The organism is Streptomyces sp. CA189 (assembly GCF_056428985.1).
Window position 1 is genome coordinate 57,672 of the sequence record NZ_JBWJVM010000003.1, and the last position, 56,399, is coordinate 114,070.

Consider the following 56,399-nt stretch of genomic DNA (forward strand, 5'->3'; position numbering starts at 1 on the left):
GCCTTCGGGAGCTCAGGCGCTGGATACCACTGGGGGAAGCCGGCCCGCTTCATACAGTCACCGATAAGCATGGCCTTCGCCTTGGTCAGCTGGCTCCGTTCGGCATCCGACGGCAGGTATGCCTCCATGGGCAAGGTCCACGTCGCGGGATCCGTCTCACTGAATGCTCGGCTGGGCACCGCGCGAAGCGACGGGGAAGATCCGGTCGCCGAGCTGGATGACGGCGAGCAGCCGGCAAGGACAGCAGCGGCCAGAGCGACCGGGAGGACCGTAGCCGATCGGGTCCGGGAAAAAGTCAAGGAGCGCATAGCGTTGCACCGTCCTGGAGATTCAAGGAACGCAAAATTCAGAGCAGACACGTTTCAAGAACCACCGAAATCCCCCCGCAGCTAGTGAGGGCGGCAGGGACTTCAGAGGCTCTTGATAAACGGCGATTTCCGTTTAACTCAACCTAATCTAGACCCTGTTCACTAGCGCCAGCGGAACGACGCATTGTTGTTCTTTGTGTTGGTGAGATTGCGCCCCCACGCGATGTCATCCATGGCACCCTTGTAGCCACTGTTGTAGAAGACGTCGGCTATGAGGGTGGGATGCCGATTCTCGGCCGAGGCGGCATTGTTCTTCAGCCCCAGACCCGATCCGGGGGCGGGCGCACTCGCGCCTACCACGCAGAATTTGAGCGGCTGCGCGCTGGTGCCGTAGTACCGCTCATCGCCGAAATTCCAGACGCTCCACCCCATATTGCGGTATGAGCCCATGAAGTTCGAGTTGTAGTACAGAGCGAACTTGTAGGTCGAGTAGCCGGGCTCCTTGCAGGCTTCTGGACTCCAGTGGTGGTCGTAGGCGGTGTTACCCGACTCCGCGTGGGCCATCGGAGCGGATATCAGGGTTGCTGCGGCAGCAGCCGCCCCAGCCGTGAGGAAAAGAGACTTCGTGAAACCCATGGTCATGTGCCCTTCAGGGCGCATCATTGAGCGAGTAGATCGGTCTAGGTGGGCAGGGAAGAGTGCGTACTGCGACTCAGAACAACCGTCGGCAAACCCACTGACGCCGCATCAGCAGCGCGGTTCGCCTACTCCGATTTCCCATGCACCCAACCGCGCTCCGTCTTTCTGAATGCGCAGTCTTAGCGAGTCGCCTGCTTCGATTGGACGGGCAATTGGGCCCTCCTGGCGACCTGATCATTAGAACATCATGAAGATCGGACAATTCGGGAATTTGCGCACCCATCGAACAGTCACGTTTTTGCAACGTTGCGCATGTTACGAGTAATTGACAGGTTCACAATCATACGAGTTTCGCCAAATGCCAGCAGTTGCAGACGAGTTGGCAACCACATTGCCGATGACGCCTCGTTAGGGAATTCCCCGTTTGCACGACCCAACCCCTGTGTCTGATTTGGTGTTAGAAAAGGTAGCGTGCCCCAACTGGTCCCGGTGTTGCCGTCGGCGCTCGCATCACCGACTTCTCCGGTTGGCGCCGGCCCTCAGGTCTACGCCGGAGCACTCGACGAGTTCCGCTGACGATGACTCTGTCCTTGGAGTGGCTCGGGCATGGTCTGCCGTGAGCGCGGTGCATGCGCCAGTCGTCCTGGTGCGTCGAAGGGGCCGGCGCTGCCCTGGGAGCCGGTTCAGGGAGACGGGGCCAGGGCTCGGGGAGAGAGCCATCGACCAGGATGAGCGCCCTGGGCGCGGGGTACGACGAGACAGCCGCCCGGTACGTGGCCCTCGTACACGGTGGCTTCGCCCTGGTCGATCCGGAACACTGCGACGGACAGCCCCTCCAGCCCCGCAGCGGGGGCAACCGGTCCCGGGGCGGCTCCGGGCGCGAATCCGATCGCTCCCGCAGCGCCACGAGCGCGTCCCCGATCAGCGCGTCACCACAGGCCTTGTCCCTGTCCCGGTCGGCCCGCTCGATGAGGACCGTGCGCGCACCGGCACGAGCCGCGCTCCAGGCGGCCGCAGCCCCCGCCGACCACCAGCACGTCGGTGTACTCCGCGACGACCCGACCGCACCGCGACACCATTACCCGTTCCGGGCCGACGCCGGAACCTTCGAGCAGACGCTGGTCCGGTTGCCGGCTGTCCGCAACCCCTGGCTGCGCGAGATCCTCGAGAACCTCATGCACCACAGGCGCACCGGCCTCTTCTAGTCGGTGTCCGTGGCCGCCAGGACGGCGAGGCGGAGGCCGTCCGGTGAGAGGGCCGCGATGCCGTAGTCGTCGCCGTCGTTATGGAAGAACGTGGCGTCGGTCTGGAAGTGGAACCAGGTGTACTGCTCGGCGAGGCGTTCCACCTCCCCCGCGCTCGTGTGGAACGGGAGGCCGCACAGGCCTGCCAGTGAGCGCCATGCCTGGAGAGCCGGCCCCAGGCCCCGTACCTGCCGGAGGTGCCGAAGCCCCCCATGGCAGCGGTGGCGAAGAGCAGGGACCAGATGTCGCCCACGGGGCGGGCGGCTATCTCGTAGCGGCCCGCGGGTCCGAGGTCCGCGACGCACTCCATCGGCAGGGTGGGGAGCAGGGCGGGCACCTGGGCGGGAGTGATGGGCTGGTCCGCCCGGAAGACCCAGGCCTCGGCGTAGCCCCAGTTGTCTTCGGCGGCTGTGACGATGAGGTCGTGCTCGTCCACCGTCACGGCGTTGCGCAGCGGTGATGCCCCGGTCGGCCGGGGGGTCGGCGGATCCAGACGGCCGTGCCCGGGCAGGCCACTCTTCACGCCGCTGGACGAGCCGTTCACGGAATGGCGCGTGAAGTCGGGTTCGGTCTCCAGAGCGCGGCGGCGGTCGGGGAGCCAGTCCAGGGGAAACAGCCGGCCGGGGCGCAGGGCCGGGAACTCGTCCGGGTCCACCCCGCGCAACAGCAACTCGTGGAACAGGCAGGTTCGCAGTTCGCGGAGCCAGTGGACCTCGGGGAGGTCGGCGAAGACCGTCCGTGCGAGCACCGCGGCCGACTGGTGCTGGGCGAGCATCGTCGCCATGAGCGTTGACCAGCAGCGCTTGGCGCTCTGGACGGTGACGAAGGCCATCTTGTTCGATGTTTCCGGGGAGGCCGTCGTCCCCCATGGGTTTGGTCGGAGTCTCAACATCTTTCGGCAGCCTCACCGCGACGTCCGTGTCTGGATCGCCGCCTACTCCCGTGGCTCTGTGGTTCAGGTGTGGCCGCCCACAGGTTCGGAGCTCGACTGGCCTCCGAAGGGCGAGGGTCAGGCACCGGCGTGCAGGTACGCCGCCCACAGGAACGGAACCTTTGTCCTGTTGAGCCGGCCGGGCAGATCATGGCCGTCCCGTAGGCCGCGCAGGACCTGGTGGAGAGCCCATGCCGCCCGGCTGGTGTCCATCCCGCCTTCCTCGACCCTCAGGTTGGTGTTGAAGGCGTCGGCCAGGGTGACGGCCGTCTGATCGTCGATCTCCCACAGGGTGCCGATGACATGGGGAAACCGGCGAGCTGGAAGGCCGAGGTCATGTGGATGGCCTCGTCGAGGAGTCGCTCGTTGTCGACCGTTGCGGTGCGGCAAGCCGACAGGTAAGCTAGTCCGCCCCCTTCGAGGTGGGCAGGGGCAAGGCTGGCGACGGTGAGCGGATCACTGGCGTGATCGTGGAGCAGCAAGTGGCTTCGGGAGGGATCGGTCGGGTGGCTGGTCCCGTGGCAGGCGAAGTGGACTATCGGGCTCGTGGGCAGGTGCTCCAGGACAGCAGCCTTGGTCGGAGTGCCGTGCGAGAACGGTGCGGGCGCGCCTGACGGTTCGGGCTCGCACAGGACGACGGCACGGGGCAGGTGGCGCCGCAGCATCTCAGCTTCCGCATGGACATGATTGAGGCGGCCGTGGCCGGGCGTGGTCGGCATGGCAACGACGAGGCCCCGGTCGGTGACGTTCCGGCGTGCGCCGTGCTTGCGTGCGCAGCCCAGGGCCCGGACCGTGGGGGTGTAGGAAGAGACGACGCGATCCATGACCGTACGGCGGTACGGTGCGTCGGACGGGTCGGTGTCGTAACCAGCCGCGTGCAGGGGCAACAGCCCCAGCAGTCCCAGAGCCACTCCAGGATCCGGACCATACCGGCCTGCGCCTCGCGCCGCTCCGCCTTCTCCGCGCCCCGGGCCGCGGTGTGCAGTGAGTGTTGGAAGGAAGCGATCTTCTCACCCATGATGCTGGTGGTGAGTTGCTACCGGCCCTTGCGGCCGGCTGCGGGTCTGCGGACCCGGATCTCGGTGCCGTCGATGATCCCGGTCCGCCCGCTGGCACCGAGAGGGTCGATGACCTCGGCAAGAGTACGAAGCCGGATGCCAGGCACGATGGTGCAGCCGCGCGTTGCGAGGAGGGGCCGCACCTCGCCGATGGGAACGGTCGACACCGAACCAGCAGGCCAGCACGTCGTGAGTGGCACCGTGGCGAAGCTGGACGAGCGTGGCCAGGAGCCGGTCGATAGAGACCAGCTGGTACTTTGCGCCTGCACCGACGGCCCGCTTCCGCGGCCGAGACTCCAGTCTCGCCTGGTGTCGTTCGTACCATAACGGACCTACCCTCGGCGGCGAGTTCGGCGATCACATCGGCCGACAGCCCTGTGATCCTCCTACTCGACTCCCGCCTGATGGCCCGTCATCAGATCGCGCAACGGCCCGACCGGCGAGAGCGGCGACTGCAGCTTTCGGGCGCGGAGCACCAGCTCCAGGGCGAAGCGCTGATCGTGGTCGTCCAGCGCGTCGCCCCACAGCTCCCTGAGCTGGCGCATCCGGTATCGGACCGTCTGGGGGTGGACGCCGATCCGCGCCGCCACCTCCGCCGCGCCGCCCCGCGTCTGGAGCCAGGCCAGCAGCGTGTCCGCGAGCCGGTCCGCCTGGCCCGGCCTGCAGGCAGCCAGTGGTGCGAGGCAGCCGGCGGCCAGATCGTCGATCAGTTCGGCGGGGGGCAGCAGGAGCAGCGCCGTGGTGTGCTCGGTGCAGTCGAGCACACCACGGGACGGCAGGGCCCCGGCCGTGATGAGGCCGACCGCCGTCTGCGCCCAGTGCAACGAGCGAGCCGCCTGGGCCAGCGGTACGGTCGGCCCCAGCGCGCCGCTCCACCCCGGGAGCGCCTGGCGCAGCGCGTCAGCCCGGCCGGCCTGAGCGGAGACCGGGACGACCAGCCGGGGCTGCTCGCTCTCCCAGTCGAGCAGGATGCCGGTGCCGAGGGCCGGCGGCAGGAGCGCGTTCTCGTTGCGGCTGAGAACTGCGATCGCGACCGTTTTCGGGAGCCGCCAGCCGATGTTGGCGGCGTACTGGGCCGTCGCCTCAAGGTCGGCGGGCTGGTCCGCGAGCAGTAACCCGACCAGGCGGCACTGGCGGCGGAGCCGTTCGCCGGCGGCCAGGGACTCGTTGCCGAGCTGGTCCCGGGTCGCCTCGCCGACGAGGGCCTCGATGTAGTCGAAGCCGGCCTCGGCCAGCTCGTACATCGCGGCGGGCGGGATCCCCACTCCGTCCGCGATCTCGGTGAGCCGGCGCCAGGACACCCTTGCCCCGAAGCGGTAGACCGCGCGCATGAAGTCGAGCGCCGGCCCGGGCAGGGTCTCGCACCGGTCGAGGGAGGCGGCGACCTCGCGGAAGCGTACGGCGCCGTCCCCCGAAATCTTCGGGCCGCCGGCAGCCCGGACGCTCTCGATGAAGGGGCCGAGGGCCAGTCTGATCCGGGTGAGGACCCCCGAGACGCCGTCGTCGTCGAAGATCTCCACGACCTGCGGGAACTGGGCGTGGATCTGCTGCATCACCTCGACCGAGAGCGTGGGGATCTCCGTGGAGGCGAGGCTGATGAACCGCTCGGTGTCGGCGGCGCTGACGGTGCTCCATAGCGAGGCCGACCGCGGTGCGGCGGCAGCCGGAGCGAATTCGGTTCGTACGCTCATGCGGGCAGCCTCCCTGGGGGTGCGCCGGATCAGCCGGTGAAGGATACGAGCGGCACGTCGGGTTGGGCGGGAGCGGCGGTCGTGAGAGCGACCAGACCAAGTACGGCGGCGACGGCGAGGAAAGCCCCCGTCGCGGCGGTGAGAACGACGGCGAGAACGGGGCGTCGGGTACGCATGGCTGCGGATTGTCCCTTCCGTAGGCCCCGAGCGAGCGGGGCGAAACGACAGGCGACACCATTCGCACCGGCCCGGTCCCGTGCCCGCACAGTTTTGCCCTGACGTTGACAATCCGTCAAGGGGGGACCTACGGTTCCGCGCTCAGGGGATGTACACGGGGCCTGCCTCACCATCGGCAGCCGTTGGGGACCTTTCGTCGCACCACCGCCTTCACCACGACTCGGTCTGCGTCCACCCAATCCCCTTACGGAGCGTAATCATGCCCGTGCCCACAGATCAGATCCTCGACCACCCCGCCGGGGAACTCCCCGGACCCACCCCGGTGCCCCGCCGCCTGTCCCGCACCGGCCTGGTGCTGACCGCCGTCGCGGCCTTCCTCCTGGTACTGGCGCCGCTACTGCACTGGTACGCGCTGCCGAACCTGCGCAAGACCCCGATCGACACCAACACCACCACCGTCTTCACCGGCAGCGGCACCGTCTTCGACACCAAGGCCGTCGCCGTGAGCCCGGTCCAGGACCTCACGCTCACCCGGCGGGTGCTGGGCAACGTCGCACTGAGCGGACCGACCCGCGCGGTGATGGACATCTCCACACAGATCGACACCGCCGCCACGCTCGGGCTCCACGACCCGCGCAAGTCCGTCCAGTGGACGGTGGAACGCTGGGTGACCGACCGCAGCACCAACCTGCCGCTGCACTCGCACGGCGAGAGCCCCGTCTTCTCCGGCGAGGCGTACCTGAAGTTCCCGTTCGGCCTGGCCAAGCGCCCCTACGCCTATTGGGACTCCACGCTGGGCGGCACCGTCACCCTCGACTTCCAGGGCACCACGACCGTGAACGGCCGGACCGGCTACCGCTACGGCGCCGTGCTCGGCGCGACCAAGGTCGGGACCCAGCAGGTCCCCGGCAAGCTGCTCGGACTGGCTGACCGCAGTCAGGTCGTCGCTGACCGGTACTACGCGAACAGCGGGTTCAGGGTGGTCGTGGACCCGGTCACCGGCACCGTGATGGACGCCCGTACGCAGCCGCTGGTGACCCTGCGGACCTCGGCGGAGGGTCCTGACCTGCTCGCCCTGCTGCGGGCGGATCTCACCATGACGGCGGAGAGCCGGGACGGCCAGGTGCGGACCGCGCAGGCCGCCGCCCGCAAGCTTGGACTGGTGGGCACCACCGCCCCCGTCGCGGCCGGCACCGCGGGCCTCGTGTGCCTGCTGGCGGCGGGCGTGCTGCTGCGCCGTCGCGCCTCGCGGTGACACCCGTCGCTCGCCGAAGTGACAGACAAAACATGTATTCCGCTTGAACCCGACCGGAATTTATCAATTTAGTGAGTAGTACCGGGCGGTAGCAACAGCCCACACTGGCGGCGCGCGCCATCCGCGCGCCGCCAGCCGCACATCCCCCGGTCCCTCCCGTGCGCCTGCCCCACCGGTCACCCCCCGGTCCCCTGAGCCATACCCGTCCCTGCCTGTCCCTGCCCCTCCCTGCCCTCACTGCCTTGAGCACCGCCCCTCCCAGGAGCTCCCATGGCACATCAGACATCCCCGCACCCACCTCCGGCCATGACGGCCGTGCAACCGTCGCCGGAGGTCCCACGCCGGATCACCGTCCTCGCCTGGCGCGACCTGGCCAACCCCGCCGCCGGCGGTTCGGAACTGCTCATCGACCGGCTGTCCTCCGGACTGGCCGATCGCGGGCACGAGGTCACCCTGCTCTGCGGGGGCCCGGAACCGTCCGTCGACCGCAACTACCGCGTGGTCTCCTCCGGCGGCACGTACGACCACTTCCTGCGTACCCCGGGCGCGTTCGGCCGCAGCGTCGGCGAGACCGACCTCCTGGTCGAGGTCTGCAACGGCGTCCCCTACCTGGCGCCGCTGTGGCACCGGGGACCGGTGATGTGCCTCGTCAACCACGTGCACACCGATCTCTGGGACCAGCGCCTGCCCGGACCGGTCGCCCGGGCCGGCCGGATGCTGGAACACCGGGCGCTGACCCGGACCCACCGCCGCAGCCTGATGGTCGCGGTGTCCCCGTCCACCGCCGAGGCGATGGCGCGGATCGGCGTACCGGCCGACCGCATCCATCTCGTCCCCAATGGGGTCGAGGCCCCCGCGCCGCTGCTCCCCGAATCCGACGAACCGCTGTTCACCGCCGTCGGCAGGCTGGTGGAGTACAAGCGGATCGACCTGCTGCTGCGCCTGTGGGAGCGGGTCCGCCCGATCACCGGCGGCAAGCTGGTCATCGTCGGCGACGGCCCGGAACGGGACCGTCTGGAGGCGCAGGCCGGGCCCGACGTGGTCTTCGCCGGGCGGGTCGACGAAGCCGAGAAGCACCGGCTGCTCTGCCGGAGCTGGCTGCTGCTGCACCCCTCCTCACTGGAGGGGTGGGGCCTGGTGGTCACAGAGGCCGCCATCCGGGGCACGCCCGCGGTGGGCTTCGAGATTCCGGGCCTGCGGGACTCCGTCGTCCACGGCCGCACCGGCCTGCTCGCCCGGGCGGAGAGCGGATTCGCTGCGGCCTGGTGCGCGCTGGCCCTGTCCGCCGAACGCCGCGCCGCGATGGGTTCGGCGGCCCGCCGCCACGCGGAGCAGTTCACCTGGGAGCACAGCGTCGACCGCTTCCAGGCCGCTGCCGCCGAGGCCGTGGCCGTGCATTCCTCCGGCCGGGCCGGGTCCGGACGCACCATGGCCGAGCCCCCGGCCCCGACCACGGCGGAGTGCTCGTGAAAGACCCCTCTCTGCGACGCTCCCTCGCGCTGTTCCGCGCCTTCCGTAGCGAGCAGAGCGACCCGGAGACGTTCTACTCGTTGCTGGCCGAGGACGCCGCCGACCAGGTCGAGCGGTACACGCCCCTGGCCGGGGCGGTGGTGGCCGATGTCGGCGGCGCCGCCGGCCACTTCACCGAGGCGTTCCGGGCCCGCGGTGCGCACGCCTTCCTCTTCGAACCGGACCTTGCCGAGCTGCACTCGCGCGGCGGACTCACACCCGACCACGCGGTCGTCGCGGACGGGTACTGGCTACCGCTCAGCGACGGCGCCACCGACGTCTGCTTCTCCTCCAACGTGCTGGAGCACGTGCCGGACCCGGAGACCTTCATCAGCGAGATGGTGCGGGTCACCCGCCCCGGCGGCCTGGTGTACGTCTCCTACACCAACTGGCTCTCCCCCTGGGGTGGCCACGAGACCTCGCCCTGGCACCTGCTCGGCGCCGACCGGGCCCGGCGCCGCTACCAGCGGCGCACCGGGCACAGTGCCAAGCACACCCTCGGCGAAAACCTCTACCGGGTGCACATCGGCCCGGTGCTGCGTCACGTACGCGGGCGCGACGATGTCGAGATCCTTTCCGCACGATCGCGCTACTGGCCGTTCCTGGCCGAGACCCTCGTCCGTATTCCAGGCCTGCGCGAGATCGCGTCCTGGAATCTTCTCCTGGTGATGCGGAGAACCTCCGAATGAGCGCCCCCACTCTGCAGCTCCCCGACGCGCCGCCCTCGAGGCCGCGCCCCGAGCCGCGTACCGGCCGCCGCTGGCTCGCCGCCTTCTGGCTGCTGGTCCTGTCCGCCTTCCTGGCTGCCGCGCCCGGGCGGATCGCCTTCGACACCAAACTCGCCGTCGCGCTCGACCCGGTGGGCTTCCTCGGCTCGCTCGGAACGATCTGGCAGAGCGAGGGCAGCTTCGGCGGTCTGTCCAACCAGTACGTCGGCTACGCCTTCCCGATGCTGCCGTACTACCTGATCACCGATCTGCTCCAGCTGCCGGTCTGGCTGGCGGAGCGGCTGTGGCTGTCGCTGGTGGTGACCGCCGCCTTCTGGGGCGCGTTGCGGCTCGCCGAACGCCTCGGGTACGGCTCCCGGCCGAGCCGGCTGCTCGGCGCGGCCTGCTACGCCCTGTGGCCGGTGTTCACCATCGTGGTGGGCTCCACCTCCGCCGCCGCGCTGCCCGGCGCAGTCCTGCCCTGGGTCCTGCTGCCGCTCACCCGCTTCGTCTCGGCGCGCGCCGCCGCACTCCGCTCCGCCCTGATCATCCCGCTCATGGGCGGCGTCAACGCGACCTCGGTCGCGGCCTCACTGCTTCCGGTCGGGCTCTACCTGCTCAGCCGGCCCGGGGGCAGCCGCAAGTGGCGCCTGATCGCCTGGTGGGTGCCCGGCGTGCTGCTCGCCACCGCCTGGTGGACCGTGCCGCTGGTGCTGCTCAACTCCTACGGCGCCGACTTCCTGCGCTACATCGAGCAGGCGTCCACCACCACTGCCACCATGTCGGCAACCGAGCTGCTGCGCGGGGCCGGGAACTGGGTGGCCTACCTGCACTTCGGCTCCGCCTGGCTGCCCGCCGGCTGGGACGTCGCGGCGAACGTGCTGGTGATCGCCTGCTCCGCGCTCGCAGCAGCGCTCGGCCTGGCCGGGCTCGCCCGCCGCGACCTCCCCGAGCGGCGCTGGCTGCTGCTGGTCGTCGGCACGGTCGCGCTGATCACCCTCGCCGGGTACGGCGGCTCCCTCGGGGCGCCCTTCCACAGCGCGGTGCAGCAGCTGCTCGACGGTGCGCTGGCGCCGCTGCGCAACATCTACAAGTTCCAGACCGGCCTCGCGCTGGCGCTGGCCCTGGGCCTGACGCACCTGTGCGGCCGGCCACTGCCCCGGGTGGCCGCCCGACCACGGCTGGTCCCGGCGCTGGTCGCACTCGCGGTACTGCCCGGCCTCGCGCTCCCCTACCTGAACGGCAACATCGTCCAACCGGGCTCCTTCAAGGCGCTGCCCTCGCAGTGGAAGCAGACCGCCGCGTACCTGACCGCAAAAGCATCCGACAGCCGGGCCCTGGTGGTCCCCGCCGACGCGCACGGCCTCTACACCTGGGGCTCGACCATCGACGAGCCGCTCGACGTGCTGGCGGACTCGCCATGGGCGCAGTACAACTTCGTGCCCTTCGGCCAGGCCGGCGAGCGACGCTACCTGGAGGCGATCCAGGAGGCGCTGGCGACCGGCACCCGGGTGCCGGGGCTCGGAGCCTTCCTGGAGCGGTCCGGCGTGCACCACCTGGTGGTCCGCAACGACCTCGACCCCGCGCAGGCCGGCCACATCCCACCGCAGACGGTGCGCGCCACCCTGCTGGCCTCCGGCTACGAGCGGGTGACCGGCTTCGGCTCCCCCATGACCTCCGGACAGCTCCCGCCCGACACCCCGGTCCAGGTCCAGGGCCTGTACCAGCAGTACGACGCGGTGGAGATCTTCGCCCCCACCGGTGGTGACGCCGCACCCGGCCGGGTCACCACCCGCCCGGTCGCCGACACCGCGGTGGTCAGTGGCGGCCCCGAGTCGCTGCTCCAGCTCTCCGCGAGCGGTACGGTGACGAACCGTCCGGTGATCCTCTCCGGCGACCCCCTGCCGGCCGGCACCAGCGCCGCGCTGCGGGCCACCGCCGACGGGCAGCGCCGGGGCGACACGCTCTTCGGCTTGGTCGACGGCAACAACTCGTACACCTACACAGCCACCGAGACCAACCCGGCGGACGCCGGCCAGGACCCCGGAGGCGCACCGAGGCAGATCCTGCCCTCGGGCCCGGCCGGTTCCACCGCCGAACAGACCACCTCGGTGATCGAAGGCGCCAAGTCGGTCACCGCCTCCTCCTACGGATCCTGGCTGTTCGCGCTGCCGCAGTACGACCCGGTCGGGGCCTTCGACGGGAACTCCGGCACGGCCTGGGCAGAGGGCAGCAGCGCGGACCCGGTGGGTCAGTGGCTGCGGATCGACTTCAACGGGTCGATGGACCTCCCCGCCACCCTCAAGGTCACCCCGCTGGCCGGGGGTTCCCTTCGGCCCACCATCACCAAGATGCGGATCACCACAGACCGTGGCTCGCAGGTGAGCGTGCTGCAGCCGCAGGCCGTAGCACAGGACGTCAACGCCCCGGCGGGGCCCGCTGCATGGGTCAAGATCACCATCGAGGGCGCCGTCACCGCCAACACCGGCGTGGGCGGGGCCGGATTCTCGGAGATCTCGATCCCCGGCGTCAAGGCCACCCGTGTGCTGTCCCTCCCGGCTGCTACGGCCGACACCTACTCGCTGCACCGCACCCTCGACCTCGGCGGATCCCAGTCGGGCAGCATCGAGACCGGGCTCAACCGTCAACTCACCACCGATGCGGGAGCCTTCACGGTCACCGGCAGCGCCGTCGCCCTCCCCGGCCCGGCCCTGGACGCCCTGTTGGACCAGGTCGCCCCCGGCCGGGCCACCGGGCGGATCGGCGTCGAGGCCGACTCCACCACCTCCGGCAGCCCACGCAATCTGCTCGACGGCGACCTCACCACTGCCTGGATCGCGGGCGGCAAACCCACCGTCCGCCTCGCCTGGCAGGGCAGCCGCAGCATCGACCAGCTGGTGCTCGGTGCCGCTGGTGGTCTCTCTTCCCGGCCGACCCAAGTACAGCTCAGCACTCCGACCGACGCCGTAAACGCGGGGGTGGACGCCAACGGCCTGGTCCGGTTCGCCCCGCTGACCACCGACCAGCTGACGATCACGGTCACCGCGACCGCCCCCGTCCTCGTCCACAACCCGCTCGCCGGGCAGAACCTCCAGCTGCCGGCGGGCCTGAGCGAGGTGCACATCCCGGCCCTGGCCGACCTGATGATCCGCCAGGAGTCCCCGGACACCCAGGGCTCCGGCTTCACTCTGCCCTGCGGCAAGGGCCCGGTCGTCACCGTGGACGGAGTCGCCCAGCAGACCTCCGTGTCAGGCACGGTCGCGTCCCTGCGGAACCGGCACCCCGTCACCGTGAAGCTGTGCCCGGCCACCGAGCCCACCCTGGCGCTCGGCCAGGGCGAGCACCGGGTGTCCTCCTCCGACGACGGCGCGCTGGCCGTCACCGACCTCACCCTCTCGGCCCGCGCCGCCGGCCCGGCCGCCGATCCCGGTTCGCGGCGGACGGTGGAAATCCTGTCCTGGTCCGGGGACGAGCGCAGGGTACGGATCGGCGAAGGTGATGCCGCCTACGTCCAGGTGCACGAGAACGCCAACTCCGGCTGGCGCGCGACCCTGAACGGCAAGCCGCTGCAGTCCGTCCGGCTCGACGGCTGGCAGCAGGGCTACGTGGTCCCGGCGGGCACCGGCGGAACCGTACTTCTCTCCTATGCCCCCGCCGCCACGTACGACCTCGGGCTCGTCCTCGGCGGCCTCGCCCTCCTGGTGCTCGCCGGGATGGTCGTGGTGCCGGCGCTGCGGCGTCGTAGCGGCCTGCCTGACGTCCCCGGTGCGCAGGACTGGGACGCGGCCGACGCGCCCCGGTGGCTGCTGGGCATGGTCTTCCCGCTGCTGGTCCTCGGCGTCGTCGGCGGTCCGCTCGCACTGCTGCCGCTGCCGCTGATCCTGATCGCGTTCCGGTGGCCGAACCTGCTGCAGTACGTCGCCGGGGCGGCCATGGCCGGCGCCGGCCTGCTGGCGGTCCTCGCGCCCCCGACCGGGGCGTTCGCCCCGACCGCCCAGGTTCTCGCGCTGCTGGCTGTCGCCGCCGCGCTGATCACGGTGGACGGCCAGGCCACTGCGCCCCGGCACCGGGCCGAGGCTCCGTGACCCGCCCGTCCTTCGCCGCCCCTGCCGCCCGGACCCCGTCCGGGCGGCAGGGGCGCGTCCCCTTCCCCCCGATGGACGAGTACTCACGCCACTTGCTCCAGGAGCACCTGGACGCGGACACCGTCCACGTGGAGGCGCACCTCCCCGGCACCGTCGACGTCGAGCGGCTCCGGGCCGCCTTCACCCGGACCCTGGCCGGCCACCCTACGCTCCACGTAAGGCAGTCCAACTCCCGTTGGTGGCACCGTCGTTACTACTGGGAGCCGGCACCGGTCAACCCCACCGTCGTGGCCGCCACCGCCGACCTGGACACCACCCGCCACCGCGCCCTCACCGAATCGCCCCCGCTGACGGCCGGCCCACCACTCCGGCTGGAGACCGCACCCGCACCCGGCGGCGGCACCGCCCTGCTCCTGACGGCGGCACACACCCTCGCGGACGCCGGCACCTGTCTTCGGCTGCTCTGCGACCTCGCCGACCACTACTCCGGCACCCCGGGCGGGGGGCGCTCGGTCCGTTCGGCCGGGGAACGCTCCGTCGGTGCAACCGGGGAACGCTCCATCGGTGCAACCGGGCAGCGCTCCGTCTGCCCGGGCGGGCAGCGCTCCGCCGGTTCGGCCGACGCCTCCGCAGCAGCCACCGGTCGGGGCGGCCGCCCAGTGCGCATCGCGCCCGCCGCAAGCCCCTCTCCCGGCACCGGTGTCCACCTCAGCGTGCTCCCGCTCCCCCGGACCGGCGCTCACCGCCCCCGCCCGACCGTCAACGACCTGCTCTTGACGGCGGTTCAGCTGACCCTGGCCGATTGGAACCACCGGCACGGCCACCCCACCGGCCCGATCCACCTGTCGATGCCGATCGACGACCGCCCGTACGGGCCACTCGCCCCCGGCGCCCCCATGGGCAACCACAACCACCTGGCAACCATCCGAGCCGGTACACCCGCCCCCGACGCCGGTGCCACCACGCTGCTGGGCCGGATCAGCGCGCAGACCCGCGCCGCCAAGGCCGCCCCCGTCACCGGTGGCGGCCTCGTCGCCGGCCTGGTCAGCACTCCCTGGCTGCCCGCCGGCGCCAAGGCCCCGCTGACCCGGGCGCTGCGCCGCGTCGCCGCACCCTGGACGTCCACCGCCCTGGTCAGCAACCTCGGCCGGGTCACCCACCCGCTCGACTTCGGCCCCGCCGGCCCGGCCGACGCACTGTGGTTCTCGGCACCCGTACGGATGCCCCGCGGACTCTCCGTCAGCGCCCTCACCCTCGACGGCCGCCTCCACCTCGCCGTCCGCCACTGCCATCAGCTGCTCGACCAACCCGCCGCCGCCGAGCTCGCCCGGCGCTGCGCCGAGAACCTTGACGCACTGGCGCGGGAAGGACGACGCCGATGATCCTCGGCGTCGCGGTCGCCCTGCTCGCCAACGCCCTCTACAGCGCGGGCTTCGTCCTCGAGAAGCGCGCGCTGGCCGCCCTCCCCGCGCTGGACCCCCGCCGCCCGCTGCACCTGGTCCGGGCGCTGGCCTCCAGCCCCGGCTGGCTGCTGGGCTTCACCGTGCTGGGCCTGGGCTTCGGCGCCCAGCTGAAGGTCTACCAACTGCTCCCGATCGCCGCCGCCCAGGGGGTGTTCCTCTCCGGGACGGTGCTCCTGATCGCCCTCTCTGCCGTCGCACTGGGCGAGCGCCCGGGCCACCGGGAACTCCTCGCCACCGGCGTCATCCTGCTCGCCCTACTCGCCGTCATCGGCTCGCTCGGCGACGGCGGCGCCGACAACCGGGTGGGAGCGGCGGCACCCGTCCTGCCCCTGCTCGCCGTCTGCCTCCCCTGCCTCGCCTTCGGACTCCTGCTGTTCCTCGCCTCGCTGCGCCGAGCCGGCCGCCGGCACCGCCGCAGCAGCTCCGGCGTACCGTACGGCGTCGCCCTCGGGCTGCTGTACGGGGTGAGCTCACTCGCCATCAAGGGCACCTCGGCCGTGCTCGCCGACCGATCGGTCACAGCAGCCCTGCCCGAGCTCCTGCGCGGACCCCACCCCTGGCTGCTCGTCGCCACCGGAGCAGCCGGTCTCGCCCTGTCCCAGACCGCGCTCCAACGCCACCGAGCCTCCGTGATCGTCCCGGTCACCACCACCGTATCCAGCGTCTTCACCGTCATCGCGGGCACCGTGGTCTTCGACGAACACCTCCCCACCGACCCACTCCGGCTGGCGCTGCGCCTCGGCGGCACCGCGCTCGCCGTCCTCGTCCTGCTCACCCTCCCGCGCCACGACGAACCGTCACCCGCCCCGACCCGCCAAGGAGAACCCCGCCGTGCAACAACCCACTGAGCCCGACCCTCGCCTCCTCCCCCTCCTCGCCTGCCCCGTGGACAAAGGCCCGCTCGTCCACGTCCCCGAAGACGAACTCCTCTACAACCCCCGCCTACGGCGTAGCTACCCGATCCGCGACAACCTCCCCTACCTGCGCCCGCTCGACGCCCTCACCCTCGACAGCGTCCGGCACCAGGAGCTCCTCTCCAGAATCGCGAAACGCGTGCCTCCCGCCTCGTGAGGGGCAACCGACTCCGGCCTGGGGCTCCGACGCGCTGGACCGGGCCAAGGACGCGGCCGAGCTCCTCCCGGAGTCCGAATGACTGCGCAAGACGTCCTCGAATCTCTTCCTGACCGACGGCACCGTCATCGGGCGAGCACTGATCCAGTTCGGCGACACCGCCGAAGGCTTCACGTCCAACCTGACCGTCTACTTCCCCACCGCATGCCCCGACGACGTCCTGGACCACCACCTGCTGCACTACGCCGTCGAATTCCGGAACTGGATCGTCGCCGCGGCGGCAGCTATCGCCTGAGCACCGCGTCCGGACGTCGGCCTTCGGAGCCCATTGCAGCCGATCGGCCGACGTCCAGCCCCCAGACGCACGCCTGCCGACCACATCAGCAGCGCAGACCAACCCCACATCGGCATGCGCGGCGCAGCCCCCGGTCGACACCGACAGCGGCATGGACTTCGGCGTGACCTGCCCGCCTCACCGTGAGATCGGGACAACCGCTTCTCTGCCGCGCAACATGATCAGCACCAGACCCGAGCCTGGACAGCGGACAGACGTAACTCTGTCCATGTCTTCGGCTCAGGTCTGATGTCGCGGCCGCCCACCGTCCGCAACGGATCTCACCGAGCCCGGTGGTGCCGCCGGTACGGCCTAAGGATCTGAACCAGTACCGGGAATCAGGCCGCGACGAGCTCCTGCTCGCGGTCCGGCGTCTTGACCTTGGGCTTCTTGTTCGGCAGCGAGAGCCGGAAGACCTTGTGCCAGGCGGAGAACACCTGCTTGGGCAGCGGGCCGGTGACGTACTCCAGCTCGTACTTTTCGAACAGCGCGCGCACCTTCACCGCGACCTCGGCGTACCGGTTGCTCGGCAGGTCCGGGAACAGGTGGTGCTCGATCTGGTGCGACAGGTTGCCGGTCATGAAGTGCATGGCCCTGCTGCCGCTGATGTTCGCCGAGCCCATCATCTGGCGCAGGTACCACTGGCCGCGCGTCTCGCCCTTGATCGACCGGCGCTCGAAGACCTGTACGCCCTCGGGGAAGTGCCCGCACATGATCACCGAGTGGGACCAGATGTTGCGGACCAGGTTCGCGGTGAACGTGGCGGCGAGCGTGGGGAGGAACGACGGGCCCGACAGCAGCGGGTGGATCACGTAGTCCTTGAGCACCTGCTTGCGGATCTTGCGGCCCACGGCCTTGGCCCGCGCGCGGAACTCCGGGCTCTTGCGGCGGCGCTTGTGCAGGTTCTTGCCGAGCTCCAGGTCGTACGCTGCGATGCCGTACTCGAAGAAGCAGGCGTTGAGGAAGTTCCACAGCGGCTGGCCGAGGTGGAACGGGTGCCACCTCTGGTCCTCGTCGACGCGCATGATGCCGTAGCCGAGGTCGTTGTCCTTGCCGATCACGTTGGTGTACGTGTGGTGCAGTTCGTTGTGCGAGTGCTTCCACTGCTCGGACGGGGAGACGTGATCCCACTCCCAGGTGGTGGAGTGAATCTTCGGGTCCCGCATCCAGTCCCACTGGCCGTGCAGGATGTTGTGGCCGATCTCCATGTTGTCCATGATCTTTGCCACGGACAGACCGGCGGTGCCGAGCAGCCACGCGGGCGGGAAGATCGAGAACAGCAGCACGCCCCTGCTGACCAGCTCGAGCTTGCGCTGCGCCGAGATGACCTTACGGATGTAGGCGGCGTCCTTCTCGCCGCGGCCGGCGATCACCTCGTCGCGGATCGCGTCCAGCTCGCGGCCGAGCTCCTCGATCTGCTCCGCGGTCAGGTGGGCGGTGGGGTCGATGGCGGTCAAGGTGCTCCTACCGTTCGATGTCGCAAGGGCCCGCCGCGGCGGACACGCAGGTCTGGATGAGGACGCCCGGCTCGGCCTCGGTGATCTCGCCGGTGCGCAGGTCGCGGACGGCGCCCGACTTGAGCGGCGTGACGCAGCCGAAGCAGATGCCCATGCGGCACCCGGAGGGCATGAGCACGCCGGCCTCCTCGCCGATGTCCAGCAACGGCGTGGCGCCGTCCGCGTCGACGGTCTTGCCGGTGGCGCTGAACGTGACCTCGCCGCCGTCGCCGGCGACGACGATGCCGGGGCGGAAGCGTTCGGTGTGCAGGCGCTCTTGAACGCCGTGCCCGGTCCAGTGCTCTTCGGCGGCGTCGAGCAGGCCCGCGGGTCCGCAAGCCCAGGTCTCGCGCTCGGCCCAGTCGGGCACGAGTTCGGCGAGACAGGCGATGTCGAGCATGCCGTCCGTGTCGGTGTGCAGCTCGGTGAGACGCAGCTTCTTGTCCGCGACCAGGTCGTGCAGCTCATTGCGGAAGATCACGTCTTGCGGCTGTGGCGCGGAGTGGACCACGACGACGTCGTCGAACTCGACGTCGCGCAGCATGCCCATCACGGGCGTGATGCCGCTGCCGGCCGTCAAGTAGAGCACTTTGGCGGGCTTGGCCTGTGGCAGCACGAAGTCACCGGTCGGCTGGTCGAGCTGGATCAGCGTGCCCGGTTTCGCCCTGCGGACCAGGTGGTTGCTGACCTTTCCGTCCGGGATCGCCTTCACTGTGATCGTGACGCGGCCGTCCTGGCGGTTTGTCGGCGAGGTGAGCGAGTAGGCACGCCACAGGCGCACCCCGTCGACGTCGACCCCGATCCGCACGTACTGACCGGCCGTGTGGCCGCGCCAGCCCCGTCCCGGCCTGATCACGATGGTCGCGGCGTCACCCGTCTCGGGGTGCACGGCCTCGATGCGCCCACGCAGGTCGGCGCCCGCACGCAGCGGGCTGACCAGGTCGAGGTAATCCGACGGCAGCAGCGGCGTCGTGACCATCTCCAGCAGTTTCCACGCCCTACTGCGGAGGGCTGCACTCGTCATGACTCCAGCTTGATGCGCCTCAGGACGTAAAGTCCTGTCCGCAGGACGTAAATCTGGTCGGCCGAATTGTTCGCAAGGAACAAAAATATGAGCCATGCAATCCGGAGGGCCACCGAACTGGCCCTGGATGAGACGACGGTCACAGCACTTCGGGCCGCGCTGAAGACCACCGCCGACGAGGTCGTCCAGGCGATCATCGACGAGGTCCCGTCCTACGCCAACGCCCTTTCGGGCCGCATGGGCGGCACCATCCGCCGAGCCGTCCGCACCGCCCTGGGGCACTACCTGGACCTCGCGAGCGGAAACGCCACGGGCGGCGACGGCGACGACGCGGCTTACGAGCTGGGCCGCGGCGAAGTGCGCGACGGCCGTTCGATGGACGCCCTGCTCAGCGCCTACCGCGTCGGAGCACGCGTGGCCTGGCGATGCCTGGCAGCGGGTGCCGTACCCGCAGGTCTGCCCGCCGCCGAGGTCGCCAAGTTCGCCGAGCTGACCTTCGCCTACATCGACGAGCTCTCCGCCGCGAGTGCCGCGGGCCACGCCGACGAACTGGCCGCCCGGGGCAGGGCCCACGAGCGCCACCTGGAACACCTGGCCCGCGATCTCCTCGCCGGCGCGAGCACGGACGTGCTGCTTGGCTCTGTTCAACGGGCCGGGTGGCAGCCTCCGGTTTCGCTGACCGCGGTCCTGCTGCCCGCCGCCCAGGCCCGGCCTGCCTACCGCGCGCTCGACCCGAGCACCCTCGTCCTCGATGATCTGCCGGACGTCACCGGTGTGCTGCTCGTCCCCGATGCCGACCGATCACATCTCTTGCGGCAGCTGACCGACCGCACCGCCGTAGTCGGCCCGGCCCGGCCATGGACTCGTGCGTCCGCCTCGTACGCACGAGCCGTACGCGCGCGCTCCCTCTCCTCTGATATTCGCGACACCGAGGACCACCTGCCCGAGCTGGTGCTGAGCGCTGACGCGGACGCGTTCGCAGACCTGCGTGCCCGAGCCCTCGCACCGCTGCGGACCTTGCCTGCCGCGACCGCACGGCGGCTGGAGGAGACGTTGCGGGCGTGGCTGCTGCACCAGGGCAGGCGGGACGAGGTGGCGGCGGCGTTGTTCGTCCATCCCCAGACAGTCCGGTACCGGATGTCGCAGCTGCGGGAGCTGTTTCCGGATCTCGCATCGCCACAGCGGGTCCTTGAACTGACGCTGGCGGTCGGTCTTCGGGTCAGCTGATCTTGGATGCCGGACAGGCCGCAGTTCATCCCCCTGCTCGCGAGGGTAAAGGTGCGTGCGGTGCGCTGAGTGGGGTGGAGCCAGTGTCGGCCGTCCGGGTCGGTCCACACGGGTAGGACGCGGATGCTTGGGTCGCCGAGACGGGTGGCGAGGAGTTCGCTGCTGTACGTCGAGTTCGTGAGGGGGTGCAGGTTGGTCCCGGTCCGGTGCGTGCGTAGGGCGACGAGGTCGCCCAGGCCCTGCTCGGCGTTTTCGTCCGCCCCGCGGCGTACGTCGTTAGCGGCGGTATAGGTGTCGCTGTAGACGGCGTCGACGTGGAGCTGGAGTTCCTCGGGGACCGCGATGGGCCCGGTCAGGGTGGCCAGGTGTTCGTGGGTGCGGGGCAACAGGCTCGCGTCGTACACCTGCCCCCAATGGCGAAGGACGGGTCGGTTGTCCTTTGCGGGTGATCAGTCCAGGTGGAACACCTCCGTCAGCGGTGCCATCGCCTGGTCAGCCGGCGTGCCGTCCAGGTACTGGAAGTAGCGGGACATCTCGGCCTGCCAGCGGGCGTTGACCTCGGTGGCGGACATCGCCTCGCGGGCGCGATCGAAGTCCTCGGTCTCCAGGTAGCCGACGAGCAGGCCGTCCGGGCGCAGGAACAGGGAGTAGTTGGTCCAGCCGGTGGCCCGGAGGGCATCGAGCATCTCCGGCCACACCTGGGCGTGGCGCTCGCGGTACTCGTCGCCGAGTTCGGCCTTCACCTGGAGCAGGAAGCAGATCCGGTGCTTCGTCATGAGACACCGATCCCCGCCAGCTGCATGTAGTACACGCCGAACTGGTCGGCGGTGAGCGTGGTGCCGGTGACCTTCACGTACCGGGCGGTGGTGGCGGCGAAGGCGAAGGAAAGGCCGCCGGCTCCGGGGCGCGGGTACGAGCTCCTCGACACCACGGTGGTCCAGTTCGTGCCGTCGGTCGAGAGCTGGACGGTGAAGGCCGACGGGAAGCCGCGCCCGGTGTTCGGGATGTCGTCGCGGGGGTACAACGTGACCTGGCTGATCCGTGACGGGCCGCCGAGGTCCACCCGCGCCCACTGCGTGGTGTTCGGGGAGCCGGCCCCGGCGCTGCTCCAGCCCGAGGAGTTCCACAGGTCGGTGTGATGGGTCCCGTTGGTGAGGTTGGCGGTCAGCCAGCCCTCCTTGCGGTACTCGACCGAGCTGGAGGTGGTCGCCGTGCGGCCCAGTGCCAGATCTCCGCCGACAGCCTCGATCTCCGCGAACTGCATGTGGAAATTACCGAACTGATCTGTCCTCAGGTTGGTCCCCGTCACCTTCACGTAGCGCGCGTTGACCGTCGCGAACGGGAAGGTCTGCGCCGTGGCGCCGGGCCTCGCGTACCCGGTCCGGGTGCTGACCGTGGTCCAGTTCGTGCCGTTGGTGGAGGTCTGGATGGTGAAGTCGACCGGGAAGCCCCGACCGGCGTTGGCCCCGTCGCTGCGCGGGTAGAGGTCCACCCGGCTCACCGGCCGGGTCGAGCCCAGGTCCAGCCGCACCCACTCGGTGTGGTTGGTGGCGATACTGCCGGAGCTGCTCCACCCCGCAGCGTTCGGCGCCGACGGCCGCTGCCCATCGACCGCCGAGCGGATGCCCCAGCCGTCGGCCTCGTACGAGCTGGAGGCGGTGACGGCGGCACTCTCGGCCGGGGCGAGAGAGGTCGGCATGATCCGGGCGTTCCAGAACTTCGCGCTGGCGCCGCCGGTGACCAGACCCACGGCGCCTGCGGTGAACGCCGCGTCGGTGACGGTCAGCACCGGCGCCTGCCCGGTCCCGGAGTACACCTTCAGTGCGTTCCCGCGCGCCACTACGCGCAGGCGGGTGCGCTGCCCCGACACGTAGCCGGGCACGGACGCCGAGCCGATCCTTGTGCCGCTGCGGTAGACGAACACCTGGCCGTTGTCCCGCTGGGCGATCAGGTAGCCGGAGTCCAGGTCCGTGCCGTTGGCCGAACGCACCATCAGACCGGCCCAGTTGGTGCTTCCGCCGGACGAGCTCACTCCGGTGATCTGCAGGTCCACGCCGACCGAGACGTCGGTGTAGCCCCGGCCGCGCAGGTAGGAGACGTGCCCCCACGCCGACGCGTCGGTCTGCGTGTACTGGGCGCCGCTGGTCGACCAGGTCCCCCGGGTGTGGGTCCAGAAGTGATCGCCGCCACTGAAGTCGTCCGTGAACGGCAGCGCCAGGTCACCGGACGCCGCGGCCAGTTCGTCGAGGAGCTGCTTGTGCCGGCCCTCGACGTTCCACCCGGAGTGGTCGTACGCCGTCGGGTTGGTGATCAACGTCTCGGCCAGGGTGCGTGCCGCCTGCGGCTTGACCGCGGCCAGCTGCTGCAGCAGTTCGAAGTCCTGCAGGCCCGCGGTCTGAGCTTCGCTGCGGAGGCTGTCGTAGATGCCGTAGGCGGCCTTGTTTGGATAGACCAGCCAGTGGTCGCCGGTCTGCGGTGTGTTGAAGGTGTCGGCGGCCGGGTACGGCTCGCTGAAGTCGTCGTGCCAGTAGTTCCAGCCCCAGTGCAGGTAGCCCTCGCCGCCGATCTTCCAGGTCAGCCAGGGGAGGAGCCTCGTCCCGCTGAGGTAGTTGCTGGTGAAGCGGTTCATGTACGAGCCCTGCGGGAGGATGCAGCTGTACAGCCACAGGTCCTTCCCGCTGATCCGGTAGCTCTGATAGAGCGCGACGTTCGCGTCGTAGTTCGACGAGAGCGGGGTCTGCGTCGACAGGTGAGCCGCATTCCCCGTGAAGGTGGTCAGCTGCGCCTCGTTGGTACGCGGGTTCGGGAAGTACTGCTCGTAGAGGGTGTAGAGCCAGTTGGCAGCCGTGGCCTGTTGCGTGGTGGTGGGCTCGTCCAGGGCGCTCATGTAGAAGTTGTTCGTCCAGCCCTTGGCATCCAGGTGCGCCTTCAGCGCCGGGAAGAACTGTTTCAACCAGTTGTTGGTGTCCGGGCAGCCATTGGCCGGAGCGGAGTTGGGCCGGCAGAGCGCGTGCTTGACCGCGCCGCTGACGCCGTTGGCCGGCACCAGGGTGTCGAGGTACGGAGCGGAGGCGGGCGGCTCCAGCAGGGTCGGGGTGTAGAGGTACTGCATGGCCCCGGCGCTGACGAAGAGGTTGACGAACCGGTCGAAGGTGGACCAGCCGAAGGTGAAGCGGCCCGCGGCGTCGACGGTGGTGTCCGGGATCAGCAGGGCCACCGCGTCGGCGTAGATCACGTTGTTCCGGTGCCGCGCCATGTTCGCCGCGATGTTGGCCTCGACGGTCCACCAGTTGGCGTCGTACATCTGCACGCCGTACACGTTCGGGATCGACGCCTCAGTGCCCGCGTAGTCCCAGCCCGCCGAGGAAAACCAGTTGTTCATCTTGAACGTGGACTGCGAGGTCGGCGGGATCGTGGCGCTGTACACGGTCACCGACACCGGCACCGTGACGGCGCCCAGGCTGCTGTTCACCCTGGCGCTGCCGATGTAGACGCCCGGCGCCTGACCGGCCGGCACGTAGACCTGGTAGTAGGTGGCGTACGTGGTGTTCGCCGCCACCGACTGCGGACTGTTGTTCATCAGCGCGTCGTAGTAGGCGATCCCACCGTCGGGCGGGTTCTGGACGTTGCCGACCTTCTGGATGCTCGGGTGGTTGTACTCGTAGCGCGTGGTGATGTTCGCGGCGGGAATGAGCGCGCCGCCGGGGCCGGTCAGCGCCCCGGCGGTGACGGACACCCCGGTCTGCGCCGAACCGGACCGCACCAGGATCTGCGCCGCCTCGTAGGCGTTGCGGGCCGCGTACAGCTCGATCCCGGTCGGCGCCCCGCCCGGCGGGGTGGTCGAGGTGAAGGGCCGGTCGGTGGCGTCCAGGATCCACACGGTCGGCCCGGCGGCAGCGCCGGCCTGAGGCGCGGCGACGGCCAGCGGCACTGCGGACAGTGACAGCGCTAGGCACACCAGGAGACGCAGGGATCTGCGGCGACGCATGCGCATGGAAACCCTCCGAACTCTGAGAAATGGCTTCGAGAGCCGAACAGGCCTTTTTTCTAAACCTGTTCGGGTCGCCCGCAATTGTTTTGCGGCGCGATTTTCGGTCGACGCGGGGCCTCGCTGTTCGGAGTCCCGGTGACGGCGTGCGGGCAGCTCACAGTAATGACAGCGAGGTCGGGGAGACACGAAGGGCAGCCGCTGGTCGCGCGATCGCATCGGGAATATGCGCACCCGGCCACCTGACGACCAGCACGTTGCCCTTCGGTAAATGGAGTATTTCCAGAATTACGATCCACAACCATGCGCACTTGAGCAATATTTGACCGATCGTCACAGTCTGCACGACGGGACGGGAGGTGACACCGCGTCCATGCCATGCAGCTCAGGTCAGGCGAGCCCCACGCGGGCTGCGGCGACGTCCCACGCGCGGATGTCTCCGGCGGGCTCGTAGCGCCGCAGGTGCTGGGTGCGGGCTACCAGGCGACGCATGGCGCCGCGGTCCTCGACCAGGCCGTGGGTGCGGGCCTGGACGAGGATGTTGCCGATGGCGGTGGCCTCGGCGGGGCCGGCGATGACGGGCAGGCCGGTGGCGTCGGCGGTGAGCCGGCACAGCAGGGCGTTGCGGCTGCCACCGCCGACGAGATGCACGGCGCGGATCGTGCGGCCGGTCAAATGAGCGGCCTGGAACAGGGTGTGACGGTGCGCCAGGGCCAGGCTCTCCAGGATGCAGCGGACGACGGCGCCCTGATCCTCGGGCAGGTGCTGGCCGGTGCGGGCGCAGTGCTCGGCGAGGCGGGCCGGCAGGTCGCCGGGGGCGAGGAACTCGGGGGCGCCGGGGTCGACGAGCGCCGCGAACGGGCGGGCGGCGGCGGCGCGTTCGAGCAGCTCTGGCAGGTGGTGCCGCTCGCCACGGGCGCGCCAGGTGCGCTGGCTCTCGCTGAGTAGCCACAGGCCCATGACGTTGCGCAGGTAGCGGACGGTGCCGTCGATACCGAGTTCGTTGGTGAAGTTGGCGGCGCGGGAGGCGTCGGTGAGGACGGGCGCGTCGAGTTCGAGGCCGGCGAGCGACCAGGTGCCGCAGGAGATGTAGGCGAAGTCCTCGGTGCCGGCGGGGACTGCGGCGACCGCGGAGGCGGTGTCGTGGGAGGCGACCGCGACTACGGGGGTGTCGGGGCGCAGGCCGGTGGCGGCGGCGACGTGCGAAAGGACGGTGCCGGCGTGGTCGCCGGGGCGGCGCAGTGCGGGCAGGAGGGCCGGGTCCAGGTTGAGCGCGGCGAGGACCGGGGCGGACCAGGCGCCGGTGCGGGCGTCGTACAGGCCCGTGGTGGAGGCATTGGTGACCTCTGCGCCGACGGTGCCGGTGAGCCAGTGGGTGATCAGGTCGGGCAGCAGGAGCAGGGTACGGGCGCGGTCGAGGTGCTTCTCGGCGGCGAGCTGGAAGATCGTGTTGAACGACAGGTGCTGAAGGCCGGTGATCCGGTACAGCTCACGGGCCGGGAGGCGGCACCAGACGGCCTGGACGGCGGCGGCGCCGCGCGGGTCGCGGTAGTGGAACGGGTTGCCGAGGAGCGCGCCGTCGGCGTCGAGGAGCCCGTAGTCGACGGCCCAGCTGTCGATGCCGACGGAGGCGAGGTCCCAGCGCGCGGCGGCCTCGCGGAGGCCGTCCAGGACGCCTTGGTACAGGCCGAGGGCGTTCCAGTGCAACCCGTCCGGGAGTTGGACGGGAGTGTTGTCGAAGCGGTGGGTCTCGGTGAGGTCGAGGCGGTCACGGCCGACCCGGCCGACGAGCACCCGTCCGCTGGTGGCGCCGAGGTCCGCCGCGGCGAAGGCGGCCGGGGTGTGTGGGGTGCGGGGCGTCACGGCCGCGTCAGCGCAGGAAGGCCGCGGCGACGCCGGCGTCGACGGGGATGTGGATGCCGGTGGTGTGGGTGAGGTCGCCGCCGGTGAGGGCGAAGACGGCGGCGGCGACGTGCTCGGGCAGCACCTCGCGCTTGAGGAGGGTGCGCTGGGCGTAGAACGCGCCGAGCTGCTCCTCCGCGATGCCGTAGGTGGCGGCGCGCTGGGCGCCCCAGCCGCTGGCGAAGATGCCCGAGCCGCGGACCACGCCGTCCGGGTTGACGCCGTTGACGCGGATTCCGTGTTCGCCCAACTCGGCGGCGAGTAGCCGAACTTGGTGGGCCTGGTCGGCCTTGGCGGCGGAGTACGCGATGTTGTTGGGGCCGGCGAAGACCGCGTTCTTCGAGGCGATGTAGACGAGGTCGCCGCCCAGGCCCTGCCGGATCATGGTGCGGGCGGCCTCCCGGGAGACGAGGAAGGAGCCGCGGGCCATGATGGCGTGCTGCCGGTCCCAGTCATCGGCGGTGGTCTCCAGCAGCGGCTTGGAGATGGAGATGCCCGCGTTGTTGACCACCAGGTCGACACCGCCGAAGGCGAGGACCGCGGTGCGGAACGCCTCGGCGATCTGCTCCTCGGAGGTGACGTCGACGGTGACGGCGGCGGCCCGGTCCGGGCCGCCGAGTTCGTCGGCGACGGCCCGGGCGGTGGCGGTGTTGACGTCGGCGACGACGACGCAGGCGCCCTCGGCGGCCAGGCGGTGCGCGATGGCCTTGCCGATGCCGGAGCCGGCGCCGGTGACCAGGGCGACGCGGGTGTCCAGCGGTTTGGGCGCGGACATCCGCCGCAGCTTCGCCTCTTCCAGTGCCCAGTACTCGATGGCGAACTTCTCGCGCTCCTCGATCGGGGCGTAGCCGGAGACCGCCTCCGCGCCGCGCATCACGTTGATCGCATTGAGGTAGAACTCGCCGGCCACGCGGGCGGTCTGCTTGTCCCTGCCAAAGGAGAACATGCCGATGCCCGGGACCAGGACGATCGCCGGGTCGGCGCCGCGCATGGGGGGCGAGTCCGCGGTGGCGTACCGCTCGTAGTAGGACCGGTACCCGGCCCGGTAGTCGGTGTGCAGCTCCCGCAGGCGGGCGATCGTCTCGTCCAGGGGCGCGGTGGCGGGCAGGTCGAGGACCAGCGGGGCGACCTTGGTGCGCAGGAAGTGGTCGGGGCAGGAGGTGCCGAGGGCGGCCAGGCGGGGATGCTCGGCGCGGGCGAGAAAGTCCAGCACGGGCGCGGCGTCGGTGAAGTGGCCGACCTGCGGGAGGTCGGTGGAGGCCAGACCGCGGATGACGGGGGCGAGCGAGGCGGCGCGCCGGCGGCGTTCGCCCTCTGGCAGGGCTTGGTAGCCGTCAAGCTGCGGGCCGAACGGCTCGGCCTTGCCGTGGCGGGCCAGGAAGGCCTCGGCGGTGCGGATGATGTGCAGGGCGTTGGCCTCGCACTCCTCGCTGGTGGCGCCCCAGGCGGTGATGCCGTGACCGCCGAGGACGCAGCCGACGGCCTGCGGGTGGGTCCGATTGATCTCGGCTATGTCCAGGCCGAGTTGGAAGCCTGGACGGCGCCAGGGCAGCCACGGCACGGCGTCGCCGAAGCAGGCGGCGGTGAGCCTTTCGCCGTCGGCGGCGGTGGCGAGCGCGATGCCGGAGTCGGGGTGCAGGTGGTCGACGTGCGCGGCGTCGACCAGACCGTGCATGGCGGTGTCGATGGACGGAGCCGCGCCGCCATTGCCGTGCAGGCAGTACTCGAACGCGGCGACCATCTCGTCCTCCTGTTCCACGCCCGGGTAGGTGTCGGCGAGGGCGCGCAGGCGGTCCAGTCGCAGCACGGCCAGGCCCGCCTCGGCGAGGGTGCCGAGGTCGCCGCCGGAGCCCTTCACCCACATCAGGTCGACGGGCTGCCCGGTGACGGGGTCGGTGGCTGCGCCCTTGGCAGAGGTGTTGCCGCCGGCGTAGTTGGTGTTGCGCGGATCCGATCCGAGCCGGTGGGAGCGGGCGAGGAGGGCGGCGACGACGGGGTGCTGGGCCATGGCGGGAGCAGCTTCCTTGTCTGGTGGCGGTGGCGCTCTCGTGGGGGTGCGCGAGGAGGGTGCGGGCCGGCCCGTGGATACGAGGTGGTGCGGGCCGGCTCGCGTGGCGGACGGGTCAAGCCCCCCATCCGGCCTGGGCGCCGCCGACCCGCTCGGCAACGATCTTCTCGGCCCAGCCGCCGGCCCGGTAGGCCGCGACCGGGTTCGGGTCTCGCCCGGCCTCGGCGCGGACCTCGGCCAGCAGCGGACGGACGTCGGTGGCGTAGGCGTCCATCAGCACCTCGTTGGCGCCGAGTACATCGCCCGCGTTCTGAGCGGCCGTCAGGGCCGAGCGGTCGACCAACAGGGCCTTGGCCGTAGCCTCCTGGACGTTCATCACCGAGCGGATGATCGCAGGGATCTTCGCCTCGATGTTGTGACACTGGTCGAGCATGAACGCGACGCCGGCCTCGGGGGCGAAGCCGCCGTTCCCGGTGACCTCGTGCAGGATCCGGAACAGCTGGAACGGATCGGCGGCGCCGACCATCAGGTCGTCGTCCGCGTAGAAGCGGGAGTTGAAGTCGAAGCCGCCGAGCTTCCCCTCGCGCAGCAGGAACGCGACGATGAACTCGATGTTGGTGCCGGGGGCGTGGTGGCCGGTGTCGACGACGACCGCGGCCCTGGGTCCGAGCCGCAGGCAGTGCGCGTACGCGGTGCCCCAGTCCGGGACGTCCGTGGTGTAGAACGCGGGCTCGAACAGCTTGTACTCCAGGAGGATCCGCTGATCGTCGCCGAGCCGCCCGTATACCTCTGACAGGGCGTCGGAGAGGCGTTGCTGGCGGGCCGAAATGTCGTCTTGGCCGGGGTAGTTGGTGCCGTCGGAGAACCATAGCTTGAGGTCGCGCGAGCCGGTGGCGTCCATGATGTCGACGCATTCCAGCAGGTGGTCGAGAGCCTTGCGGCGCACCCGCGGGTCCGGATGGGTGACGGAGCCGAGCTTGTAGTCCTCGTCCTGGAAAACGTTCGCGTTGATCGCGCCGATCTCCAGCCCGAGCTCGCGGGCGTGGGCGGACAGCGCGCCGTAGTCCTCGACCCGGTCCCAGGGAATGTGCAGCGAGACCTTCGGGGCGACGCCGGTGGCGGCGTGCACCTGGGCCGCGTCGGCGAGCTTCTCGAACGGGTCGCGCGGCACGCCGGGTTGGGCGAAGACTTTGAAGCGGGTTCCCGAGTTCCCGTAGCCCCACGAGGGTGTCTCGATGCGCTGGGCCCGAAGGGCGTCCTTCACGGCGGATCGGTCGGCCACTGGAGCACCTCCCACGATCTGAATCGTTTCAACCAGACGGTAGGTGGGACCGCGGGAAGCGTCAAGGCACCGGCGGGGAGCTGTTGGTGTGATGTCGTAACCTGATCTCCGGGTCGGCCGTCGGAGCCGGTGAAACCTTTCAATGGTGGGACATGGGCGGCGCGGCGAGCATCAAGGACGTGGCACGGGCGGCCGGTGTGTCGGTCGGCACGGTCTCCAACGTGATCAACCGGCCGGAGACGGTCGGCGAGGAGACCAGGGCCAGGGTCCGGGCCGCGATCGACCAGCTCGGTTACGTACGCAGCGAGTCGGCGCGCCAGCTGCGCTCCGGCAGCAGCCGGATCATCGGTCTGCTGGTCCTCGACCTGGGCAACCCGTTCTTCGTCTCCGTGGCGCGCGGGGCCGAACAGGTGGCGCGCGCGGCGGGCCTGGGCGTGATGGTCTGCAACAGCGCTCAGCGGCTCGCCGACGAGGCGGACTACCTCGCCCTCTTCGCGGAGCAGCGGGTGCGCGGGGTGCTGCTGACCCCGGCCGACGCGGAGGGGTCGGGAGCGGCGGCGCTCCGTCGCGGCGGCGTGCCCTTCGTGCTGGTGGACCGGCTCGCCCCGGGGCTGGAGGCCTGCTCGGTGTCGGTGGACGACGTCGGGGGCGGCGCCCTGGCGGCCGGGCACCTGCTGGCGAGCGGCCACCGGCGGATCGCGTTCGCGGGCGGCCGCCACCAGCTGCAGCAGGTCGCCGACCGTCGCAGCGGCGCGCTGCAGGCGCTGGCCGGCCGCGACGCCGTCCTGCTGGACCTGGAGGTGGACGGGCTGGACGTGGCGGCGGGCCGCGACGCCGGCGCCCGCCTGCTGGGGATGCTGCCGAGACCGACCGCGGTGTTCTGCGCGAACGATCTGCTGGCCCTCGGAATGTTGCAGGCCGCGTTCGCCGCGGGCCTGCGGGTACCCGAGGACCTCGCGATCGTCGGCTACGACGACATCGAGTTCGCCGCGGCGGCCGCGGTGCCGCTGACCTCGGTGCGCCAGCCCGCGGAGGCGATGGGGCGGACGGCGGCCGAGATGCTCGCCGAGGAGACCGGCCTGGGCGGCGCGGCCCACCGGCACCGACAAGTCGTGTTCGAGCCGGAGCTGGTGGTGCGGCGTTCGACGCTGGTCGTGCCGCTGCCCGGCTGAGCGTGGCGTTGCTGTGCCCGCGCGACTGCCGTCAGTGCGGCACCTCGACGGCGGGGCCGGGGCGACCACGCCGGTCTCGTAGGCGAGGACGACGGCTTGGGCGCGTTCGCGCAGGCCGAGTTCGGCGAGGATGCGGACGACGTGGGTCTTGACGGTGGCTTCGGAGAGGGCGAGGTGGGTGGCGAGTTCGGCGTTGCCATGCCGCGGGCAAGGAGTTCGAGCACCTCGCGTTCGCAGTCGGTGAGGGTGCCGAGGGCGCTGTGCCGCCGTCGTCCGCGCCGACGAGCACCATCTCCACCCAGGCCCCGACGACCTGATCCCGCTGACCTGCAACGAAATCCAGCGACTCTTCATCGCCCTGGTCGGCCGACCTGTTCACACGGCCGACCACTGGCTCCGCTGGTCCCACTGGCGGCGTCGTCATCAAGCCCGTTCCCGGGCCGGCCACTACAGCCGTCAAGCCGCGAGCAAAGCCTGATCGTCATCTACAGCTGGAGTACTAAGGGCCGACAGGACCGCTTTGTCGGCCGCACACAAGGGTGCGGCCCGTAGATCCCCTCGCGACAGCAACCGCACTTCTTGGGCACAGCGCTCCCCCGGCGAGCGCCGATATCGCGTAGTGCTCAACACTGCGTAACCAGCACCGAACCAGCACGGGGCGGGTTGCGAGGGGTGGTGACGTGGGGTTTCAGGTGTCATCGAACCAGCACCGAACCAGCACGGGAACCAGCACCGCACCCTCAAGACATGCGCAACTCTGCAATTCCGACAGGGGTTTCCCTTCCGTTTCCGGAGTGGTCCGAGAGGATCGGCTCGGGCCGTGTGGTGGTCTGGCACACTCATGCGGGGTTGATTGTGATGGCGGGCCACATATGCGGGTGACCTGCGGACTTCTACGTTGTGGCCACACCCGACGTCCCCGCAGACACCCTGGAAGTGGTTCACATGGCCTCCACCGCAGCCGACCCGAAGGCTCCGTCCGGCATCAGACGGATCGTCGCCGCCAGTCTCATCGGGACCACCATCGAGTGGTACGACAACTCATCGGATCAGAGCTACCACCTGCGACTTCGCGTCACACAGGACGCCTGAACCAGCACCGAACCAGCACGGGATCCGAAGTGGGCCCCTCGCCCTTCGCCCCGACACCACAATGACACCTCCGCCAAGGGCATCAGCAAGGCCGTCTCCATCACGCTCAGTCATCTGACGGCTCGCGAGAATGGCCAGGTGCCAGTGCCCGCGCGCCCTCGTCGACGGGTCGGCTTGGCCGCGGGTTCCTGCCGATCTTGTGCCTGCTGACTTGTGGGAGCGAATAGCCCCGCTGCTTCCTGCCCGTCGGCCTCGGCGGCATCATTTCCCCGGCCTAAAGCCAGTGGACGATCGCGCTGCCCTGCGGGGGATCGTCCACGTCCCGTGCAAGGGCATGAGCTGGAGTGATGTACCCACAGAGCGGATCGGCCGCAGCGGGGTCACCTGTCGTCTGGCTGCACCAGTTCGGATCGTTGATGCGCCGATCACCATCGACAATTCGTCGGGTGGTCAGGCCGAACATCCGTTCCTGGCGGCGGGGGTCGGCGACGTAGCGGCCGGTGTCGAACCAGCGGAACATCGCGGCCATGTCCTTGACCAGGGGCATTGGGGCACTCAGGGCCTGGCGAGCGTCATCGGTCAGCGGCACCCGGCGTCCCACGAGGTGCTCGGCGCGGGTGAGGAGCGTGGTCAGGGCGGTGCCGTCCTGGACGTAGGGCAGGAAGCTGTCCTGCTGGGCGCGGTTGAAGCGGTGGATCTCGTCGACGAAGAGCAGAGCGCCCTGGCCGACCACGTCGTCGAGGGTACGCGGGCGCAGCCGATCGGCCAGCGGGCGCGGCGGCCCGTCGCCGAACAAGGGCAGCGCGGGTCGGTGTGGGTCATCGGATGCCCTGGCTCATCGGGGCGTTCTTGGACGGTGGGCCGTGGACGAGGTCGTAGGAGTGGCTGACCAGGTACTCGATCAGGTCGGCGGTGATGTCGGGGCCCGCGCCGACCGAGATCCAGTGCGCCTTGCTGAGATAGCGGCCCGGCACGATGCTCTCGTAGCGCATGCACAGCGAACTGCCCTGGTCCGGCTCGCACTTGACGGTGATGATCTGGTTGGCAGGCTCGTCGGGGGCATCGGTGACGATCAGGAACACTTTGCCCGCCGCCTTGTAGACGTCGAGCTTCGGGGTGAAGGGGCGGTCGTGGCTGACGTCCGGGAGGCCGGTGGCCGTGCGGCGCGCGGTCCGCTGGATCCGGGCACCGGTGAGGGTCACCGCGTCCCCGCGCGGATGCCGAAGGTCTTCGGGTTCACGGGCTGCTTGGCCTTGGGGAGCCCGGCGACGACCAGCCGGTAGGAGTCGGTGACCAGGTCCTCGACCAGGTGCGGGTCGATCGAGGCACCGGGGGCGAGGGTGATCCAGTGCTTCTTGTTCATGTGGTAGCCGGGCGTGATGTCGGCGTGCGTCGCCCGCAGCGCGTCGGCCTCCTCCGGGCTGGACTTGAGGATGACGACCGGCCCGCCAGGCACCTCCGTCATCAGCATGAACACCTTGCCGTGGACCTTGAAGACCTCCCACTCAGGCCCGAACGGGTACTCCAGTGTGGCCATCGGCAGGCTCTCGCCTCGCTCCTGGGCCGTCTCCTGCAGAGTCTGTCCATCCATCACGGCAAACTTCCTTTCGTGTCCGGTGGTTGAGCATCGCTCCAGTCGAGTACGACGACGCGCCTGCCCGGGAACGCGCCGGACTCCGCGTCGGCCTGCGCCTCGCGGACGAATTCCAGGCAGAGGCGGACCGCGCGCAGGGTGTCGTGCAGACGCCCGCAGCCGACCAGTTCCAAGGCCGCGTCGACCCTGTCCGGGCAGATCTCCCGTACGGCATCGGCGATCTCGCCGTCGCCGACGACGGGTGATCGACGCCGAGGTCGCGCAGCATGTCCGCGCGGTCGGGGCGGCGGGTGGTGGCCGGCACGGGGGCGCCCAGGTCCTTGGACACGGCGGCGGCCGTCAGACCGACCGTGGAGGTGCCGCCGCGGATCAGCAGAGTCTGTCCGGCGCACAGCTCCAGGCCGGGTGGCCCGGACGCCGTAGGCGGTCTGGACCATCTCCAGGAGCGCGCCGAGCGTCGCCCACGACAGGTCCGAGGTGAAGGGGATGACCTGTCCGGCTGGGACCAGGACGTACCGGGCGTACGCCCCGTCGTAGGAGCGTCCCATCCCGCCCATCATCGTGGCCACCTGCTGACCCCGAACGCCTTGACCTTGATGCGGACCCATCCGGGGCGTACCGGGGGCACCGACAGCTCCGTGGCGACGAGCTTGTCGATGCCGCTCGGTTCAAAGACGACGATGGCGCGCATCGTGCGGGGCCCGGTCTCCTCGGCACGGTTGGCCGGTTCGTTCATGGTGGTTCCTCGGTTCGGCGATGCGACAGTCGTTGGCCAGTCGGTGACCCCGCCGTACGCGCCCTTGAGGACGTATGCAACGTGACCTCGCCACCCGCCCCCGCGACGCCGCCGGCGCTGGATCCCGACCGGCTCAAGCCCCCGGTCCAGAACGTCCGGCGGGGAACTGGGCGGGTGCGGTTATGTGCCGGGGTGCATGGCGTCGCGGACCAGGGCGGTGTCGACGAACTGCTCGAAGCGGACGATCTTTCCGCCGCGTACGACGAAGTGGTGGGAGACGCGCACGTTGAGCGGTTTGCTGGTGGCCTTGTTGGTGGCGGTATAGCGGGCGAGGACGACGACGTTCTCGCCGTCGACGACGTAGGTGTCGTCGTGGGCGGCCCAGCCGTCCCAGGACTTGCCGAGCTGCTCCATGACGGCGGAGGTGACGCCGGTGGGGGTGCGGTAGGTGCCGGCCAGGGGGAAGCCGGCCATCTCGGTCCATTCCACGTCGTCGGCCAGGGTGGCCCGCAGGGCTTCGAGGTCGCCGTTGGCGGAGGCGACGTACTGGCGGCGCACCACGTCGGCGGGGGCGGCGGAGGCGTGGAAGTCGGTGGTCTCCATGGGTTACGGCCTTTCTCAGATGAGGTCGGGGGCGCCGGTGGGGCACAGGCGGTAGGTGGGTACGCGCCCGGCTCCTGCGTAGCGTTGAAGCAACTGGTGGATGCCCGCGCCGAGGACCGGCGCGAGCAGGTACACGGCGAGGTAGCCGTAGGTCTCCAGGAGCGCGGGGCCGAAATGGCGGGCGCGGGGCCGGCGGTCCGGGTGTCGCGGGCGGTGGCGCTCATGGGTTCTCGCTGGGCTCGGCGGGCACGGCCCGGCCGGGGTCCCCGGCCGGCCCGTGGTCGGGGTGGGTCAGCCCCAGGTGATTTCGCCCTTGGCGACCTTCGCGCCGAGCTGGGCCGCGATGAGCATGCCGGATTCGGGGTAGCGGGCGACCAGGGCATTGGTCAGGGCCTCGCCGCTGGTGGCCTTATCCAGCTCTTCCTCGAAGGCGGTGAGGTAGGCGCGGGTGTAGGCGATCGGGCTCGCGTCGAGGGCGACGGCGGTGGGCAGCCGGTGGCCGGGGACGGCGAAGGCGGGGTCGAGGGCCGTCATCTCGTCCAGCAGCTCGATCCACACGGCGCGGTCCTGCGGCTTGCCGGTGTCGGCGACCCACACGTGCTCGTTCTGGAAGAGCAGCACGCCGGCGACGATCGCCCGGTGTTCCGGCTGCCACAGGTAGTGGCGGTCGGGCAGCCCCGGGTGGCCGCCCTTGAGCTGAAAGACGTGGCCTTCGAAGGTGAGGTCGCCGGTCAGTTCGGCCATCTCGACCAGGCGGGTGGGGCGGTTGGCGCCCACCGGCTCCCAGGCCTTGAGCTTGCCCTCGTACGCGGCCTTGATGTGCTCGATCACCAGCGGCGTCGCCAGGATCTCGGCATCGGGGAAGGCGTCGGCGATGACTTCGGCGCCCCAGTAGTAGTCGGGGTCGGCGTGACTGACGAACACCTTGGTGAGGTTCTTGCCGGAGTCGAGGATCTCAGCGGCCAGCCGGTGTCCGTCGGCGCGGGTGAATCCGGTGTCGATGAGGAACGCGTCGCGCTCACCGGTGATGAGAGTGGCGGTCTTGTTCTTCGAGCCGACGGGGAAGTCCAGGTCGATGACCTTGAAGTCGAGAGTGCTCATCATCATGTCCTTTGCCGGGATCAGCGAGGGGTGGGGAAGGGTGGGGCTGGCTGCTGGTCGTATGGGGTTCAGGTTCGCGCCGCCGGGTGCGGGCAGCACCGACCGTGCCGGTGTGTCGGCCGGGATTCAGCGGCCGGGCGCGGCCGAGTGGGTGCGGGCGGCGGCGAACTGCTCCAGGAGGGTGTCGATGGTGTCGGGACCGGCGTGGCCGACGGCGAGGACCGTGGTGCGGTCGCCGTCCTGGGCCAGGAGGGTCGGGTAGGCGTTCGCGCCCAGGGCTGCCGCCCGCCGGAAGTCGGCCTCGGCCGCGAGAAGGGCGGACGGTGCGGCGCCGACGTCCAGCGGGTCAAGGCCGGCTGCCGCGGCGATCCGGGTGAAGGTGTCGGGGTCGGACAGGCTCAGGCCGTCCTGGTAGAACGCGGCCTGGACGGCCATGGCCAGCTCTACCGCCCGCTCCGGGGCCGCCTGCCGCAGCACCGCCATGCCCCGGGCGGCGTCCAGGGAGTCCATGACGAACGAGCCGTCGGCGATCAGTCGCTCGCACCCCGCGCCGAACGCGACACCGGTCAGCTCGCTGATCTTGGCGTTGGCGCCCTGGACGTAGCCGAACTCGCGGATCGGGACGGCCCTCGGCCCGGCGAACAAGCCGCCCGACACGACCTCGACGGGCAGGTCGGGGTGACGCAGGGTGACCTCGGCCAGGGTGGGGGCGAACCCGTAGGACCAGCCGCAGTAGGCGTCGAAGACATAGACGAGTTTCATGGGGAAGCCTGGCCTTCACAGAGGGAGTCACTCCGCACCGGAGCGATATACCTGCTTCAACAGTATCTGCTGTGTCAGGTATTCCTGCACCGTGAAGGCCCCCTCCCCTCGGGGCTTGCGCCCCTACCGCAGGCGGGGCAGAGCGTCCCGCGCCGAGTGGGACAGGATCCGCAGGCACTCCATGAACTGCTCCCGCGCCTCCTCGGGCAGCGGCGCCAGGAAGTGGCGGCGGATGTTCTCCACGTGCAGCCGACTGGCCCGCACGACGATGCCCTCGCCCTGCTCGGTGAGCCGTACCAGCTTGACCCTGCGGTCCGCGGGGTCGTCGGCGCGCACCACCAGGCCGGCCGCCTCCATCCGGTCCACCAGGCGGGTCATCCCGCCCGTGGTCAGGACCCGCTCCTGCGCGATGGCCCGCATCGACATGCCCGCGCCACCCGCCCTGCCCACGATCAGCAGCACCTCGTACATCAGGTGACTGATCCCGAACTCCTCCTCGATCGCACCGCCGAGCAGGTACTCCAGCCGCCCTGCGGCCCCCTGCAGCCGTCCGAACGCGAGCACCAGCTCGTCGTTCGCCGCCTCCTGCGCCGAACCGATCCCCGCACCTTCGCCCACCCGCCACACCCTTCGCTCGCCAGATCCGGTCTCGGTACGATCATCGCCCCTCCCTGCCGCCCGGCACGCGGCAACGCCCTCCCAGGTGGGCGTCGGGGAGGGCTACTGCCGGGCGGGTCCGGCGGGTGATGGGACCGTAGCCAGGGGGCGCAGGCTGCCCGAGCGGAGGAGGATCCTGCATTGGTGGGCGCCGTGGTGTTGATTCCGGGTCCATGCCTGGCCGGAGTGGAGGAAGGGGTGAGGGATCCGCACGCTGATCGGTCGGTGTCGAGCCCCGCCTCACCAGGGTCCGAGGAATTCAAGCGCCTGTGACACGAATTCGGCGTGGTGCTGGAAGATCCCGCCGTGTCCGGCGTCGGGGTAGAGGGGTACGAGTTGACTCTGGGGCAGCCGTGCCGCCAGATCGAGGGTGTTTTCACTGGGCACCATCCGGTCGCTCTCACCGTTTGCCACGAGGGCTGGATGGTGGATGCGCGACAGGTCTGCCGGCGCCTGGAGGCCCCACCGGTGGATGGCCTTCAGCTGGGCGCGGAACGACGACAGCGAGATGGCTTTGTCGCGGTTGACTGTGCGCTCCTTCAACCGCTCCAGGAAGGCGCGCCCTGCCCGTCGGCCGCCCTCGGTCTCGGTGAAGAAGAGGAACTGCTTCGGATCCTGGCGGGTCAGGGCCCCCTTCAGCGTGGCTCGGATGGTAAGTGCCGTGACCTTGTCGATGCCGGGGCCTCCGGCGGGCCCCGTGCCCGCAAGGATCATCTTGCGTACGAGATGCGGTTCCTCCGCTGCGATGACCTGGGCGATGAAGCCGCCCATCGACAGGCCGAGCAGGTCGACCCGGTCGAACCCGAGGGCCCGGATGAACAGCACCGCGTCGTGGGCCATCGCCTCGATGGTGTCGGGCGTGGAGCCGCCCGACGCACCGACTCCGCGGTTGTCGAAGGTGACCACCGGGCGTCGGGCGGCGAGTCCGTCGATGACGCGTGGATCCCAGTTGTCCAGGGCCGCGGCCAGATGGTTGAGGAGGATCAGCGGGACGCCGTCCTGCGGGCCGAGCTGCCGGTAGACGAAGTCGACGCCGCTCACGGACACGGAGCGGGTCGGCGCGCTCTTGTACGGCGACGGAGTGGGGGTGGGGGAATTCCGCGGTGCACTCATGACCGGGTCCTGGGGGTAGTGGGGGGTGCGGGAAGCTCTTCGTTGCCCGGGGAGGCCTTCACCGTTCGCTCCGGCGAGGGTCTGCCCTCACGTCATCGCGACGACGACCTTGCCGGCCTTCGCACGGCCCTCCTCGACGTATTCCATGGCCTCCCGGGTCTGATCGAACGGGAAGACACGGTCGACGACGGGACGGATCTTCCCGGCGTCGATGAGCGGCGTGAGTTCGCGCAGCTGGTCGCCGCTGGCCTTCATGAACAGGAACGAGTACGTCACGCCCAGGCGCTTGGCGCGGCGCCGGGGCTTGAAGCTCAGCGCGCTCATCGCAAGTCGGAGGATCGCGTTCGCGCCCAGCTCGCGGGCGAAGGCCGCGTCGGGCGGGCCTGCGACGCTGATGACCTTCCCGCCGGGCTTGAGTACCCGTAGGGACTTCTCGAGCGTCTCGCCGCCGAGGGTGTCCAGGACCACGTCGTAGCCGTCGAGGACCGCCTCGAACGCCTGCAGCTTGTAGTCGACGACGACGTCCGCGCCGAGCTCCTTGACCAGGTCGACGTTGGCGGTGCTCACGGTGGTGGCCACGTGCGCGCCCAGCGCCTTTGCCAGTTGAACGGCGATGCTGCCGAGGCCGCCGGCGCCCGCGTGGATCAGGACCTTTTGGCCCGGCTGCACTCGTGCCCGTTCGACCAGCGCTTGCCAGGCGGTCAGGGCGACGAGGGGAAGGGAGGCGGCCTCCGCCATGGTGAGCGTGGCCGGCTTGATCGCCACGTCGTCCTGGTGGACGGCGATGAGTTCGGCGAAGGTGCCGATACGGTCCTTGTCGGGGCGCGCGTAGACCTCATCACCCAGCGCGAACCGGGTGACGGCCGGCCCCACCTGGACCACCACCCCGGCGAGGTCGTTGCCCAGGACGAGCGGGAGACGGTACGGCAGGATCGCCTTGAAGGCCCCGTCGCGGATCTTGAGGTCCAGCGGGTTGACGCCCGCCGCGGCGATCCGCACCAGGACGTCGTCGGCTCCCACCCGCGGATCGGGCATCTCACCGGCGCGCACGCCGGCCTTGTCGCCGTACCGCTCGATCATGAAGGTCTTCATCGTCGTCTCCGTTTCTCGTCCGCGAGGGGACGGGATCCCCGGTCTCGTAGCGGGCTTCTCCCGGTGCGAGACACTCTGTGCCCTTTTCTCTGATCCTCTGGAGACCCTCGCCGTTGCGGCGCGTGGCCGTCACCGACGCGACAGCGGCTGGGGATTCCAGGAGCGGTGCGGCTACCGGGAGCCACCTCGCATTGCGCCTTCGGGCGTCAGGCCACGGGCAAGGCCGGGTGGATGACGCGGCTGGTGCCGCCTCCCTGTATGCCGCCCAGGGATCCGGCGATCACCTCGTGGGGGGCTCCGAGCGGCACCGCGCTGACGTCGGAGAGGCGGGTGAAGTGCTCGGGGGTCAGCTGGACGTCGAGAGCTCCCGGGTAGCTGTCCATCTGCGTGAGGTTGCGCGGCCCGATGATGGGGATGAGCGAGGCCCGGGACCGGGCGGCGCGCTCCCGCACCCAGGCCACCGACACCTGGGCGGGCGTCACGCCGATCTCCTCGGCGATGGCCAGGACGGCACCGACGACGGCGGTCTTCTGGCCGGTGCTCTCCGTGTGGATGACCGCCCCCAGGTCACTGAGGCGCCCTTCGGCGCTGCGCCGGTACTTTCCGGTGAGCAGTCCGCCGCCCAGCGGGGACCACAGGGCGGCGCCGAGTCCCAGGCTCTCGGCCATGGGCAGCAGTTCGCGGTCGGCGGTCCGCTCGACGAGGCTGTACTCGTTCTGGATGCCCACGATGGGCGCCTGGTTGTTCAGGTCTGCGAGGGTGACCGCTCGGGAGACGCGCCAGGCGGGGAAGTTGGACACGGCGGCGTGGTGGATCTTGCCGGCCCTCACCAGGTCGTCGAGCCCGCGCAGGATCTCCTCCATGGGGGTGAGATCGTCGGGGAAGTGCACCCAGAGCAGGTCGATGTAGTCGGTGCCCAGGCGCTTCAGACTGGCCTCCACCGAGGCGACCATGTTCTTGCGGCTGTTGCCCGTCTTGGAAACGCTCGGCTGCGGCGCGACCCCAAGGCTGAACTTGGTGGCCAGAGCGAAGTGGTCACGGTCGGCGGAGACGAACTTTCCCGTCAGTTCTTCCGACTCGCCGAACTGGTAGGTGTCCGCGGTGTCCAGGAAGGTGCCTCCCGCTTCGGCGAATCGGTCGAGGATACGGCGCGCCTCGTCCGGCTCGGCGCCCGCGCCCCAGCCGGTGCCGAAGTTCGCCGTGCCGAGCGCATACTCGGACACGCGCAGTCCGGTCCGGTGCCCGAAGGTCGTGTACCGCATCAGGTGTCCTTGCTCGAGAATCGACAGGGGAAGGCGGCAGTGCGGCGGTGCGCGCTCACGCCGCGTTCGGTGAAGCGGCCAGGCTCTGCCTGACGTACCGGGTGGTCTCGTCGGCGAGGATCTCGGGCAGGCCCTTCTCGATCCCGTACAGGGCCTGTGCGGCGACATCGGCGGGATCGGTCTTTTGATCGGCGGGAACGGCCGCGGCCATGTCGGTGTCCATGTACGCCACGTGCAGAGCCGAGACGGTGATGCCGCGGGGCGCCAGTTCCTCCCGGGCAGCGTCGGTCAGCGCCCATGCCGCGGCCTTGGCCGCGGCGTAGGACCCGAGGCCGGCCGGGTGCAGCCAGGACAGAACCGACAGGACGTTGAGCACGGCGCCACCGCCGTTGCCTTCGATGACGGGGGCGAAAGCCCGCGTCACGGCGAGCGGACCGAAGAAGTTCGTCTCCATCTCCAGGCGCACCGCATCCAGGCCTCCCGCGATCAGCGGCGTGGCGGTGGAGATGCCCGCGTTGTTCACCAGCAGCGTCGCGTCGAACGCCGTGCGGGCCGCGACCCGGATCGACTCCTCGTCCGTCACATCCAACAGAAGAGGGGTGACGCCCGGCAGGTCCACCGTCTCGGGGCGGCGGGCGGTCGCGTACACCTTCGCCCCGCGCTCCACGAGCTGGGCGGCCAGATGCCGCCCGAGGCCCCTGTTGGCGCCGGTGACCACCGCTACCGCGTCCTTCAGCTCCATGTCTGCTCCCAGCGTCGTCGCGGGCGCCGAGCAGCCCGCAGAAATTAGATTACGAATACAATCTAAACCCTGGCGTAGGATAGATGTCAAACGACATCCACTCGGGAGGTGGCTGATGGGCCGCGTAACGCAGGCACAAGCGGAGGAGAACCGCCGGAGGGTCGTGGAAACCGCCTCCCGGCTGTTCAGGGAGCAGGGCACCCATGTCAGCGTCGCCGACCTCATGAAGGCGTCCGGCCTGACCCACGGCGGCTTCTACAAGCAGTTCGCCTCCAAGGAGGCGCTCATCGACGAAGCCACCGCCCATGCGTTCGATGAACTGACCCGGCTCCGCAATGACGGACTGAAGCAGCACGCCGGACAGCGCGACGCCGCCCAGCAGGCGCTGATCGACACGTACCTCTCCATCGAGCACCGCGACAGCGCGGCAGACGGGTGCCCCGCCGCCGCCCTCGCCACCGACATCGCGCGCGAACCCGGAGATCGCGAGGCCCGCCGCGTCTACACCGAAGGAGTCAGCGACTTCGCCGAGTGGCTCGCCACCGAGGATCAGGACGGCATCAGCCGGCTGTGCACCATGCTCGGCGCTCTCGTCCTGGCCCGAGCCACCAAGGGCTCCCCGCTCTCCGAGGAGATCCTCACCGCCGCGCACGCGGCCTTGACGGCGACCGACTGACCCGGGACAAGACGCCGGGCACCACGCCGCAGGAATTCACCGGCCCGTGAGGAGCAGCTGCACACGCGCGCCGACGTACGCCCCGCGACCCGCATGGCAACGGCCGCCAGGCGCAGCAACCCGTGAGCGCGGCGAACGCGGCCGTGCTCACGGCTCGCGGACCCCGCCTCCGGACTCCCCCACAACTGCAGCAATGTGCCGACCGGCACCTCGTACGCGGCGGCGATCTCCTGGCAGGAGGGTGGCGCCACTGCAGTGCCGCAGCATCAGCACCGGCCGTCGAGGCCGGGCGTCTCCCGAGTGGCGCGCAGGCGCATGCGGCAGGCGTTGCGCAGCTGGCCCGGCTGCCCGGAGTTCAGCGGCTGACCTCCACCCTCGTCATGAAGAACGTCGTCCAGGACCGCCCGCTGCCCGCGTAGCGGTCACGCGGGACACCGCACGGCCGCGAAACGGGCCCCGCGGAATACCGCACGTTCCGAATGACGCTCCCCGCCGGCTGGTACGAGACGGCCCGGCGCCTGACCGAGGCCGGGCACACCATCTACGGCGGGGCACGCGACGGCCAACGCGGCCGGGAGGCGGCCTCAAAGCTCGGCGCCAGCTCCGTTCGGATCGACGTCACCGGCGAGGACTCCGTCCAGGCCGCCGCCGCATTCGTCCGCGAGGACGCCGGCCACCTCGACGTCCTGATCGACAACGCCTGCATCGGGGGCGCCGGCAAACCGGTCCCGATCACCTGGCCGCCCACCGGCCGCTCATCGGGGCACCCTGCATCGACGCCGCGGCCGACGAGATGTACACCGGACTCGCACGTCGGCTGAGCTCAGCCGACGACCAGAGCGGGATCTTGGCCTGGCATGACCGGCCGCGGGCCGCTCCGTACGCGGCCGGCCTCGGTGGAGCAGTCGGTCGACGACCGAGGCGATCTCGTGCATCCCGGTAGGGCATGCCGGGCACCCGATCTCCGGAGGGCGGGTGGCCCATCTCAGACGGCCGGAAGCGGCCCGGGCCGGTCCGTCCGGAACGAACCGGATGGTCCGGCCCAGGCCGGCGACGCGATTGCCTACGGAGATACCGGCATGCCGCCGAAAGTGACGGCGAGGCGGCCGTCGGCAGCGAAGGACCAGTTCAGCGCGCCGGCATAGGAGGAGCACCGGGATCCGTTGGAGCCGGACCAGAACTGGTTCGAGCCGTCGGCGTCGCCGATGGTCCTGTCGTTCGTTCCGCTGCCGCTGCGGCACGAGACGTTGTTGCGGAACACCGAGGTGCCGTCGTCGAACGAGTAGTTGCGCTGGGCGTTGTCGATGCTGACGTTGCCCGAGACCGACATGGTGCCGGGGTTGCTGTTGTACGTGAATCCGTGCTTGCCGTTGTGGTAGGCGATGCTGCGCCGGATGACGTGGTCGACCTTGATGTCCTCGCCGCCGAGCTTGTAGCCGTTGCGGTCACCGTTGGAGTTCACGGTGCCGTCGGAGAGAGTGCCGTTGGCGTAGGCGAGAGAGTCCTCGATGGTGACCGGACCGATGGGGCCGGTGTCGGTCTTGGTGTAGAGGTCCCAGCCGTCGTCGATGTTGTTGTGGGCCACGGCGTAGCGGAAGACGTTCCCGGGACCGACGGTGAGCTTCGCCGCGAAGCCGTCGGCGTCCTCGCCATCGGCATCCGCGTTGTCGTGCGACTCCGCGCTCAGGACGAGATTGTTGGAGGGCCACTGGTCACGCGGGGTGGTGGAGGCCATCCGCGAGAGCTGCAGCCCGGTGTCCCGGTTGAAGCGCGTCACCGTGCGCTCGAAGATGTTGTTGCTGCCGCCGACGAAGATCCCGTTGTCGCCGGCGCGCTCGACGACGATGCCCTTGACGTGCCAGTACGACCCGTTCACAGCGAGCCCTCGGTTCGCCGGGTCCTCGCTCATCGCCGAGAAGTTCAGCACCGGCTGCTCACCGGGGTAGGCGGACAGCTGCGTGCGGGCACTCGACGTTCCGTTCTTGCCCTGCGGGATGGTGATCGTCTGGGAGTGGTGGTACGTCCCGCCGCGCAGGTAGATCGTCCCACCGGCGGGGACGCGGCTGATCGCCGAGGTGAGCGTCGTCGGGGCCGTTTGCGTACCGGCCGCGCCGTCGGTTCCGTTCGGCGCCACGTACAGCGCGGTACCCGACGGCGGCGGGGTGGTGTCGCCCGTCTCGACGTCGAGGGAGTCGATGTTGGGCAGGCCGGCGGAGGCCGTCGGGCTGAGCCGGATGGTGTTGCTGCCCGACGCGAGGGGCACCGTGAGCGTCTTCACCGTCCACGCCGCCCAGGTGCCGGTGCTCTCGAAGGACGCCGACGCTGCGGCCGAGCCGTTCACCGTGACGGCCGCGGGCCTCGCGGTGGTGGTCCCGTTGGCGAAGCGGACCTTCAGCGTCGCGGTACCCGCGGCGGGGGCGTTCACCGTGAACTGCGCGGCGGCGCCGATCGCGTTGGTCCCGTTGCAGAATCCGGTGCCGGAGTAGCCGGCCCAGTCGGAGTCGATGGTGCCGGTACAGAGGGCCGGCGCACTCTCGGCCTCGTAGCGGACGGCGGCGGCCGCGGCCGTGCCGCCGGGCAGCACCGCGAACGCGCCGACCGCCAGGGCGGCGCACGCGATTAAGGACACGGGGGAACTGGGTTTCATGGGGTCACTGCCTTCGGGATGGAAAGCGCTTGCTACGGGGGCAGCAGGCGGGGAGGGAAGGGAAGATGCGGTGGATTCGCTCAGACCAGTGGGCTGGGAGCGCTCCCACTGTGCAGACGGGACGCGGCGGCGTCAAGACGTGCGAAGGGTCGGAGGTCCTCCCCTCGGCCTCCGCACGGCTCACGCGCTCCGCAGGGCCGCGACGAGGTCGCGCAAGCGGTCAAGGCCCGCGTGCGGGAGAAGGCCCAGGTGGTAGAGGTGCGCCTCACCGAGTCCCGCGGACACGTGACGGGCCGCCAGCGCACCGAGGCCCGCCGGGTCCGAAGGCAGAGTCTCAGGGCGGAAGTAGCCGCCGACGGTCGTGGCGGGGGGCGTCAGTCGGCGCAGGGCCGCTACCGGAGCTCCGCCGGGCTCGGCGGCCCAGCAGTTGGCCACAACGGAGTCGATGCCCTCGGCCACGTGCGGCCCGAGGGGTGCGAAGGCCCCGGTCACCCAGGGGGACGCCGCACCATGCACGGTGACGCGGATACCCGGAGCGGCGCTCCGCGCGGCGGCGACCAAACGGGTGTGCAAGGCGGAAGCCGACACCTCGGCGCACCCGCGCAGGACGGCTGCCGACTGCACACCGAGGGCCTCCTCGGGGCTCTCGGGCGGCCGCTCCGGCCCGAGGGCCGCTCGGGCCCGGGCAGCGACGCGTTCCGGGTCGAGGCCCGCCGCCCGCTGGATGCGCCGGCAGGACGCGCAGAAGCACAGCGAGAGCAACTCCCGCTGGACGGCGGTCCACTGAGCGAACTCGGTCTTGTCATGATGTCCGCCGTGGTCCACTCCCAGCGGACCGGCGGCCTCCAGGATCAGCCCGTCAGCCTCGCCGAGCAGGGCGACCTCGTGCACCAGGGTGGCGCAGTAGTCGGCGACCTGGGGCGCCTGCGGGCACAGGGCGTACGTGTAGGGCTCGTCGAAGGCGTTGCGTCGGACGAGGTCCGGATTCTCCCTCCCCAGCAGGCTGTTGTGAGTGAGTACGGTCCATGCGGCGACGCGCAGACCCTGGGCGACCAGGGCCTTCCTGGCCGCGCCGAAGGAGTCGGGGACGGTCCAGCCGGGTACGCGCGGCGCCAGTCTCATCCCCTGCCATGCGGCGGGGCGGACCGGGAGGTAGCAGGCGGCGTGTGCGGCGTCCACCAGCCGGTGTCGCGGGTGGAGCGGGGTGGCGGCACGGGTGCTGTGGTAGTTCGCCGCGACGGCCACGGTCTCCACGCCGGCCTCGCGCGCACGGCCGGCGGCCGCGGGATCACCGACGAAGTCCCAGGGGTACGCGTATCCGGTCGCCGTCACCATCGGAACCTCACCGCCTGTGCATGGATTCGGAAGCGTTCAGACCTGTGAACTATGGCCACGGCCGTGAGCGTTGCGAACAGTAGGCACCCGCCCGCGACCTCGTCAAGCAGTCCTGCGGCGTTGACGATCTTTCGAAACGATCTCCCGCGCGTTCATGTATGTGACTACGTTCTCCGTCATGAAAACCTCACACGCGAAGCCCCGCACCGTTCTGCTCACCGGCGCGGCCGGGGGTGTCGGCACCCTGATGCGGGAGCTGCTTCCCGGCTACGGATACCACCTCCGGCTACTCGACGTGGTATCCGTCGACGGCGCACCGGACGCGATAATCGCCGATCTCGCCGACCGCGAGGCGCTGCGCGAGGCCGTCCGCGGCGTCGACGCGGTCGTTCATCTCGCCGGGATATCCCTGGAGTCCACCTTCGAGAAGGTGCTGGCCGCCAACGTCACCGGGCTGCACCACCTCTACGAGGCCGCCCGCGAGGAGGGGGTGCGCCGCGTCGTCTTCGCCTCCAGCAACCACGCCGTCGGCTTCACCCCCCGCCCCCGCGGGGACGACCCGCTGGTCCCCGTCGACACCCCGCGCCGGCCCGACAGCTTCTACGGCCTGTCCAAGTGCTTCGGAGAGGATCTGGCCCAGCTCTACTGGGACCTCCACGGGATCGAGACCGTCTCCGTGCGGGTCGGCTCCTGCTTCCCCGAGCCGACCTCCGTGCGGATGCTGTCGCTGTGGCTGAGCCCCGCCGACTGCGCTCGACTCCTGCACGCGGCACTGACCGCCGAGGACGTCGGACACACCGTCGTGTACGGATCTTCCGCCAACACCCGCCTGTGGTGGGACCTTTCCTCGGCCCTGGCCATCGGCTACGAGCCGCAGGACGACTCGGAACGGTTCGCCGAGCGGCTCGTCACCGAGCTGGGGATTCCGGACGAGGGCGACCCCGACGACTTGTACATGGGCGGCCGCTTCTGCACCGACCCGCCGCGCTGGCCGCACTGACACGGCCGGACAGAAAGCGCTTTCCACGACTCGTGCGCGAAGCATTGACGAAACACCAACTGCCGCTTAGCTTCTCGTCATTGCACTTCGTACGTCATATATGAGACGCGATACACGAGATCTGAGAGTGCGTCATGACCTTCGCCCCCAGCCCCATCCCGTCCCGCACCCAGTACGTCCTGGAGGCGATCAAGCACGACATCCTCACCGGAGGCCTGAGCCCCGGTCAGGCCCTGGTCGAAACCGAACTCGCCTCGCGCTTCGGGGTGTCCAAGACCCCGGTGCGCGAGGCGCTCAAGACCCTGGCGGGCAGCGGGCTCGTGGTGATGAGCCAGTTCAAGGGGGTCACCGTGCGCATGGTCGACGCCGACATGGCCCGCGAGGTCTACGACGTACGGCTGCTCCTGGAGCCCGAGGCGGTTCGCCGCAGCGTGGCCGCGCGTGCCCCGCTCGACGCTGCCCGGGAGGCGCTGGCGCGTGCCGCCGGCGCCGAGGATCCGGCCGAACGCTCGCTCGCCAACCGCGAGTTCCACCGCGCGCTCTACCTGCCCTGCGGCAATCCCCTGCTCGGCAGGATGCTCGACGAGGTCCGCGACCAGGCGGCCCTCGTCTCCACCGTCGCCTGGGCCGCCGTCCCCTCCTGGGAGCACGAGGCCGCCGAACACGAGGAGATCTTGCGGCTCGCGGCAGCGGGAGACTCAGAGCGGGCCGGTCGGGCCGTCCACGAGCACATCGCCTCCTTTGTCCAGCGCGCCTTCCCCCTGGACGACGGGGCCGGCGAGTGACCATGACGTTCGAGCCCCTGAAGACCGCACTCGCCGATGTCGTTGCCATCCCCGTCACTCCCTTCACCGCGGAGGGAGAGCTCGACACCGAAGCACACCGCACTCTCCTGCGACGCCTGATCGAGGCCGGTGTACGCACGCTCACACCGAACGGCAACACCGGCGAGTTCTACGCCCTCACACCCGAAGAGCGCCGCCTGGTCACCGAGTTGACCATCGACGAGGCGGACGGGCGCGCCACCGTCCTGGTCGGCGTCGGCCACGACGTGCCGACGGCGATCGCGGCCGCCCGGCACGCGCGCGCCTGCGGGGCACGGATGCTGATGGTGCATCAGCCAGTACATCCGTACGTCTCCGAAGCCGGCTGGGTCGACTACCACCGGGCCATCGCCGAGTCCGTGCCCGAACTCGGGATCGTCCCCTACATCCGCAACCCGCAGCTGAGCGGGGCCCGGCTCGCGGAGCTGGGCGACGCCTGCCCGAACGTCATCGGCGTGAAGTACGCCGTCCCGGACGCGGCCCGCTTCGCCGGCTTCGCCCGTGACGCGGGGCTCGACCGGTTCGTCTGGGTGGCGGGGCTCGCCGAACCGTACGCCCCTTCCTACTTCGCGAGCGGCGCGACGGGCTTCACCTCCGGCCTCGTCAACGTCTGCCCGCCGCTCTCGCTGGAGATGCTGTCGGCCCTGCGGGCGGGCGACTACCCGGCCGCGATGAAGGTGTGGGAACGGATCCGCCGCTTCGAGGAGCTGCGGGCCGCCGACGGCAGCGCCGACAACGTCACGGTCGTCAAGGAGGCCCTCGCCTCGCTCGGTCTGTGCCGGCGCGACATCCGCCCGCCCAGCCGCGAACTGCCCGTGTCCGCACGCGCCGAGGTCGCCGCGATAGCCGCCGGATGGCCGGCATGAGCAGGCGGCCCGAGGACCTGCGCAGCCACCAGTGGTACGGCACGGACGGGCTGCGCTCGTTCAGCCACCGCGCCCGCACCCGCCAGCTCGGCTACCTCCCCGAGGAGCACCTGGGCAAGCCGGTCGTGGCGATCCTCAACACCTGGTCCGACATCAATCCCTGCCACGTCCACCTCCGCGACCGCGCGCAGGCCGTGAAGCGGGGCGTGTGGCAAGCCGGTGGCTTCCCTCTCGAGTTCCCGGTCTCCACCCTTTCCGAGACCTTCCAGAAGCCGACTCCGATGCTCTACCGCAACCTCCTCGCGATGGAGACGGAGGAGCTGCTGCGTTCCTACCCGGTCGACGGCGCGGTCCTCCTCGGCGGCTGCGACAAGTCGACCCCGGCGCTGCTGATGGGCGCGGCCTCGGTGGACCTGCCGACCGTTTTCGTTCCGGCCGGGCCGATGCTGCCGGGCCACTGGCGGGGCGAGACACTCGGTTCCGGCACCGACATGTGGAAGTACTGGGACGACAAGCGGGCGGGCCTGATCGGGGACTGTGAAATGGCCGAGCTGGAGAGCGGGCTGGCCCGCTCCCCCGGCCACTGCATGACGATGGGCACGGCCTCCACGCTCACCGCCGCCGCCGAGACCCTGGGCGTGACGGTGCCGGGCGCGTCCTCGATCCCGGCGGTCGACTCGGGGCACGACCGGATGGCCGCCGCCTCCGGGATGCGGATCGTGGAGCTCGTACGGCAGGACCTGCGGCTGTCGCGGATCCTGACCCGGGAGGCGTACGAAGACGCGGTCGCGGCCGTCCTCGCGCTCGGCGGGTCGACGAACGCGGTCATCCACCTGATCGCCATGGCCGGCCGTTCGGGGGTGACGCTCACCCTGGACGACTTCGACCGCATAGCGCGGACCGTGCCGGTGCTGGCCGACCTCCGCCCCGGCGGACGGTTCCTCATGGAGGACTTCCACTTCGCCGGCGGCATGCCCGCATTCCTCTCCCGGCTCACCGACGTGCTGCACCTCGACCGGCCGACCGTCTCCCACGACACGCTGCGCGAGCAGCTCGACGGCGCCCGCGTGCACAACGACGAGGTCATCCGGGAACGCGACCGGGCCCTCGCACCCGAAGGCGGGGTCGCGGTGCTGCGCGGGAACCTCTGTCCGGACGGCGCGGTCATCAAGCACATCGCCGCCGAGCCGCACCTGCTGAAGCACACCGGTCCGGCGGTGGTCTTCGACGACTACCGCACGATGCAGCGGACCATCGACGACCCGGAACTCGGTATCACCGCGGACCACGTGCTCGTACTGCGGGGCGCCGGGCCGAAGGGCGGCCCGGGGATGCCGGAGTACGGGATGCTGCCGATCCCTACGTACCTGCTGGAGCAGGGCGTACGGGACATGGTCCGGATCTCCGACGCCCGGATGAGCGGCACGAGTTACGGCGCGTGCGTGCTCCACGTGGCGCCCGAGTCCTACGTCGGCGGGCCCCTGGCCCTCGTCCGCACGGGCGACACCATCACCCTCGATGTCGAGGCACGCACGCTGCATCTGCACGTATCCGACGACGAGTTGGCGCTTCGGCGGGAGGCATGGACCCCGCCGCCGGTCCGCTACGAGCGCGGCTACGGGGCGCTCTACACCGAGCAGATCACCCAGGCCGACACAGGATGCGACTTCGAGTTCCTGGCCCGGCCCGGGGCGACTCCCGATCCCTACGCGGGCTGATTCCTTCGCGCGGCCGACGCGTCCGCCTGCCCGAAACACCGAGAACGGAGCCACCGTCATGGCCTCAGCTGTGACCCGCCGTACGGGAGCCACCCCCCGCCGACTGCCGTACCTGCTGATCGCCCCCGCCGCGCTGCTGATGCTGGGATTCATCGCCTATCCCGTGCTCAGCGTCTTCTACTACAGCCTTCAGGACTACAACCCCACCAAGCCCTGGCGGAACGGGTTCGCCGGCTTCGGCAACTTCGTACGCATCTTCACCGACGATCCACACTTCTGGGGGACGCTGACCTTCAGCGCGAAGTGGGTCGCCGTCGAGGTGAGCCTGCAGCTCGTGTTCGGCCTGGCCCTGGCGCTCATCGTCAACCAGACGTTCGCGGGCCGCGCCCTGGGCCGGGCGCTGGTGTTCTCCCCGTGGGCGGTCTCCGGAGTGCTGACGTCAGCCATCTGGGTGCTGCTCTACAACTCTCAGACGGGCATCACTCGTTACCTGGCCGACCTGGGAATCGGCGAGTACGGCACGTCCTGGCTGTCCGACACCTCGACGGTCTTCTCCGCGGTGGTCGTCGCCGATCTGTGGCGCGGTGTCCCCTTCTTCGCGATCCTCATCCTCGCCGACCTCCAGTCCGTACCAAAGGACCTGTACGAGGCCGCCGAGGTCGACGGGGCCGGGCGGCTGCGGCAGTTCCTCCACATCACGCTGCCGCACCTCAGGGACGCGATCGTCCTGTCCACCCTGCTGCGGGCGGTGTGGGAGTTCAACAACGTGGACCTGCTCTACACCCTCACGGGCGGCGGCCCGGCGGGCGAGACGACCACGCTGCCCCTCTACATCGCCAACACCAGTGTCGACGCACACAACTTCGGATACGCCTCCGCGCTCACGACGGTGGCGTTCGTGATTCTTCTCTTCTGCTCGATGGTCTATCTGCGCCTGAGCAAGTTCGGAGGCGACAGCAAGTGAGACGGCGACGCGCTTGGGACGAGGTCCCCCGGTGGCAGATCTACTTGCCGCTCGGTATCTATCTGCTCTTCACCCTGATCCCCTTCTACTGGATCCTGCTCTTCGCTCTGCGGCCGGCGGGCTCCACCTCACTCGTGCCGTGGCCCATGACCACCGAGCACTTCGAGAAGGTGTGGACCGAGCGGGGCTTCGCCACCTTCTTCCAGAACAGTCTGCTCATCGGCCTCGCGACCCTGGTGATGACCACGGTGATCGCGCTCGCCGGCGGCTACGCCCTGGCCCGCTTCGACTTCCGGATCAAGAGGGGCTTCATGCTGGCCCTGCTGTGCTCGCAGTTCGTCCCGGGAGCGCTGCTGCTCGTACCGCTGTTCCAGACCTTCGCCAGTCTGCGGATGATCAACTCGCTGGGCAGCGTCATCATCGCGGAGACGGTCTTCCAGCTCCCCTTGTCCATGATCCTCATCAGCGGCTTCATCAAGAACGTGCCGTACTCACTGGAGGAGGCCGCCTGGGTGGACGGCTGCAACCGCTTCAACGCGTTCCGTGTCGTCGTCCTGCCGCTGCTGCGGCCCGGTCTGGTCGCCGTCGGCTCCTTCGCCTTCGTCCACGCCTGGAACCACTTCCTCTTCGCGCTGATGTTCCTCAGCAGCCAGGACAAGCAGACCATCCCGGTCGGCCTCAACACCCTCATGGGCGCGGACAGTGTCGACCTGGGCGCTCTCGCCGCGGGGGGCGTGATCGCGGCGGTGCCCGTCGTGATCGTGTTCGCCTTCATCCAGAAGTGGCTGGTCACCGGCTTCAGCGCAGGGGCGGTGAAGGGATGAGCAACGGCACCACGCCCACCCCCTTGCCCGTGGTCCTGGCGGGCGCCCGCGGCCACGGCCGTTCGCACCTCCTGAACATCCGCCGGCTCGAACGCCTCGGCCTGGTCCGCCTCGCCGGCCTCTGCGAGCTGCGGCCGCTCGACGCCGATGAGCTGGACGGGTTCGGGGCCCCGGAACAGTCCCCGGACTTCGACGCGCTGATGGCCTCCACGGGGGCCCGGATCGCCGTGCTCTGTACGCCGATCCAGACGCACACCGAGCTGGCCCTGACCGCCGCCCGCCACGGCGCGCACCTCCTCCTGGAGAAGCCCCCGGCACCCTCGTACGCGGAGTTCCGCCGGATCGCGGACGCGGTGGCGGCGGCCGGCGTGGCCTGCCAGATCGGCTTCCAGTCCCTCGGCTCGCACGCGATCCCGGCCATCAGGGAGCTCATCGAGGCGGGCGAGATCGGCGAACTCCTCGGCGTCGGCGCGGCCGGCGCGTGGATCCGTGACGAGGGGTACTTCCGGCGCGCGCCGTGGGCCGGCCGCCGCCGCCTGGACGGTGCGGACGTCGTCGACGGGGCCCTGACCAACCCGCTGGCCCACGCCGTCGCCACCACCCTGGCCGTCGCCGGCAGTACTCGGGCCGAGGACGTCGAGTCCGTCGAGACCGAGCTCCTGCGCGTCAACGCCATCGAGTCCGACGACACCTCCTGCGCCCGCGTCGTGACCCCGGCCGGCCTCCGGCTCACCGTCGCGGTGACCCTGTGCGCCGAGACGGGCTCGGAGCCGTACGTGGTGGTCCACGGCAGCCGGGGGCGCATCACCCTCTGGTACCGGCAAGACCGGGTCCTGCTCCAGCGGGCCGGGCACGGCCCGGAGGAGACCGTCCACGGCCGGACCGATCTCCTGGAGAACCTCGTGGGCCACGTGACCGGCGGCGAAGCACTGCGCGTACCGCCCGAGGAGACCGGCGCGTTCATGCTGGTCGTCGAGGCGGTCCGGCTGGCGCCCGATCCCGTGGCACTGCCGGACGCGTACTGGCGCACCGAGCCGGGCCCGAGCGCGCCGCGCCGGGTCGTCGACGGGATCGACGCACTCGTCGACAGGAGCGCCCACGCGCTCGGCCTCTACTCAGAACTGGGCGCCCCCTGGGCGCCGGCGACCAGGGCGCGGACCCGGTGAACGCGGCGCTCGTCCTTCGCTGCGCAGGCCGTCCGGTGGCGCGCTACACGGCCGGGCCGGACCTGGCGCGGGACCACTCCCCCCGGCCCTACCTGCATCCGGTCACCACCCTGGCGGGGGTCCGTGTCACGGAGCTGATCCCCGGGGACCACCCGCACCACCTCGGCGCGGGCGTGGCCGTGCCCGATGTGGCGGGCCACAACTTCTGGGGCGGGCGCACCTTCGTGCGCGACCGGGGGCCGACCGCGCTCGACAACCACGGCGTGCAGCGGCACGACGGCTTCAGCCGCCTCGACCAGGACGGGTTCGTGGAGGAACTGAGCTGGACGGCCGGGGGCCGGGTGCTCCTGCGCGAGCGCCGGACCGTGGTGACGGCGGCGCTGAGCGACTCGGCCTGGGCCCTGGACTTCACCTTCTCGCTCACCGAGGCGTCGGGCCGGGCCCTGTCCATCGGCAGCCCGGCCACCAACGGACGACCGGGCGCGGCCTACGGCGGCTTCTTCTGGCGCGCCCCCAAAGAGGCGGCGCCCCCGGTCGTCTTCAGTGCGGACGCCGATGGCGAGGAGGCCGTGCACGGCTCCCGTGCCGACTGGGTCGCGCTGGCCGGCCGGGGCTGGACGCTGGTCTTCGCCGGCGCGACCGAGGAGACCCGGCGCGATCCGTGGTTCCTGCGCGCCGCCGAATATCCGGGCGTGGGTTCCTCCCTCGCCGCTGACCGGCGCCTGACCGTCGCGGCCGGAGCGAGCGTCGTACGGCGGGTGGTCACCGTGGTGGCCGACGGCCGTCCGGGGCGGGCCGAGGCCGCGGCGCTGGTGCGCGAAGCCGTCGCGGCACGTCACCTCTGACCGTGCTCCTCCACGGGGTCCCGCACCGCGTGCTCCCCCACCACCCCACCAGATTCCCGACAGATCCTGAGAGAAGAGAGCCGACGATGACCAGTTTCCGTCAAGGGCGGCGCAGAGCCGTCTGCGCCCTCGCCCTGACCACCGTGCTCGCCCTGACCGTCACCGCCTGCGGAGACGACGGCAGCGGCGCCGCGGGTGACAAGGGCGGCGAGGGTCCGGGCAAGGGACAGATCACCTTCTGGGACAACAACGGCGGTGTCCGCACCGACGTCTGGAAGGCGATCATCCAGGACTTCGAGAAGCAGAACCCCGAGATCAAGGTGAACTACGTCGGAATCGCCTCGACGGAGGTGCAGTCCAAGTACGACACGGCCATCCAGGGCGGCGGCCTGCCCGATGTCGGCGGCGTCGGAGCGGCGATGCTCGCCGGGATCGCCGTGCAGAACGCCCTGGAGCCGCTCGACGCCCGCGTCGACTCCAGCGCGCTCAAGGGCAAGCTCAACGCGGGCATGGTCGAGAGCGTGAAGTCGGCGGGGGGCAAGGACCAGCTCTTCACCGTTCCCACCTCCGCCAGCAACGGTGTCCTCTACTACCGCACCGACCTGTTCGCGGCAGCCGGCCTGCAGGCGCCCGACACCTGGTCCGCGTTCTACGCGGCGGCCGAGAAGCTGACCCGGAAGGACGAGAACAGGTTCGGCTACACCATCCGCGGCGGCGCGGGCTCCATCGCCCAGGCGCTGGACGCCATGTACGGCCAGAGCGGGGTCACCGGCTTCTGGGACGGCGACAAGACCACGGTCAACGACCCCAAGAACGTGGCCGCGTTGGAGAAGTACGTGGGGCTGTTCAAGAACAACACCCCGGCTGCCGACGTCAACAACGACTTCACCAAGATGGTCGCCCAGTGGGACAGCGGCGAGATCGGCATGGTGAGCCACAACCTGGGCTCGTACAAGGACCATGTGAAGGCGCTCGGTACGGAGAAGTTCCGCGGCGTCCCCAACCCGACCACCGACGACGGCACCCGAGTGCAGGTCTCCCACCCGGTCGACGGTCTCGCCCTGTTCTCGTCGAGCAAGAACAAGGCGGCGGCCTGGAAGTTCATCGAGTTCGCCGCCTCGCACGCCTCCAACAGCAAGTGGAACGAGTCGGCGGGCGCGATCCCGGCCAACACCGAGGCGGCCCAGGACCCCTGGATCCAGAAGGCCGAGCCGACCAAGCTCGCCGCCGAGGCCCTCTTCAGCGGCAAGGCCACGATCGTGCAGCTGCCATACTACCTGCCCGACTGGAACACCATCTCCAAGGCCGACAACGAGCCCGCCTTCCAGAAGGTCCTGCTCGGCAAGTCCACGTCGAAGGAGTTCCTCGACAGCCTCGCCGAGCAGCTGAACACGGCGCAGGCCGAGTGGAAGACGCAGAAGAAGTGACCCTCACCCGCCGCCGGGCGGTCACGGCCGGGGCAGGGCTCGCGCTCGCCCTGGCCGCGACCCCCGCCGCGGCCGTCCCCCGGGGAAACGGGCGCGGGCGCACCCTCCACATCGCCGGTGACTCCACGGCAGCCCAGAAGTACGCCGACGCCGCCCCGGAGACCGGGTGGGGCATGGCCCTGCCCTTCTTCCTGCACCGGGACGTGACGGTCGCCAACCACGCGGTCAACGGCCGCAGCACCAAGAGCTTCATCGACGAGGGCCGGCTGACCGCGATCCTGGACGTGATCCGGGCCGGAGACCTCCTGCTGATCCAGTTCGGCCACAACGACCAGAAGACCACGGACCCCACGCGCTACACCGAGCCCTGGACCACCTATCAGGAGAACCTGTGCCGGTTCGTCGACGGCGCGCGCGAGTGCGGAGCCCTGCCGGTCCTCGCCACCTCCGTCGAGCGCCGCAGGTTCCACGCCGACGGCACCGCTCTGCGCACCCACGGGGAGTACCCGGCCGCGATGCGCCAGGTGGCCTGCGAGGAGGACGTCGCCGTCATCGATGTCCAGGAGCAGTCCCTGGCCCTCTGGCAGGAGCTCGGCCCGGAGACCACGAAGACGTACTTCAACTGGACGGCGACCGAGCAGGACAACACCCACTTCAACCCGCCGGGCGCGATCGCCGTGGCCCGGATGGTCGCCACCGGGCTCCTGCACACCCGCGCACTCGCACCGGGCGACACCCGCCGCACCGACGAGGAACTCCCCGCGCAATGGATCACCTGGCCC

The 56,399-nt window shown here is 70.4% G+C and carries 50 protein-coding genes and 7 pseudogenes (2 of these 57 cut by a window edge); 27 read left to right on the forward strand and 30 right to left on the reverse strand.

The features are described from left to right. Both AC061S_RS03775 and AC061S_RS03780 read right to left on the reverse strand, forming a co-directional pair. Positions 1-128, reverse strand: partial view of a hypothetical protein gene (locus AC061S_RS03775; RefSeq protein WP_478684371.1) — the 5' end (the start) only. 586 nt of this gene lie to the left of the window's left edge; the window shows 128 of its 714 coding nt (coding positions 1-128); it begins with the start codon at positions 126-128; its stop codon lies beyond the left edge, outside the window. Positions 129-470: 342 nt separating this feature from the next. After that, positions 471-944 carry a hypothetical protein gene (locus tag AC061S_RS03780; protein ID WP_478684372.1) on the reverse strand — a complete coding sequence of 158 codons (474 nt, stop codon included), beginning with the start codon at positions 942-944 and terminating at the stop codon, positions 471-473. A 731-nt stretch (positions 945-1,675) separates the two neighbouring features. Between AC061S_RS03780 and AC061S_RS03785 the strand changes: the two genes are divergently transcribed. Continuing rightward, the gene (locus tag AC061S_RS03785) at positions 1,676-2,152 is read left to right on the forward strand and encodes a hypothetical protein (protein ID WP_478684373.1); all 477 of its coding nucleotides are present in this window, start codon (positions 1,676-1,678) and stop codon (positions 2,150-2,152) included. Here AC061S_RS03785 and AC061S_RS03790 read toward each other — a convergent pair. The 7 genes and pseudogenes from AC061S_RS03790 to AC061S_RS03820 all read right to left on the reverse strand — a co-directional run bounded on the left by AC061S_RS03790 (position 2,149) and on the right by AC061S_RS03820 (position 6,047). Beyond that, positions 2,149-2,433 (reverse strand): DUF6183 family protein, encoded by a 285-nt coding sequence (locus tag AC061S_RS03790; protein WP_478684549.1) that lies wholly within the window; start codon positions 2,431-2,433, stop codon positions 2,149-2,151. The genes AC061S_RS03785 and AC061S_RS03790 overlap by 4 nt on opposite strands. After that, positions 2,367-3,083 (reverse strand): annotated as a pseudogene (locus AC061S_RS03795) (DUF6183 family protein); the annotation flags it as partial. The gene AC061S_RS03790 and the pseudogene AC061S_RS03795, both read right to left, overlap by 67 nt. A 117-nt stretch (positions 3,084-3,200) precedes the next feature. Beyond that, positions 3,201-4,033, reverse strand: a pseudogene (locus tag AC061S_RS03800) (CHAT domain-containing protein). A gap of 125 nt (positions 4,034-4,158) precedes the next feature. Further along, on the reverse strand, positions 4,159-4,347 hold the full coding sequence (locus AC061S_RS03805) for a hypothetical protein (RefSeq protein ID WP_478684374.1): 189 nt from the start codon (positions 4,345-4,347) through the stop codon (positions 4,159-4,161). 28 nt (positions 4,348-4,375) lie between these two features. Beyond that, positions 4,376-4,480: pseudogene (locus tag AC061S_RS03810) on the reverse strand (transposase family protein); the annotation flags it as partial. Positions 4,481-4,566: 86 nt separating this feature from the next. Further along, on the reverse strand, positions 4,567-5,871 hold the full coding sequence (locus AC061S_RS03815; RefSeq protein WP_478684375.1) for a PucR-like N-terminal domain-containing protein: 1,305 nt from the start codon (positions 5,869-5,871) through the stop codon (positions 4,567-4,569). Positions 5,872-5,900: 29 nt separating this feature from the next. Then, positions 5,901-6,047: a hypothetical protein gene (locus AC061S_RS03820; protein ID WP_478684376.1), complete on the reverse strand. Its 147-nt coding sequence runs from the start codon at positions 6,045-6,047 to the stop codon at positions 5,901-5,903. Positions 6,048-6,307: 260 nt separating this feature from the next. Between AC061S_RS03820 and pgfA the strand changes: the two genes are divergently transcribed. From pgfA to AC061S_RS03855, 7 genes are all read left to right on the forward strand, one after another. Beyond that, positions 6,308-7,303: a cell envelope lipid trafficking protein PgfA gene (gene pgfA / locus AC061S_RS03825; protein WP_478684377.1), complete on the forward strand. Its 996-nt coding sequence runs from the start codon at positions 6,308-6,310 to the stop codon at positions 7,301-7,303. A 270-nt stretch (positions 7,304-7,573) separates the two neighbouring features. Further along, positions 7,574-8,773: a glycosyltransferase family 4 protein gene (locus AC061S_RS03830; RefSeq protein ID WP_478684378.1), complete on the forward strand. Its 1,200-nt coding sequence runs from the start codon at positions 7,574-7,576 to the stop codon at positions 8,771-8,773. Beyond that, on the forward strand, positions 8,770-9,501 hold the full coding sequence (locus AC061S_RS03835) for a class I SAM-dependent methyltransferase (protein ID WP_478684379.1): 732 nt from the start codon (positions 8,770-8,772) through the stop codon (positions 9,499-9,501). The genes AC061S_RS03830 and AC061S_RS03835 overlap by 4 nt, the downstream gene beginning before the upstream one ends. Then, positions 9,498-13,604, forward strand: a complete 4,107-nt coding sequence (locus AC061S_RS03840; RefSeq protein WP_478684380.1) for an alpha-(1->3)-arabinofuranosyltransferase domain-containing protein — start codon at positions 9,498-9,500, stop codon at positions 13,602-13,604. Before AC061S_RS03835 ends, AC061S_RS03840 begins: the two co-directional genes overlap by 4 nt. Before the next feature lie 71 nt (positions 13,605-13,675). Then, positions 13,676-14,986, forward strand: a complete 1,311-nt coding sequence (locus AC061S_RS03845; protein ID WP_478684381.1) for a condensation protein — start codon at positions 13,676-13,678, stop codon at positions 14,984-14,986. Further along, on the forward strand, positions 14,983-15,915 hold the full coding sequence (locus AC061S_RS03850; RefSeq protein WP_478684382.1) for a hypothetical protein: 933 nt from the start codon (positions 14,983-14,985) through the stop codon (positions 15,913-15,915). Before AC061S_RS03845 ends, AC061S_RS03850 begins: the two co-directional genes overlap by 4 nt. Beyond that, on the forward strand, positions 15,899-16,138 hold the full coding sequence (locus AC061S_RS03855; protein WP_478684383.1) for a Trm112 family protein: 240 nt from the start codon (positions 15,899-15,901) through the stop codon (positions 16,136-16,138). Before AC061S_RS03850 ends, AC061S_RS03855 begins: the two co-directional genes overlap by 17 nt. Positions 16,139-16,810: 672 nt before the next feature. Here the strand turns inward: AC061S_RS03855 and AC061S_RS03860 are convergent. Next, positions 16,811-17,929 carry a fatty acid desaturase family protein gene (locus AC061S_RS03860; RefSeq protein WP_478684384.1) on the reverse strand — a complete coding sequence of 373 codons (1,119 nt, stop codon included), beginning with the start codon at positions 17,927-17,929 and terminating at the stop codon, positions 16,811-16,813. Between the two features lie 7 nt (positions 17,930-17,936). Continuing rightward, positions 17,937-18,992, reverse strand: coding sequence for a ferredoxin reductase (locus AC061S_RS03865; protein ID WP_478684385.1), 1,056 nt, complete (start codon positions 18,990-18,992; stop codon positions 17,937-17,939). Between the two features lie 87 nt (positions 18,993-19,079). On the opposite strand from AC061S_RS03865, the gene AC061S_RS03870 reads away from it, so the two are divergent. Next, positions 19,080-20,219 carry a PucR family transcriptional regulator gene (locus AC061S_RS03870; RefSeq protein ID WP_478684386.1) on the forward strand — a complete coding sequence of 380 codons (1,140 nt, stop codon included), beginning with the start codon at positions 19,080-19,082 and terminating at the stop codon, positions 20,217-20,219. 449 nt (positions 20,220-20,668) lie between these two features. Here the strand turns inward: AC061S_RS03870 and AC061S_RS03875 are convergent, their stop codons facing one another. The 5 genes from AC061S_RS03875 to rhaI form a co-directional block, all read right to left on the reverse strand. Further along, positions 20,669-20,995 carry an L-rhamnose mutarotase gene (locus AC061S_RS03875; RefSeq protein WP_385335233.1) on the reverse strand — a complete coding sequence of 109 codons (327 nt, stop codon included), beginning with the start codon at positions 20,993-20,995 and terminating at the stop codon, positions 20,669-20,671. After that, positions 20,992-24,207, reverse strand: coding sequence for a discoidin domain-containing protein (locus AC061S_RS03880; protein ID WP_478684387.1), 3,216 nt, complete (start codon positions 24,205-24,207; stop codon positions 20,992-20,994). Before AC061S_RS03880 ends, AC061S_RS03875 begins: the two co-directional genes overlap by 4 nt. A gap of 390 nt (positions 24,208-24,597) precedes the next feature. Further along, positions 24,598-26,070, reverse strand: a complete 1,473-nt coding sequence (locus tag AC061S_RS03885; RefSeq protein WP_478684388.1) for a rhamnulokinase — start codon at positions 26,068-26,070, stop codon at positions 24,598-24,600. 7 nt (positions 26,071-26,077) lie between these two features. After that, the gene (locus tag AC061S_RS03890; protein WP_478684389.1) at positions 26,078-28,117 is read right to left on the reverse strand and encodes a bifunctional aldolase/short-chain dehydrogenase; all 2,040 of its coding nucleotides are present in this window, start codon (positions 28,115-28,117) and stop codon (positions 26,078-26,080) included. Between the two features lie 115 nt (positions 28,118-28,232). After that, positions 28,233-29,399 (reverse strand): L-rhamnose isomerase, encoded by a 1,167-nt coding sequence (rhaI, locus tag AC061S_RS03895; RefSeq protein WP_478684390.1) that lies wholly within the window; start codon positions 29,397-29,399, stop codon positions 28,233-28,235. Between the two features lie 152 nt (positions 29,400-29,551). Here rhaI and AC061S_RS03900 point away from each other — a divergent pair, with 152 nt between their 5' ends. Beyond that, positions 29,552-30,571 carry a LacI family DNA-binding transcriptional regulator gene (locus AC061S_RS03900; protein ID WP_478684391.1) on the forward strand — a complete coding sequence of 340 codons (1,020 nt, stop codon included), beginning with the start codon at positions 29,552-29,554 and terminating at the stop codon, positions 30,569-30,571. Between the two features lie 57 nt (positions 30,572-30,628). On the opposite strand, the pseudogene AC061S_RS03905 reads toward AC061S_RS03900, so the two are convergent. Then, positions 30,629-30,834 (reverse strand): annotated as a pseudogene (locus AC061S_RS03905) (LuxR C-terminal-related transcriptional regulator); the annotation flags it as partial. Positions 30,835-30,836: 2 nt separating this feature from the next. On the opposite strand from AC061S_RS03905, the pseudogene AC061S_RS03910 reads away from it, so the two are divergent. From AC061S_RS03910 to AC061S_RS03920, 3 genes and pseudogenes are all read left to right on the forward strand, one after another. Further along, a pseudogene (locus tag AC061S_RS03910) lies at positions 30,837-31,049 on the forward strand (IS701 family transposase); the annotation flags it as partial. A 467-nt stretch (positions 31,050-31,516) separates the two neighbouring features. Next, on the forward strand, positions 31,517-31,663 hold the full coding sequence (locus tag AC061S_RS03915) for a hypothetical protein (RefSeq protein WP_478684557.1): 147 nt from the start codon (positions 31,517-31,519) through the stop codon (positions 31,661-31,663). Between the two features lie 130 nt (positions 31,664-31,793). Then, entirely contained in the window at positions 31,794-32,552 is a 759-nt protein-coding gene (locus AC061S_RS03920) for a transposase (protein WP_478684392.1), read from the forward strand. On the opposite strand, the gene AC061S_RS03925 is transcribed toward AC061S_RS03920, so the two are convergent. Both AC061S_RS03925 and AC061S_RS03930 read right to left on the reverse strand, forming a co-directional pair. After that, positions 32,482-32,865, reverse strand: coding sequence for an MmcQ/YjbR family DNA-binding protein (locus AC061S_RS03925; RefSeq protein WP_478684393.1), 384 nt, complete (start codon positions 32,863-32,865; stop codon positions 32,482-32,484). The genes AC061S_RS03920 and AC061S_RS03925 overlap by 71 nt on opposite strands. Further along, the gene (locus tag AC061S_RS03930; RefSeq protein ID WP_478684394.1) at positions 32,862-33,254 is read right to left on the reverse strand and encodes an MmcQ/YjbR family DNA-binding protein; all 393 of its coding nucleotides are present in this window, start codon (positions 33,252-33,254) and stop codon (positions 32,862-32,864) included. The genes AC061S_RS03925 and AC061S_RS03930 overlap by 4 nt, the downstream gene beginning before the upstream one ends. 29 nt (positions 33,255-33,283) lie before the next feature. Here AC061S_RS03930 and AC061S_RS03935 point away from each other — a divergent pair, with 29 nt between their 5' ends. Beyond that, positions 33,284-33,502 carry a hypothetical protein gene (locus AC061S_RS03935; RefSeq protein WP_478684395.1) on the forward strand — a complete coding sequence of 73 codons (219 nt, stop codon included), beginning with the start codon at positions 33,284-33,286 and terminating at the stop codon, positions 33,500-33,502. Between the two features lie 311 nt (positions 33,503-33,813). Here the strand turns inward: AC061S_RS03935 and AC061S_RS03940 are convergent, their stop codons facing one another. From AC061S_RS03940 to AC061S_RS03980, 9 genes are all read right to left on the reverse strand, one after another. Beyond that, positions 33,814-33,993 (reverse strand): hypothetical protein, encoded by a 180-nt coding sequence (locus AC061S_RS03940; RefSeq protein WP_478684396.1) that lies wholly within the window; start codon positions 33,991-33,993, stop codon positions 33,814-33,816. 180 nt (positions 33,994-34,173) lie between these two features. Beyond that, positions 34,174-34,596 carry a nuclear transport factor 2 family protein gene (locus tag AC061S_RS03945; RefSeq protein WP_478684397.1) on the reverse strand — a complete coding sequence of 141 codons (423 nt, stop codon included), beginning with the start codon at positions 34,594-34,596 and terminating at the stop codon, positions 34,174-34,176. Positions 34,597-34,887: 291 nt separating this feature from the next. Beyond that, on the reverse strand, positions 34,888-35,697 hold the full coding sequence (locus AC061S_RS03950; RefSeq protein ID WP_478684398.1) for an MBL fold metallo-hydrolase: 810 nt from the start codon (positions 35,695-35,697) through the stop codon (positions 34,888-34,890). 126 nt (positions 35,698-35,823) lie between these two features. Then, entirely contained in the window at positions 35,824-36,459 is a 636-nt protein-coding gene (locus AC061S_RS03955) for a DsbA family protein (RefSeq protein ID WP_478684399.1), read from the reverse strand. A gap of 123 nt (positions 36,460-36,582) precedes the next feature. Beyond that, the gene (locus AC061S_RS03960) at positions 36,583-37,077 is read right to left on the reverse strand and encodes a MarR family winged helix-turn-helix transcriptional regulator (protein ID WP_478684400.1); all 495 of its coding nucleotides are present in this window, start codon (positions 37,075-37,077) and stop codon (positions 36,583-36,585) included. Positions 37,078-37,356: 279 nt separating this feature from the next. Beyond that, a complete protein-coding gene (locus AC061S_RS03965; protein WP_478684401.1) occupies positions 37,357-38,229 on the reverse strand; it encodes an alpha/beta fold hydrolase in 873 nt (290 codons plus the stop codon). Positions 38,230-38,316: 87 nt separating this feature from the next. After that, positions 38,317-39,321 carry an NADP-dependent oxidoreductase gene (locus AC061S_RS03970; RefSeq protein WP_478684402.1) on the reverse strand — a complete coding sequence of 335 codons (1,005 nt, stop codon included), beginning with the start codon at positions 39,319-39,321 and terminating at the stop codon, positions 38,317-38,319. A 206-nt stretch (positions 39,322-39,527) separates the two neighbouring features. Continuing rightward, a complete protein-coding gene (locus AC061S_RS03975) occupies positions 39,528-40,583 on the reverse strand; it encodes an aldo/keto reductase (RefSeq protein ID WP_478684403.1) in 1,056 nt (351 codons plus the stop codon). A 55-nt stretch (positions 40,584-40,638) separates the two neighbouring features. Continuing rightward, positions 40,639-41,325, reverse strand: a complete 687-nt coding sequence (locus AC061S_RS03980; protein WP_478684404.1) for an SDR family oxidoreductase — start codon at positions 41,323-41,325, stop codon at positions 40,639-40,641. Between the two features lie 115 nt (positions 41,326-41,440). Between AC061S_RS03980 and AC061S_RS03985 the strand changes: the two genes are divergently transcribed. The 3 genes and pseudogenes from AC061S_RS03985 to AC061S_RS03995 all read left to right on the forward strand — a co-directional run. Next, positions 41,441-42,001 (forward strand): TetR/AcrR family transcriptional regulator, encoded by a 561-nt coding sequence (locus AC061S_RS03985; protein WP_478684405.1) that lies wholly within the window; start codon positions 41,441-41,443, stop codon positions 41,999-42,001. 332 nt (positions 42,002-42,333) lie between these two features. Further along, a pseudogene (locus AC061S_RS03990) lies at positions 42,334-42,420 on the forward strand (Lrp/AsnC family transcriptional regulator); the annotation flags it as partial. Positions 42,421-42,480: 60 nt separating this feature from the next. Further along, a pseudogene (locus AC061S_RS03995) lies at positions 42,481-42,714 on the forward strand (SDR family NAD(P)-dependent oxidoreductase); the annotation flags it as partial. Between the two features lie 350 nt (positions 42,715-43,064). On the opposite strand, the gene AC061S_RS04000 reads toward AC061S_RS03995, so the two are convergent. Both AC061S_RS04000 and AC061S_RS04005 read right to left on the reverse strand, forming a co-directional pair. Beyond that, a complete protein-coding gene (locus AC061S_RS04000) occupies positions 43,065-44,648 on the reverse strand; it encodes a CBM35 domain-containing protein (protein WP_478684406.1) in 1,584 nt (527 codons plus the stop codon). Between the two features lie 180 nt (positions 44,649-44,828). Beyond that, on the reverse strand, positions 44,829-45,983 hold the full coding sequence (locus AC061S_RS04005; RefSeq protein WP_478684407.1) for a hypothetical protein: 1,155 nt from the start codon (positions 45,981-45,983) through the stop codon (positions 44,829-44,831). Between the two features lie 178 nt (positions 45,984-46,161). On the opposite strand from AC061S_RS04005, the gene AC061S_RS04010 reads away from it, so the two are divergent. The 10 genes from AC061S_RS04010 to AC061S_RS04055 all read left to right on the forward strand — a co-directional run. Further along, positions 46,162-46,983, forward strand: a complete 822-nt coding sequence (locus tag AC061S_RS04010) for an NAD-dependent epimerase/dehydratase family protein (protein WP_478684408.1) — start codon at positions 46,162-46,164, stop codon at positions 46,981-46,983. A gap of 134 nt (positions 46,984-47,117) precedes the next feature. Continuing rightward, complete coding sequence (locus AC061S_RS04015) at positions 47,118-47,768, forward strand: GntR family transcriptional regulator (protein WP_478684409.1); 651 nt, start codon at positions 47,118-47,120, stop codon at positions 47,766-47,768. Continuing rightward, positions 47,765-48,673 carry a dihydrodipicolinate synthase family protein gene (locus tag AC061S_RS04020; protein ID WP_478684410.1) on the forward strand — a complete coding sequence of 303 codons (909 nt, stop codon included), beginning with the start codon at positions 47,765-47,767 and terminating at the stop codon, positions 48,671-48,673. The genes AC061S_RS04015 and AC061S_RS04020 overlap by 4 nt, the downstream gene beginning before the upstream one ends. After that, the gene (gene araD / locus AC061S_RS04025) at positions 48,661-50,391 is read left to right on the forward strand and encodes an L-arabinonate dehydratase (RefSeq protein ID WP_478684411.1); all 1,731 of its coding nucleotides are present in this window, start codon (positions 48,661-48,663) and stop codon (positions 50,389-50,391) included. The genes AC061S_RS04020 and araD overlap by 13 nt, the downstream gene beginning before the upstream one ends. A gap of 58 nt (positions 50,392-50,449) precedes the next feature. Further along, on the forward strand, positions 50,450-51,355 hold the full coding sequence (locus AC061S_RS04030; protein WP_478684412.1) for a carbohydrate ABC transporter permease: 906 nt from the start codon (positions 50,450-50,452) through the stop codon (positions 51,353-51,355). Beyond that, complete coding sequence (locus tag AC061S_RS04035) at positions 51,304-52,179, forward strand: carbohydrate ABC transporter permease (protein ID WP_478684550.1); 876 nt, start codon at positions 51,304-51,306, stop codon at positions 52,177-52,179. The genes AC061S_RS04030 and AC061S_RS04035 overlap by 52 nt, the downstream gene beginning before the upstream one ends. Beyond that, complete coding sequence (locus tag AC061S_RS04040; protein ID WP_478684413.1) at positions 52,176-53,345, forward strand: Gfo/Idh/MocA family protein; 1,170 nt, start codon at positions 52,176-52,178, stop codon at positions 53,343-53,345. The genes AC061S_RS04035 and AC061S_RS04040 overlap by 4 nt, the downstream gene beginning before the upstream one ends. Beyond that, positions 53,342-54,190, forward strand: a complete 849-nt coding sequence (locus tag AC061S_RS04045) for a DUF6807 domain-containing protein (protein WP_478684414.1) — start codon at positions 53,342-53,344, stop codon at positions 54,188-54,190. Before AC061S_RS04040 ends, AC061S_RS04045 begins: the two co-directional genes overlap by 4 nt. 86 nt (positions 54,191-54,276) lie before the next feature. Continuing rightward, complete coding sequence (locus tag AC061S_RS04050) at positions 54,277-55,617, forward strand: ABC transporter substrate-binding protein (protein ID WP_478684415.1); 1,341 nt, start codon at positions 54,277-54,279, stop codon at positions 55,615-55,617. Further along, positions 55,614-56,399 carry the 5' portion of a rhamnogalacturonan acetylesterase gene (locus AC061S_RS04055; RefSeq protein WP_478684416.1) on the forward strand. Its footprint extends 18 nt past the window's final position, so 786 of the gene's 804 nt are visible here — the first part of the coding sequence; it begins with the start codon at positions 55,614-55,616; the stop codon falls past the right edge of the window. The genes AC061S_RS04050 and AC061S_RS04055 overlap by 4 nt, the downstream gene beginning before the upstream one ends.

Excerpts from the sequence above, each read along its gene's own strand:
- AC061S_RS03900 (WP_478684391.1), top strand. The coding sequence starts at position 29,552 with ATGGGCGGCGCGGCGAGCATCAAGGACGTGGCACGGGCGGCCGGTGTG.
- AC061S_RS03985 (WP_478684405.1), top strand. The coding sequence starts at position 41,441 with ATGGGCCGCGTAACGCAGGCACAAGCGGAGGAGAACCGCCGGAGGGTC.
- AC061S_RS03875 (WP_385335233.1), bottom strand. The coding sequence starts at position 20,995 with ATGACGAAGCACCGGATCTGCTTCCTGCTCCAGGTGAAGGCCGAACTC.
- AC061S_RS03780 (WP_478684372.1), bottom strand. The coding sequence starts at position 944 with ATGGGTTTCACGAAGTCTCTTTTCCTCACGGCTGGGGCGGCTGCTGCC.
- AC061S_RS03820 (WP_478684376.1), bottom strand. The coding sequence starts at position 6,047 with ATGCGTACCCGACGCCCCGTTCTCGCCGTCGTTCTCACCGCCGCGACG.
- AC061S_RS03840 (WP_478684380.1), top strand. The coding sequence starts at position 9,498 with ATGAGCGCCCCCACTCTGCAGCTCCCCGACGCGCCGCCCTCGAGGCCG.
- AC061S_RS03940 (WP_478684396.1), bottom strand. The coding sequence starts at position 33,993 with ATGAACGAACCGGCCAACCGTGCCGAGGAGACCGGGCCCCGCACGATG.
- AC061S_RS03970 (WP_478684402.1), bottom strand. The coding sequence starts at position 39,321 with ATGAAGACCTTCATGATCGAGCGGTACGGCGACAAGGCCGGCGTGCGC.
- AC061S_RS04050 (WP_478684415.1), top strand. The coding sequence starts at position 54,277 with ATGACCAGTTTCCGTCAAGGGCGGCGCAGAGCCGTCTGCGCCCTCGCC.
- AC061S_RS03880 (WP_478684387.1), bottom strand. The coding sequence starts at position 24,207 with ATGCGTCGCCGCAGATCCCTGCGTCTCCTGGTGTGCCTAGCGCTGTCA.
- AC061S_RS03785 (WP_478684373.1), top strand. The coding sequence starts at position 1,676 with ATGAGCGCCCTGGGCGCGGGGTACGACGAGACAGCCGCCCGGTACGTG.
- AC061S_RS04030 (WP_478684412.1), top strand. The coding sequence starts at position 50,450 with ATGGCCTCAGCTGTGACCCGCCGTACGGGAGCCACCCCCCGCCGACTG.
- pgfA (WP_478684377.1), top strand. The coding sequence starts at position 6,308 with ATGCCCGTGCCCACAGATCAGATCCTCGACCACCCCGCCGGGGAACTC.
- AC061S_RS03930 (WP_478684394.1), bottom strand. The coding sequence starts at position 33,254 with ATGGATGGACAGACTCTGCAGGAGACGGCCCAGGAGCGAGGCGAGAGC.
- AC061S_RS03815 (WP_478684375.1), bottom strand. The coding sequence starts at position 5,871 with ATGAGCGTACGAACCGAATTCGCTCCGGCTGCCGCCGCACCGCGGTCG.
- AC061S_RS03845 (WP_478684381.1), top strand. The coding sequence starts at position 13,676 with ATGGACGAGTACTCACGCCACTTGCTCCAGGAGCACCTGGACGCGGAC.
- AC061S_RS03850 (WP_478684382.1), top strand. The coding sequence starts at position 14,983 with ATGATCCTCGGCGTCGCGGTCGCCCTGCTCGCCAACGCCCTCTACAGC.
- AC061S_RS03980 (WP_478684404.1), bottom strand. The coding sequence starts at position 41,325 with ATGGAGCTGAAGGACGCGGTAGCGGTGGTCACCGGCGCCAACAGGGGC.
- AC061S_RS03865 (WP_478684385.1), bottom strand. The coding sequence starts at position 18,992 with ATGACGAGTGCAGCCCTCCGCAGTAGGGCGTGGAAACTGCTGGAGATG.
- AC061S_RS03950 (WP_478684398.1), bottom strand. The coding sequence starts at position 35,697 with ATGAGCACTCTCGACTTCAAGGTCATCGACCTGGACTTCCCCGTCGGC.
- AC061S_RS04000 (WP_478684406.1), bottom strand. The coding sequence starts at position 44,648 with ATGAAACCCAGTTCCCCCGTGTCCTTAATCGCGTGCGCCGCCCTGGCG.
- araD (WP_478684411.1), top strand. The coding sequence starts at position 48,661 with ATGGCCGGCATGAGCAGGCGGCCCGAGGACCTGCGCAGCCACCAGTGG.
- AC061S_RS03870 (WP_478684386.1), top strand. The coding sequence starts at position 19,080 with ATGAGCCATGCAATCCGGAGGGCCACCGAACTGGCCCTGGATGAGACG.
- AC061S_RS03830 (WP_478684378.1), top strand. The coding sequence starts at position 7,574 with ATGGCACATCAGACATCCCCGCACCCACCTCCGGCCATGACGGCCGTG.
- AC061S_RS03920 (WP_478684392.1), top strand. The coding sequence starts at position 31,794 with ATGGCCAGGTGCCAGTGCCCGCGCGCCCTCGTCGACGGGTCGGCTTGG.
- AC061S_RS04040 (WP_478684413.1), top strand. The coding sequence starts at position 52,176 with ATGAGCAACGGCACCACGCCCACCCCCTTGCCCGTGGTCCTGGCGGGC.
- AC061S_RS04015 (WP_478684409.1), top strand. The coding sequence starts at position 47,118 with ATGACCTTCGCCCCCAGCCCCATCCCGTCCCGCACCCAGTACGTCCTG.
- AC061S_RS03890 (WP_478684389.1), bottom strand. The coding sequence starts at position 28,117 with ATGGCCCAGCACCCCGTCGTCGCCGCCCTCCTCGCCCGCTCCCACCGG.
- AC061S_RS03915 (WP_478684557.1), top strand. The coding sequence starts at position 31,517 with ATGGCCTCCACCGCAGCCGACCCGAAGGCTCCGTCCGGCATCAGACGG.
- AC061S_RS03955 (WP_478684399.1), bottom strand. The coding sequence starts at position 36,459 with ATGAAACTCGTCTATGTCTTCGACGCCTACTGCGGCTGGTCCTACGGG.
- AC061S_RS03965 (WP_478684401.1), bottom strand. The coding sequence starts at position 38,229 with ATGAGTGCACCGCGGAATTCCCCCACCCCCACTCCGTCGCCGTACAAG.
- AC061S_RS04010 (WP_478684408.1), top strand. The coding sequence starts at position 46,162 with ATGAAAACCTCACACGCGAAGCCCCGCACCGTTCTGCTCACCGGCGCG.
- AC061S_RS04005 (WP_478684407.1), bottom strand. The coding sequence starts at position 45,983 with ATGGTGACGGCGACCGGATACGCGTACCCCTGGGACTTCGTCGGTGAT.
- AC061S_RS03975 (WP_478684403.1), bottom strand. The coding sequence starts at position 40,583 with ATGCGGTACACGACCTTCGGGCACCGGACCGGACTGCGCGTGTCCGAG.
- AC061S_RS03945 (WP_478684397.1), bottom strand. The coding sequence starts at position 34,596 with ATGGAGACCACCGACTTCCACGCCTCCGCCGCCCCCGCCGACGTGGTG.